Consider the following 56,932-nt stretch of genomic DNA (forward strand, 5'->3'; position numbering starts at 1 on the left):
CCATAACGCGGGGTGGAGCAGCCCGGTAGCTCGTCAGGCTCATAACCTGAAGGCCGCAGGTTCAAATCCTGCCCCCGCAACCAAACATTCAAACCCCGTAGAAAAACTGCGGGGTTTTGGCGTTTAAAAGGGGATTCCCTTACTCTGCACTGGCTTGAGTCAATACTATAAGCTTGGACGGTCAAACCTGATCCGAAATCCAAGCGCTATATCCGCGCGGGAATTGATCAACGATCGATTATTCTGCCTGCCCGCTCCTTGCGTACGGCCATTTCCAATCGCGGATTTCCGGCATGTCTTCACCATGTTCGCGTACGTAGTTTTTGTGCAGCGCTAGTTTCTCCTCGAAACGGGCAATCAGGGGCGCAACAGCAGCATTGCTGAGCGGCAGCCGTTTTATTGCACCGATTGCGAGATGAAAGCGGTCCAGTTCATTCAAAACTGTCATATCAAATGGCGTTGTCGTCGTGCCTTGCTCTGTGAAGCCATGTACGTGGAAATTGGGGTGGTTGGTGCGCTTATAGACAAGCCGGTGAATGAGGTAGGGATAGCCGTGATAGGCGAAAATCACCGGGCGGTTGGTTGTGAAAATGCGGTCGAATTGGTCGTCGGCAATACCATGCGGGTGATGTTGCTGTGACTGGAGGACCATCAGGTCCACGACATTGACTACCCGGATACGCAGGTGCGGCAGCGATTGACGCAGAAGATCGACTGCGGCAAGCGTTTCCATCGTCGGAACGTCGCCAGCGCAGGCCATGACGATGTCGGGTTCAAGACCATCCTCGGTTCCGGCCCAGTCCCATATGCCGAGGCCGGCTTCGCAATGGTCCACGGCTTCGTCCATCGACAACCACTGGGGTTCCGGCTGTTTTCCCGCAACAATAACGTTGATGCGGTTCCAGGTTTTCAGGCAATGATCACCGACCCAAAGCAATGTATTGGCATCAGGCGGGAAATAGACACGGATGATATCGGCGCTCTTATTGGCGACGAGGTCGACAAAGCCGGGGTCCTGATGGGAAAAGCCGTTGTGATCCTGACGCCATACGTGAGAAGTCAGGAGATAGTTGAGGGATGAGATGGGCTTTCGCCATTTCAGCTCGCGCGCGACTTGCAGCCATTTCGCATGCTGGTTGAACATGGAATCTACGATATGAATGAATGCTTCGTAGCAGGAGAAAAATCCATGTCTGCCGGTCAGCAGATAACCCTCAAGCCAGCCCTGACACAGATTCTCGCTCAATACTTCCATAACTCGCCCGTCGGACGAAAGATGGTCGTCTATGTCGAGAGTTTCGGCCATCCATACCCGGTCACTGGCTTCGAAAACAGCGCTGAGACGGTTCGAGGCGGTTTCATCCGGGCCGAAAACGCGAAAGTTCTTCTCCGGCTCGTTCAACTTGAGTATGTCACGCAGATACTCGCCAAGTATCTTGGTGGACTGTGCGTCAATCGCTCCCGGTTCAGTCACATCGACGGCGTATTGGCGGAAGTCGGGTGTATGCAATTCCTTGCGCAGTAATCCGCCATTTGCATGCGGATTGGCGCCCATGCGCGCTGAGCCTTTCGGTGCAAGTGCGCGCAGTTCAGGCTTCAATGCACCTTTTTCGTCAAATAGATCCTCTGGGTCATAGCTTTTCATCCAGTCTTCGAGAATTTTGCGGTGCGCATCATTTTCGCGGCAGTTGGCAACCGGCACCTGATGCGAGCGCCAGTAATTCTCGACGATGAGGCCGTCGACTTCCTTCGGGCCGGTCCAGCCTTTCGGGCTGCGAAGGATGATCATTGGCCAGCGGGGACGTTCCGACGATTTGACGTCGGCGTTTTTCTTGATCTTTTCGATCTGCGTGAAGATCGTATCGAGTGTCGTCGCCATTTTCTGATGCATGGCTTCCGGTTCGCTGCCCTCGACGAAGAATGGTTCATAGCCGTAGCCTTTGAACAGGCTGGCCAGATCATCGTCGGAAAGACGGGCAAGGACGGTGGGGTTTGCGATCTTATAGCCGTTCAGATGAAGGATCGGCAGCACGGCGCCGTCGCGCGCAGGATTGAGAAACTTGTTGGAATGCCACGAAGTCGCCAGCGTTCCCGTTTCCGCTTCACCGTCGCCAACCACGCAAGCGACCACCAGATCGGGATTGTCGAAAGCCGCACCATAGGCGTGGACCAGCGCATAGCCAAGCTCGCCGCCTTCATGGATCGAGCCCGGCGTTTCCGGCGCGACATGGCTTGGTATGCCGCCGGGAAAGGAAAACTGTCGAAACAGTTTGCGCATGCCCGCTTCATCCTCGCTGATGGGCGGGTAAATCTCGGAATAGGATCCTTCAAGATAGGTGTTCGCCACCATGCCGGGACCGCCGTGACCCGGCCCGCATATGTAGATCACGTTGGCGTTTCTTTCTTGAATGATGCGATTGAGATGCGCATAGATGAAGTTGAGGCCGGGCGTCGTGCCCCAATGGCCGAGCAATCTCGGCTTGATGTGTTCCGGCTTCAGCGGTTTGCGCAGCAAGGGATTTTCCATCAGGTAAATCTGCCCGACGGAGAGATAGTTCGCCGCTCTCCAGTAACGGTCGATCAGCGCAAGTTGCTGTGGCGACAAAGGGCCCTTGGCGTTTTCGTTGTTCATGCTCTGTCTCCTTCGCTGATTGTTACGCTGTCACGGCGCGCGTAGCTGACTGCGGCGTTCTGAATGGTTTCCAGTGTTTCGGAGGCGATGGTCTGTTCTTCGTCCGTGGCCAGCACAAATGCTGCTGCCGGACAGGATCGGTTCGTGATCCGGAAAGCGTTGTCTTCGTTGGCGGTTGCGTCGACTTCAAAGCCGAGCCAGCTGAGACGCCCGCAGACCGCTTCACGGATTGCGGGTTGGTGTTCACCGATGCCTGCTGTGAAGATAAGCGCATCGAGGCCGCCGAGCGTCGCGGCAAGTCGGCAGATTTCGCCGGCTATGCGCGCGGTAAAGATGTCGAGGGCTTCCCGAGCCCTGTTGTCCTTGCTGCTGAGCAGATCGCGCGTATCGCCGCTCAATCCGGACAGGCCGAGAAGGCCGGAACGATGATAAAGCAGATCGGAAAGCTCATCGGCTCGCATGTCTTCCTGTTGCAACAGATGAAGAAGAACGCCCGGATCGAGGGCTCCGCAACGGGTCGCCATCGGAATGCCGTCAAGCGTTGAAAAGCTCATGCTGGTGTCGACGCTTTTGCCACCGTCCATGGCGCACAGGCTGGCCCCACTTCCCAGATGAGCCGCAATGATCTTTCCGCGGGCAAGCTCGGGCTCCCGTCGGGAAAAATTTGCGACGATGGATTTGTAGGACAAGCCATGAAAGCCATACCGCTTTATCCCGCGCTCGTGGAGATCGCGTGGAATTGCGAAGCGCCGGAAATTATCCGGTATGGTTTGATGAAAGGCAGTGTCGAAGGAAGCTGTTTGGGCGAGGTGTGGAAAGAGTTTTCGGACCGCCTTTATCAACGCCACACTTTTAGGCTGGTGAAGCGGAGCGAAAATGGACAAGCGGTCGATGGCATCGATATGTTTGCCGTCTAATAATATTGGCCCGGCGAACTGATCGCCACCAAAGACAACGCGATGGCCGACGGCAAGAATGTTTGCGGGATTGATCTGCGCAGCCAATTTCGCGAACAGCTCATCCAGAATGCTAACAATATTGTCGGTGCCCTTGGATACCAAGGCAATGTCCAGCTTTCCGTTCTCGCCGCGCAGCCGAAATGTCAGAGGCGATCCGTTCAGATCGATCTCACCCCGCGATAGTTTCCGGATGTCCTGCCCGTCATAAGCGAACACGCCGATCTTCACAGTTGAGGAACCGGCATTGAACGTAACAAGCTGCTTCTCCACGCGACAGCTCCCCTTGGTCGTGGCTGATGCAGTACAAGATAGGGGAATGTTTCGGGTTGACGATATGCCCTGTCGAGATGTTCGAACTTATCTTTGTACCCGGATTTCTGGCTCCGAGTGCCCGGCAATGACGCGCCCAGTTTGGCAGAAACTCCTAATCTGCATCTTTATCGGGAACAAAATGGCTCTGGATTCATTTAGTTCGAGCGTTTGTCCGGGAATCACCGGATGATTTGCTGTGTCCAGGTTTCCGGTCGTCACAAATCGGGAGTTTGGGGGCATATCGGTTTTCAACGATTGGAGTTCATTATGGGGATTTTCGATAAGATTAAGAACGCCATTTGGGGAGAGGCACAAGCGGCAACTCCTGGGACGGAAACGGCTGCACAGCCTGCGCCGACACCGACCGCTTCATCTACTGCCGCCGCTCCGGCGCCATCTGCATCTGCACCCGCCTCAGCGGGCGCTGTCGACGTAGGCGCCATTCTGGACGCTGCTGTTGCCAAAAGCGGCCAGAAGCTCAACTGGAAGACTTCGATCGTCGATCTTATGAAAGCTCTCGGCCTCGACAGCAGCTTGGAACACCGCAAGGAGCTCGCCAAGGAGCTGGGTTATACCGGCGACACGGGCGATTCTGCGACCATGAATGTCTGGCTGCACAAGCAGGTGATCCAGAAACTCAAGGATAATGGCGGCAAAGTACCCGCCGGATTGTAATCAGGAGGGTTCCCGATGGGAAGCGCAGGAATAGGCTGGATTGCGGCAATCATCATCGGCGGTTTGGCCGGCTGGATTGCCTCCAATTTCATGAACAGCAATACCGGGATATTCATGAATGTCATCCTCGGTATTATCGGCGCAGCCGTAGCGAGTTTTATCTTCGGATTTCTCGGTGTTTCGTTCGGCGGCTGGCTGGGCTATCTGATCGCGGGCTTTATCGGCGCTTGCATATTGATATGGTTGGGCCGATTGGTAAGTTAGTAAAAAGGCGCCGCAAGGCGCCTTTTTCTTTTGCCGGATTGGAGCACATCCCAAAAAGTGGAACCGGTTCCCAACTTCGGGAGACATGCTCTAATTCCGAGCCCGATGCTCTGCGAGGAAAATGCGGTCATCGCGGTTGGAGCAGATGACTGCGAAGATGATCGCCAGAACGGCACCCAGAAACGTATCGAGGATACGTTCGGAAATCATGCCGTCGTGCGGTACTCCCGGTGTTGCCAGATAGGTCATCAAAAGCGCCATCGGCGTCACCAGAATCTGTCCCAGTGCATAATTGCTGCCGATAATGACCTCGGTGGCGAATTGCAGTCCAGCCAGAATTGCAATGACGGACCAGAGGCTGGGACCTTGCGCAAGTACCAGCCATGTAATCAAAGCGCCCAGAAGCGTGCCCGCCATGCGCTGCAAGGCCCGGTTCATGCTGATGTGCAGATGCGCGCCCTGCATCACGGCGACAGCGCCCATGGCCGCCCAGGCTGGATGTGTTGCGCCAAGAGCATAGGCAGCCAGCGCGGCAGTCGCTGCGCCAAGCGAAATCCGGCTGGCGGCAATAAGCCTGTGAGCGGTCGGGCGTGACGGCTCGGACGGAAACGGCTTTTCCGGCGATGCCTGATGACGAAACTTCTCGGTCAGGGCGCAGATCAGGCAGGCGAGAGCCGAGACAATTGCTGTCGCGGCAGTACGCTCGAAGACATCATAAAGCGACCCAACCGGCGCCATGGAGGCACCGGCAGCAAAGATGAATATGAGTGCGCCGGGCGGTCCGAATTTTCCGGTAACGGTTATGAACGAGAATATGCCCGCAGAAAGTGCCAACAGCAAAAGCTGGCCGGGCAAGGGCAGGCCAGCCCATGCGGCGAGCGACATGAAAAACACGGCGAGCGTCTGGCAGATCGCACACAGGAAAACGATCCATTCGCGTTTTGCCTCCGGAGCAAACCGGCCAAACAATGCGACAAGCGAGCCAAGCGAAGCAAAGCCGATCAGATGCGACCACGAGGACAGGCTGACCAGCGGAAGCGCGATAGCGACCGTGGCGGCAGCCTGAAGCCCGGCAAGTGACGAGTTTCTAAGCGAAGGCTGGCCAGCAAGGGCGATGCTTTCCCGAAACTGCTGCGGCTTCAAAAGGTTATAGGCGGCATGACGCCGCCCGGAAAGAAATCCGTCCGCTCTCATTGTTCAGAGTCCTGCTCGCGGTCGGATTTTATCTGCGAGAGCCGGTGCTCAATGCTGTCGAAGCTTCGAAGCATAGTTGCAATGTCATCGTCCGACAGATCGGCGAGCATTTCCTTCTCGCCCTTCGCCAGTTCCTGACGAATTTCGGCGACCCGCTTTTCCCCTTGCGCCGTCAGATGCACCAGCCTCGCACGGCTGTCCCTTTCATCGACGCGGCGTTCGGCCAGACCTTGACGACATAGAATGTCGAGAAGACGCACGAGGCTGGAGCCGTCTATTCCAACCAGAGCGGCCAGTTCCTTTTGCGTTACGCCGCCACCGGTCTGGTGAAGATGGACAAGGGGAACCCAGGTCGCATCGGTCAGTCCGGCTTCGGCAAGCCGGATGTCGAGTGCGCGCCGCCAGCGCCGCGCCAGCAGTGAAAAGCGAATACCGAATTGAGAACGGGGAGTGTCTGAAATCATATGATGATTAAGGCATAAAATAGTTTGAATTGCAAATCAAATTATAATTGAGTGCATGCAAGGAGCGGCTGAACAGTGTCGGAGCGTCGACCTGATTGAACCAGATCGACGCTCCAAATGTTTGTCTCGTCGCATTATCCTCACGCAAAGCCGCATCGCACTTTTGTTGGAAATGCTTTAATTGTTCCGCTTTTATTGATTGAGTATATTAGCAAATCAAAGCAAACCGATCCCGACACGGAGACCATATGGCGACTGAAGGACTTGGACCAACACTGGGGCCTGCTGTGGTTCTGCTCGCGGCTGGTGTTGTGGCGGTGCCGCTGTTTCGCAAGCTCGGTCTCGGTTCGGTGTTGGGATATTTCGCTGCCGGTGCTCTGGTCGGGCCGTCGGTTTTCGGCTTTTTCACCGACCCTGCAACGATCCTGCATTTTTCCGAACTTGGCGTGGTCATGTTCCTGTTCGTCATCGGACTTGAAATGCGCCCCGGCAAGCTCTGGACGATGCGGCAGCAGATATTCGGTCTGGGTCTTGCGCAGGTTCTAAGCTGCATTGCCCTTCTCACCGGCGCGGGCGTTCTTCTGGGCTTGTCGCCGATAACAGCTCTGATTGCCGGCTCCGGTTTTGTGTTGTCTTCCACAGCCGTCATCATGTCGATGTTGCAGGAGAGGGGAGAAATAGCCACATCCGACGGCCAGAAGGCTGTATCCATCCTCCTGCTGGAAGATCTGATGATTGTGCCGCTGCTGGCACTCGTCGCCTTCCTTTCCCCCTCTCAGCATGAATCCGGTGGAATCCTGGGCATTGCGACAGCCATGGGCGCGATTTTGCTGCTGATTGTTGTCGGGCGCTGGCTGCTCGATCCTTTCTTCTCCTTGCTGGCCCGTGCGAGAGCGCGCGAAGTCCTGACGGCTGGCGCCCTGATTGTCGTGCTTGGCGCCGCTCTGCTGATGGAAGCGAGTGGCCTTTCGATGGCGATGGGCGCTTTCCTGGCCGGTGTCATGCTGTCCGGGTCCAGCTACAGGCATCAGATCGAAAGTGACATCGAGCCGTTCAAAGGGCTCCTGATGGGGCTGTTCTTTCTGGCTGTGGGCATGTCGCTCGATCTTGGCGTGGTCGCATCGGACTGGCCCTCGGTTCTCATCTTCCTCATTGCCTATGTGATTACAAAGGCAATCGGTATCTATGCTGTCGCCCGCATTTTCGGTTCCAGCCACCGATCGGCGCTCGAGCGGACACTGCTTTTTGCGCAGGGCGGAGAATTCGCCTTCGTGCTCTATACATCGGCATTTGGGAACGGATTGATTTCGGCGCGCGACAATGCGCTGTTTTCAACCGTCATCATTCTGTCGATGGCTGTTACGCCATTCGTTCTTATTCTGGGTTCCCGGCTTCTGCGCGAGGAAGCGCCGTCTCTCGAAGGCATTGAAGCCGCGCACAATCTCAAAGGCCGGGTGCTGATGATCGGCTTCGGGCGCTTCGGGCAGATCGCGTCGCAATTACTGCTCGCACAAAGATCGGATGTTTCGATTATCGAAGCCGATCCCAATCGCATCCGTGAAGCCGGGCGGTTCGGTTTCAAGATATTCTATGGCGATGGATCGCGGCTCGACATCCTGCATCATTCGGGTGCCGATGAGGCGGAAATCATCATGGTGTGCGTGGACGACCGGAAGACGGCCAATCGTATCGTCGAGCTGGTCAAGTCGCATTTCCCGGCAGCAAAGCTGATGGTGCGTTCCTATGACCGCACGCATTCCATCGAGCTGTTGAAGGCGGGGGTGGATTTCGAGTTGCGCGAAACATTCGAATCCGCACTGCTGTTCGGAAAGGAAGCGCTTTGCGAGCTTGGGCTGGACGAGGTGGTCGCAGAGGACACGCTGCGCGATATTCGCATGCGCGATGCCGAGCGGCTGACCGCACAGGTGCAGGGCGACATCTATTCCGGCGCCGATCAGCTGCTGACCGGCGTGCCCGTTCCTGAACCTTTGACACCGCCCGGCAAGATTACCAAACTCGCCGGGGAAGAGGGCTTAAACTGAGCAATACAAGACCAAACAATCAGGTCGGGCTTCACTCACCATAGCATTGGAGAAGCGGCGTGCTCGGGTCAGACGCTAGCCGAATTCGCGGCTCTTGGCTGTCTTCTGGGTATGGGCAGTTTCACTTGCGCGCAGGATCAAGTTTGCCCCAACGAGAATCTTTACCGGCGGTTGCGGTTCGGCGGTGTTGATTAAATCGTCGAGCACCGTGACTGCCAGATTTCCGATTTTCCGCTTGGACACGTCAACCGTTGTGAGACCCGGTTCCATGGTGGCGCTTTGCGGCAGATTATCGAAGCCAATCACCGAAACATCGTCAGGAATACGAAGTCCCTTGCCCTTCAGTGCCCGGATGAAGCCATAGGCGATGATATCGTTCGTGCAGAAATAGCACTCGGCGAGATCGAGCCCCGAATGCAGCATTGCGCAAGTGTCGCGATGGGCGCCTTCATAAGTCGATTCTACCGAGAGAACGTCACGCTCCTGAACCTTCAGGTCCAGACGCTGCATGTTCTTGAAAAATGCATCGCGGCGAAGGCGGAAGTTCGTCGTCTCCGTATGGCTGGCGACAAAACCGATCCGCGAAAAGCCAAGCTGCTTGAAGCGCGACAGAACCTTGAAGACGGCGTCCTCATTGTTCATGTCGACGAAATTGGCTTCAATGACCTCATAAAACGTATCGATAAAGACGGTGGGCAGGCCAAGGCCCTGTATCATATGGATATCTGCCGCCGAAAGCTCGGTCCCAAGCGCGATCACGCCGCGCACCGGCGCGCCGGCCAGCGATTCCGCCACCGCACTGATCGGCTGTCCGTCGAAACTCACCACTTCCAGCGTATAGTTCCGGCGTGTCGCTTCCGAGGACATGCCGTCAATATAGTCCGAGACAAAAACACTGTGATCGCGATTGACCGTCTCACCATGCTTGGCAATCTTCAGAAAGCGGATTGTTTCTCCGCTGCTTGGCGCAGTCTTTGATGCGCGCGGAACATAATTCAGTCTGGAAACAGCTTCGAGGACGCGCGCGCGCGTTTCGCCCGAAATTTCGCCCTTGCCGTTGAGCACAAGAGAAACCGTTGCCGGAGAAACGCCCGCAGTCTCTGCGATGTCTCTGATCGTAAAAGACTTTTTCTTTTTCATATGCTCCGCACGATTACAGGAATTCGGTTAAGGACGCAGGCTCCGGGAACGAGAACATCTGCCATTTGTATGGCATTTGCCCTCAGGAACTTCAAATCCGCAAATTGCACCAGATTCAATATGTTGCCGGTTTGGTTCTCAAATCAAGAACGAACAGGCTTCATCTTTTTCAACGGCAAAAGGTTCGATTTTACATCCTGATATGAATCATATGTTTAGTAAACAATATGAGCGATTTTTAAACCGATTAAGGTAAAAGCGATCCACAGGCAACGGAAATTTGCCGATAATGCGCTTGACAGTCGCATTGCTTCTCGTCATTTATTTAGTGAATAACAGTTTTGTTTACTAAACATGGTAGGAGGAGACCATGCAGAAGCCAAGCAATCAGCTTGCTATGCTTGTTGTCATCAATCTCGGATTGCTCGCACTCGGCGCGTATATCTCGGGCGGGTCTTTCCTTTCCCTGTTCAACCTGCAGTCCATGGCAGGCCAGGTGCCTGAAATCGGACTTCTGGCAATCGGCGTGATGCTGGCCATGTGCGCTGGCAATGGCGGGATCGATCTTTCGGGTATCGCGCTGGCCAATCTAGCGGGTGTGCTCTCCGCCGTTATTGTTTCGATGTTCATCTCCAGCGCTGAAAACCAGCTTGGCTTCAGCCTTGCCTTCATCGGTCTGGCGCTGGTGATCGGCCTCGCGGGCGGCATCATAAACGGCGTGCTGATTGCGCGTTTCAACATCACCCCGATCCTCTGCACGCTTGGCACGCAGATGGCATTTACGGGACTTGCGGTTGTTGTTTCCGGCGGACGCGCGGTCATGGTCGGCAGCCCCGATCTTCTGTCGCGCATCGGCAACGACATGTTTCTGGCTGTTCCGATCAGCTTCCTCATCTTCATCGCGATGGCGGCGCTTATCGCTGCGGTCGTGCGCTTCACGCCCTACGGTTACTGGCTGATGCTGATGGGAACCAATCCGAAAGCCGCTGTTTTTGCCGGCTTCCCGCGCAATGGCGTTCTGGTTGCCACCTATGCAACCAGCGGCCTGCTGGCAGGAATGGCAGGGATCATCATCGCTGCACGCAACGTCAACGTGAAGTTCGACTATGGCAGCTCATATCTTCTGGTTGCCATTCTCATCGCCGTCATGGCGGGCGTTAAGCCGGAAGGCGGCTATGGCCGCGTGATCTGCGTGGTGCTGAGCGCTGTTGCACTGCAACTCATGTCCAGCCTGCTCAACTTCGGCGGCCTTTCCAATTTTGTCCGCGACTTCGCCTGGGGCCTGCTGCTGCTCGCCTTCCTCGCGGTCGGAAAATACGACATCGCGGGATTCTTTACCCTTGGCAATCGCCAGAAGGGAAACATCGGTGCGCACCCCTCAGGCACCCGAGCATAGATACTGGGGGATTGTAAGTGTGGAGGAAATAATGAAGGCAAAAACGAAAAAACTGCTCGCTGGCACGATCATTGGCGCGGCTGTTGTCGCAGGCAGCGCGGGCACGCTCGTCGCACAGGAAAAGCCGGTTATCGCAACGGTCGTCAAGATCAGTGGTATTCCGTGGTTCGACCGTATGAATACCGGTGTGGAAGCCTATCAGAAGGCAAATCCTGATGTGGTTGCAACGCAGAGCGGCCCTGCGACGTCCGACGCCGCGCAGCAGCTCCAGATCGTTCAGGACCTCGTTGCCAAGGGCGTAAACGCTCTCGCCGTCGTTCCGATGGACCCGGCTGTTCTCGAAGGCACCTTCAAGCGCGCCATGGAACGCGGCATCGTTGTTGTGACCCACGAGGCCGACAACCAGGTCAATACCATGGCCGACGTCGAAGCCTTCGATAATGCGGATTACGGCACGGCGCTCAACGAACGTCTGGCAGAATGCATGGGCAAGAGCGGCAAGTGGACCACTTTCGTTGGCTCGCTCGGCAGCCGCACGCATATGCAGTGGGTTGGCGCAGCGGAAGAAAACGCCAAGAAGTATGCCGACATGCAGCTCGTCGATCCGAACAATGAATCCTTCGACGATGCCAACGGCACCTACGAAAAGGCCAAGGAAATCCTGCGCAAGCATCCTGACCTGAAGGGCTTCCAGACCTCTGCCGGTAACGACGTTCTCGGCGTTGGCCGTGCAATCGATGAAGCTGGCCTGAGCGGTAAGGTCTGCCTGGTTGGTACCGGTCTGCCAAATCCGTCGGCTGATCTTCTGGAATCCGGTGCAATCACCGCAATCGGCTTCTGGGATCCGCAGAAGGCCGGTATGGCCATGAACGCGCTTGCTCGCATGTTCCTTGAAAAGAAGGAAGTGAAGGACGGCACCGACCTTGGCGTTGAAGGCTACAACAGCGTTCGCGTGAAGAAGGGTGCAGGCGAGGGCCTCCTCGTCATCGGCAACGGCATGGTTCTCGCTGACAAGGCCACCTACAAGGAACACCTGTTCTAAGAGCACCACGACAGGCTGACTGACCATCGCATGCGGACATCGTTCAGCCGCATGCGAATGGTGTCAAAAGCCCGGATACAGCCCCCGCTGCATCCGGGCGCCTGGACCGAATGAACCATCAAAAATCAAGACATTAGCGGGCGGCAGTTACAGCCAACCCGGTCCTACAGCCAGCGCGGTCGCCTTTGCGAACAGCGCGGCGACAAAGGAATTCAACGTGTCAACTAAGACGACGAATGGGACGAGCAACGACCGGTCTCCGGATCGCTATCTCGAACTGCGCAATATCCATAAGCGGTTTGGCGGCGTTCACGCGCTGCGCGGCATCGATCTGACAATCGATCTTGGCCAGGCCTATCACCTGTTGGGTGAAAATGGTTGCGGCAAGAGCACCATCATCAAGATCATGTCTGGCGCGCATGCACCCAGCGAAGGCGAGATTATTCTGGATGGCAAAACCTATACAGCGCTGAACCCGATCCAGTCGCTGGCAGCCGGTATCGAGACCGTTTATCAGGATCTGTCGCTTATTCCCAATCTGACCGTTGCAGAAAACGTAGCGCTGAATGAGCAGCTCGTTGAAGGCAATGGCCGACTGTTTCGCAGCGTCAAGTTTTCGCAGCTTCGTGAGACCGCAGAACGAGCTTTGAGCACGGTTGGGCTGCCGACCGACAAAGCCTTCCTGAACACGATCGTTTCCGAGCTGCCACTTGCCATGCGCCAGCTCGTCGCGATTTCGCGCGCCATTGCAACGCATGCCAAGCTCGTCATCATGGACGAGCCGACCACATCGCTGACCCGTCGCGAAGTGGAAAATCTGATTGAAGTGGTCGAGCGTCTGCGCGCAGAGCGCGTCGCCGTGCTTTTCGTGACCCACAAGCTCGATGAATGCTATCGCATCGGTGGTAATGCGGTTGTCTTCCGCGATGGCCAGTGCGTGGCACAGGGTCCAATCGAAAACTATACCAAGAAGCAGCTTTCCGAGCTGATGATCGGCAGGGAAATCGACGCCGAGCGCTACCGCACAGGCCAACCAGGTGAAGCAGAACTGCTGAAACTCGATAAGCTGTCGGCGTCTGGTTTCAAGGACATCGGCTTTAGCTTACGCAAAGGCGAAATCCTCGGCATTACCGGTCTTGCGGATTCGGGCCGTAACGAGCTTGCCATGGCAATCACCGGCGTTGAGCCTGCCCATTCCGGCTCAATCCGCCTCGAAGGGACTGTAACCGAGGTCAAAAGTCCTGCGGAAGCCATTGAGCGCGGCATAGGCTATGTGCCGGAAGACCGGCTTGCGGAAGGCTTGTTCCTCGATAAGTCGATCTTTGAAAACGAGATCGCGCTGATCTTCAAAAAGCTCTGCAACAGCCTTGGCATCGTTGATCAAAAAGAGGGCCGGACTATTGCCGCCTCACTGATGAAAGAGATGCGGTTGAACACCACTAATCTCGACCTGCCGGTTGGTGCGCTTTCGGGCGGCAATCAGCAGCGCGTTTTGATCGGCCGCTGGTTGAGCATCGGCCCCAAGCTTCTGGTGCTGCATGGTCCGACTGTTGGCGTCGATGTGGGATCGAAAGACACGATTTATCGCGCAATTCAGGCGCTGGCCGAAGCTGGCATGGGTCTCATCATCGTCAGCGATGATCTGCCGGAGCTTCTGCAGAATGCAGACCGCATTCTTGTCATGAACGCAGGCAGCATCGTTGCCGAATTCGATGCGGCACAGGCCACCGAAGATGAACTCTATCAAGCCATGATGTCGTCGCAGAAGGAAGTTGCCTAATGAGTGCGTCGCAGTATCAACAGGATTTAGGTCGAGTCCAATCCTTCAAGTTGGGTGAGTTCATTCGCAGGCGCCCGGAATCGATCACTTTCTTCCTGCTTGTGGCAATCTGCACGATTGTTTCGATCATCAACCCTGCATTCCTGCAAGCCTCGACACTGATCGATATTGGCCGCGCCAGTGTGGTGATGGGCCTGTTTGCGCTTGGCGTCTTCATCATCCTCGCCGCTGGCGGCATCGATGTTTCCTTTACGGCGATTGCTGCCACGACAGTCTATTCGCTGACGCTTCTGGTGCAGTCCTACATGCCGGAACTACCGATCATCTTCATCATTTTGATGGCGATTGCAGGCGGTATTTTCCTTGGTGTTCTCAACGGTCTTTTGGTGCATTACCTCAATGTACCGTCGCTGATCGTCACCATCGGCACGCAATATCTCTTCCGCGGCTTCCTACTGGCTTTTGTCGGCACGGTCTGGATCATGTCCCTGCCTCCGACAATGGGTGCTTTTGGCCGCCTTCCGCTGTTCCAGTTTGAATCGGCAACCGGCGCCACCATCACCATGCCATTCTATTTTCTGGTGCTGCCTGCGGCCGCAATCCTGACCTGGTGGATATTGAACCGCACCTTGATGGGCCGTGCGATTTTCGCAATGGGGGGCAACAGCCAGATTGCTGCCCGTCTTGGCTATAATCTGCGCACCATCCATATCTTCCTGTTCGGCTATGCAGGTGGTCTGGCAGGGCTTGCCGGTATCATCCATGTCTGCGCCAACCGCCAGTCGAGCCCATTCGACTTCGTGGGAACCGAAATCAGCGTTATCGCGGCTGTGGTTCTCGGTGGTGCGCGCATCACCGGCGGCACCGGCACCGTCGTCGGCACTCTTCTCGGTGTGCTGCTCATCACCGTCATCAACAGTGTTCTGGTGCTCGTGGGCATCCCCAGCACGTGGCAGCGTCTCGTCGTGGGCTGCTTCATTCTGCTGGCTGCCGCCTTCTTCGTCACCCGCCAACGCAAGAAATAACCCGATACTCTCAAGAGGAAATCATGAAGAAATTCCTGAACGATCCCGTCAATTTCGTGGATGAGATGCTTGAAGGCATCTATCGGGCGCATCCCGAGCTTACCTTTGTCGACAACGACAAGCGTTGCATGGTCACAGCCAATACCAAATCCGGCAAGGTCGGCATTGCAACGGGCGGCGGCTCCGGCCATCTGCCACTGTTCCTTGGCTATATCGGCGAAGGCATGATCGACGGCGCGGCTGTCGGTGGCGTGTTCCAGTCGCCGAGCTCGGAACAGATGTATCAGGTCACCAAGGCAATCGATCAGGGCGCTGGTGTTCTCTACATTTACGGCAATTACAGCGGCGACATCATCAATTTCGATATGGCTGCAGAACTTGCCGATCTCGATGGCATCACCGTCAAGCAGGTCGTCGGCAATGATGATGTGGCGTCCTCCATTGTCGGTGAAGAACACAAGCGTCGCGGCGTCGCCGGTATCTTCTTTGTCTATAAGGCCGCCGGTGCCGCCGCTGCCAACGGCCTGTCGCTTGATGAAGTGACGCGTCTTGCCGACAAGGCACGCCTGCGCACCCGCACGATGGGCGTCGCTCTCTCGAGCTGCGTTGTACCGGAAATCGGTCACGCCACCTTCTCGATTGGCGAAGACGAAATGGAAATCGGCATGGGCATCCATGGCGAGCCGGGCATCAGCCGCAAGAAGCTTGCCAGTGCAGATGCGGTTATCGACGAGCTGATGGAACGCATTTTCGCCGAGCAGGCCTATGCCAAGGGCGATGAAGTTGCCGTGCTGGTCAACGGTCTTGGCGGCACGCCGCTTGAAGAACTCTACATCATGTTCCGCCGGGTTTCGCAGCTCTTTGACGAGCGTGGCGTCAAGGTCAAGCATGTCTGGATCGGCGAGTTTGCCACTTCAATGGAAATGGCTGGTGCATCAGTTTCCGTGCTGCATCTGGATGAAGAACTGGAGCCACTGGTTGCCGCTTCCGCAAACACGCCATTCTTCAAGCATTTTGCGGGTTGAGGTGCTGTCGTGAACGTCATTACAGCATCTGATCTGATCAACCTCTTCGACAGCTGGAAACAGCTTTTTGCAGAGCAGCGCGAATTCCTTATCGCGCTGGACGGCAAAGTTGGCGATAGCGATCTGGGCATCACCATGAGCAAGGCCTTTGCAGCAGCTTCAGAAGCTGCCCATGCGGAAGGTGAAGCTGCAGGCATCGCCAAGCTTCTGCGCACAGCTGGTGCTACCATGGCCCGCGTCGCGCCATCAACCATGGGTACGCTGACCGCAACCGGCTTCCTGCGTGCAAGCAAGGCCTGTGACGGTATCGACGCGCTGGGCACGCCAGAGATAGCCGCTTTCTGGCGCGCCTATCGCGATGGCATTGCCGAGCGCGGCAAGGCCAAGGTTGGTGACAAGACGCTGCTCGATGTGCTGGACCCGATTGCTGTCACGCTTGAGGCACAAACCGCAGCAGGTGCTTCATTGACAGATGCGCTTGCAGCCGCGGCCAAAGCTGCCGAAGATGCTCTTGAAGCGACCAAAACGATGGTTGCCCAGCATGGCAAGGCCGCAGCCTTTCAGGACAAGACGATCGGTCTTCAGGATGCAGGCGCAACCGTTGGAATGCTGCTGATTACCAGCATGTCGGCTTTCGTTTCCGCAGGCTGATATAAGCAGGCCAATATTCACATGACAGATAGACAAAAGCCCCGAGCTACAGGCTCGGGGCTTTTGCAATTATGGGCTTAGAGCCTGTTCCAAAAGTCGCCATGCCGGTCTGCAAATGGCAATTTCCTGCGTTCCGGTGCTCATGTACGTTAAGTACATTGCGCTCCGATACTCGAAAATCACCATTTTCGCCACGGCCTGCCGCTTTTTGATTCAGGCTCTTAGGCTGGTCGAAGTATGTTTTAGTGCGACTTGGCCGCTGGATCAGGGAGTTCCGACAGGAATCTGGTTCAACAATGCAAACAGAATGGCTGAGAGGATTGCTGCTGCCGGGACGGTAACTACCCAGGCGGCGGCAATCGTCAGTGCATGCGAGCGACGGACCAGCTTGCGACGGCGACGCTCCTCAACCGGAATAGATTCCAGTGGCAGGGCCTGGCGGGCTTTCTTCAACCGACGCTCTGTGTCCCATTCCCGGAAGAACCCAACGCCAAAGATTGCACCAATGGCAATATGGGTCGAACTGACCGGCAGTCCCAGCCAGCTCGCCAGAATGACGGTGATCGCAGCGGAAAGTGACACGCAATAAGCCCGCATCGGGTTCAGTTTGGTGATCTGGTTTCCAACCATCCGAATGAGCTTGGGGCCAAACAGGCACAAGCCGAATGAAATGCCACATGCGCCGATCAGCATAACCCAGAGCGGAATCACAACACCGTCGTTTAGCGCGCCGGTCTGCGATGTCTGGACAATTGCCGCGAGCGGCCCGACAGCATTTGCCACATCATTTGCGCCATGGGCAAAGCTGAGCAATGCCGCCGAAACAACGAGAGGGATGCTGAACAGGACCTTGAGTGACTTGTTGCGATTTTCAAGGCCGTGTGACTGGCGGCGGATGACCGGGATCAAAATCAACCAACTTCCGACGCCGACAGCCACCCCACAGATCAGGGCTACCTCAATTGATACATCGATCAACTGTTTCAGCCCCTTCATGATCAGATATGTCGCAAAGGTTCCCGCCATAAAACCAACAAGGATTGGCACCCATACGCGGGCAGCGGCAATCTTGTCTGCACGATAGACAATACGGGCTTTGATCAACCAGAGAAAACCAGCCGCTATGATCGCGCCCAGCACAGGGGAAATGACCCAGCTTGCTGCGATAGCCGTCATTTGAGACCAGTTCACCGCACCGAAGCCAGCTGCGACGATGCCTGCGCCCACGACACCTCCGACAACCGCATGCGTGGTCGAAACAGGAGCGCCGATCCATGTTGCCAGGTTGACCCAAAGCGCAGAGGCAAGCAACGCTGCCATCATTGCCCAGATGAACATGATCGGTGTTGCAAGCGTGTCTGGCGCAATGATGCCGGTTGCGACCGTCGATACAACATCAGCACCGGCAATGAGCGCGCCAGCACTTTCAAACACTGCGGCAATCGCAATCGCGCCACCCATGCTCAGCGCATTGGCGCCGACAGCTGGTCCCATATTGTTGGCTACGTCGTTGGCGCCAATGTTCAAAGCCATGTAGGCGCCAAAAACGGCTGCGGCCACAACGATAAGCGTCTGACTGGTCTGGCCCAGCAGCATGGCAGCGCCAAGTCCGGCAAGTATGATGAAAACAAGGGCGATGCCCGGCGCCACAAGCGGACGCGAGACGTAACTCGCCGCCGTTTCCAGCTTGACGAAGCGGCCCAAGTCTCGATCCAAAGTCTCCAGATGACGAGCTTCGAGATCTTCGTTTGCCATGATTTACTCTTGATTTCTAACGCAGCGCACCGGCTCAATACGGTCGCTTGGGAATGACCCATTTCAGGAATTTGACCGGTGTTTAAATGCCGCGATTTTAAAAAGTCAATGATTCGAGTCTGCACAGATCAGTAAGAGCCGCGACGAAAGACACTATACAGTAGTTGGCTAATGATTGAGGCTATTTAATAGAATAATAAAATCAATATATTATGAGAATATTTTTGCTGCCGGGCTCTTCGGGCATCCAGGTCGGGAGTGCTTCGGTTTCTAACGGGCAATCATTCGGCTGCCCGGCGGGGCAGATAAGGTATGCATTGTGCAGGAAGAAGAATGCAGTTCCCAACTGGCTTACCTCACTTGCAGCGCGGAGGTATGACTTATTCCACTTTATGCCGACGGCCTGCATCCCCTTGCAGGATGGGGGCCATAAACATCGTCTAAGGCGCGCTTGTGTTTTGGAATGGTCTGAGTCACAAATACTTCAAGAATGTTACTGCGCATTTTGGGAAGGAAATCCGCCTTTATTGTATGTCGTAACATTCTAATAATTATAATAAGGGGAACCTGGAAAATGAAAACTGGTTTTAAGACGCATTCTATCGCGAAGTGCTTGATTGTCTCGACGGCGCTGCTGGGAGCGAGCTTGTCTGCCCAGGCTGAGAAGATAGGCAATTGCGAGGTCACCGGCACCAAGGGTTCAGACCCGATCAAGCCGGTTGTTCCGGGACAGCTCACGGTGCAGACTACATTGCCTGCACCAGCGTGGTGGAATGGCGATTCACCTGATGCCATGAAAGACGGCTACGAATACTGCATGGCTGTCGACATGGCTTACCGCGCGGGTCTCGACAAGGTGAAGGTGGTCAATGTGTCTTTCGATGCGCTGGTGGCTGCGCAGACCAAGGATTTCGATATCGCTCTGGCCGAAGTGTCCATCACCGACAAGCGCAAGAAGGTGGTTGATTTCTCTACACCCTATTTCGATTCAGATATCGGCGTGGCAATCAAGAAGGGAACAAATTACACGCCTGAGACGGTCAAGGATCTGCGCATCGGCGTGATGCAGGGTACGACCGGCGCGTCCTTTGTTGATCAGAAGTTGAAGCCAAAGGAAGTCAAGGTCTTTGCCGATACGGGCGCGCTATCGACTGCCCTGATGGCTAACCAGATTGATGCCGGTCTTCACGATACGTCGATCATGCTGGGTGTCGCGTCGAACTCGCATGGCATGGTTGAAGTGCCGTATCAGTATACTACCGGTGAGTCCTATGGTGCCCTCTATCCGAAGGGGTCTCCCAATGAGCCCGTCTTCAACAAGATGATCGAGGACATGAAGAAGGACGGCACCTTCGCTGCATTGTCGAAAACATATCTGGCCGATGCCTGGGGCGCCGATCCGGCCAAGATTCCTTATCTGAAGCCATAATCGCGTTTTCGCATCGGATCGCTGCATGCAGCGGTCCGATGCAGCCGTTCCATTGATCGTTCGTCCTTGCCTGCAACAGAAGCGGCAAGATTGCGGCGTATAGAAAGGGAGGCTCGCGCGATGTCCGCCAACACCCCTCAGCCCGGTGCCAAGCCGACTCTTGGTCTTTACGACAGCGAACGCGGTTGGAGCGCCAGTGCGCCGCCGCGCGATACCATGAACTGGGCCGTCACAGCCCTTGTCGTTGCGCTGGTCGTTGTAATCGCCAGCTGGAAAACCCTGCGCGACATCAATGCGGCCCTGACGGAACTTGGAATGGGCGGCATCATCACGGCAGGCCTGCTGCTCTTGTGCGGTTTGGCGACGCTATTGTTGCTGAAGCCCGCAATGCAATCCTGGCGATTGTCTACGGCGGCTCGGCAAGCGCTTGCGACAAATGATTTGATTTCTGCGCGTGCGGCGACAGCTACGGCACGCGATTCCGCATATTCGACGCTGGGATATGGCGCGGTAACGGTGCTCTTGCTGACGGGTATTCAGTTCCTGTTGGTGAACGATCTCGCCGTCAGCCGTACATTTCTGCAAATACCGCTGATCGCAAGCTCCTTCTGGCTGGTGCTGAAGGCATTCTGGGTGAATGTCTACATCTTCGTCATTGCAGAGATTCTGGTTCTGATCTGGGGCCTTATCGTTGCAATCGCGCGTTTGATGCCTGGCGAAGCCGGACGCCCCGTCCGTCTGATCGCAACGGTTTATACCGATATGTTTCGTGGCTTGCCTGCGATCATCAATATCTACCTCATCGGCTTCGGCATTCCCCTGACGGGTTTGCCTTATCTGAAAGATCTTTCACCGGAATCCTACGCGATCATCGCCCTGACGCTGACCTATGGCGCTTATGTCGCCGAAGTATACAGGGCCGGGATCGAGAGTATCCATCGCAGTCAGGTTGCCGCCGCGCGTTCTCTTGGTTTGTCGTATTTCCAGACACTGCGTTACGTCGTCGTGCCGCAGGCGGTTCGGCGTATCATACCGCCGCTACTCAACGATTTTATCGGCCTTCAAAAGGATACGGCTCTCGTCAATGTCATCGGCTCGATCGATGCGTTTAATCAGGCGCGTATTATCGGTGCGAACAACTTCAATCTTTCGCCTGTAACGACCGTGGCTCTGCTGTTCATCCTGATAACGATCCCGCAGGCTCGCTTCGTCGATCGTCTGCTTGAGCGTGAACAGCGGCGTACGCAATCGTAGCCCTTCCGGAGAATATGAACGATGGCGATGATAGAAATCCGTGATGTAACGAAGTCCTACGGCCCGGTCAAAATTCTCGACGGGTTGAACCTCAGTGTGGACGAACATCAGGTGGTCTGCCTGATCGGTCCTTCCGGCTGCGGCAAATCCACCTTGCTGCGTTGTCTGAACGGGCTGGAACAAATTCAGGGTGGTGAAATCTGTATCCATGGTGACCGCATGTCGGGTCCCGGTGTCGACGTCAATGCGCTCCGGCGTGATGTCGGCATCGTGTTCCAGAGCTACAATCTTTTCCCGCATATGAGCGTGGTCGAGAATGTCATGCTGGCGCCGATGAAAGTGCTCGGGCAGAAGCGTGAGGATGCGGAAGCCCGTGCCTTGTCACTGCTGACGCGCATCGGTCTGGAACATAGGGCGACGGCCTATCCCGACCAGTTGTCCGGAGGCCAGCAACAGCGCGTTGCAATCGTTCGCGCACTGGCGATGAGCCCTTCGGTTTTGCTTCTGGATGAAATCACGTCTGCGCTTGATCCCGAACTCGTGTCGGAAGTGCTGAATATCGTCCGCGATCTCGCGGCAGAAGGCATGACGATGCTGCTCGCCACCCACGAGATGGGCTTTGCGCGGGAAGTTGCGAGCAAGATATGCTTCCTTTACGCAGGCAAGGTTCATGAGGAGGGACCGCCCGAGCAGATATTCGGAAATCCCCGGGAAGAACGTACCCGAAAATTCCTCGAACGTATTATTGAAGCGGGGAGGCTTTAAAGCGCGTTTCGATCTGACTGGATCATTCGAAAAGCTCTATCTCATTGTTTTCAAGCATGTCTTTATCCCCGAAACCGGTTCCCACTTTCGGGAGACCCTAGTTCTGGTCCAGCACTCGCGACAGGCTGAGTGCTGCCAGCGTGCAGATTGCTCCGGATATAAGATATCCGCCGATGAAAATTATTCCGAGGCTGCTGGCGAGGCCGAGTGCCACGAGCGGGGCGAAAGCTGCACCCACAAGCCAGGCGAGGTCTGACGTCAGAGCCGCGCCGGTATAGCGATAATATTGCGTGAAACGGGAAGACACCGCGCCGGACGATTGACCGAATGTCAGCCCCAGAACACCAAAGCCTATCAGAATATAGGCATCCTGCCCCGCGCTGCCCGCATCGAGAAGGAAAGGCGCGGAAAAGCTGAAGAGAGCGATAATTATCGCGCCGATCATCAATTCGTTACGTCGCCCGATGCGATCAGCAACAAATCCGGACAGGATGATACCGATCAGACCGACCGCAGCACCCGCCACTTGAACCCAGAGGAAGCGTTCAGCGGGCTGGGCGCCCGAGAGAACAACCCAGCTAAGCGGAAAGATCGTTACGAGGTGGAACATCGCAAAGCTTGCCAGTGGCACAAAGGCTCCCAGAACCACATCGATACTATGCTTGCTCAGCATTTCAAAAACGGGTCGCGGCTGAAGTTCCTGCGCATCCATTGCTGCGCCGAACTCGCTGCTCGCAACGATGCGGAGGCGCGCAAACAGCGCGACGACGTTAATCGCGAAGGCTACGAAAAATGGATAGCGCCAACCCCATGCAAGAAAATCCGCTTCGCTGAGATTATGTACGAAATAGGCAAAAAGAATGCTTGCCAGTGCGAAGCCGATGGGCGCCCCCAATTGCGGGATCATCGCATACCAGCCACGCTTGCCCACCGGCGCACTCAAGCTCAGAAGGGAAGCCAGACCATCCCATGCGCCGCCGAGCGCGAAGCCCTGGCCCAGTCTGAACAGGGCGAGCAAAAACACAGCCCAATATCCGATCGTCTCGAACCCCGGCAGAAAGGCGATAGAAGCCGTTGAGCCGCCCAGAATAACCAGAGCAAGCGTGAGTTTTGTTCCTCGCCCGTAATGGCGATCAATCCACATGAAGACGAACGAACCCACAGGTCGCGCAATGAATGCCAGCGAAAAAACCGCGAACGACATCAAGGTTGCCGTTACCGGATCAGGGGCGAACGGGAAAATCAGCTTGGGAAAAACCAGAATGGAACCAAGCCCGTAGACAAAAAAATCGAAAAACTCGGAGGTTCGCCCGATGACAACGCCGATGGCGACATTTCCCGGCGACAAAGGCTTTCCGTCGCTATGGATGCGTCGTGCGTCCTGTTCGAGACCTGATGATGTCGGTGTTGCGGACGAACTCATGAAACTCTCCGAGGGAAATGTATCATGTGCTTTATGATGTCGCACAACGACAAGTTATCAAGGAACAGGTCAAAAAAAAAGCAGATATAGTTGTCTCGTAGTCTGTTGGACTGAACAATTTTCATAAACTGAAAAATGGGTCTTCCCGAAATGCGATTGTGCCTTATCATGATGAAGGAACAGAATGTAGGTCGGGTTAGACATGAACGCATTCTTCAGTTTCACGCGAAAAGCGATCCCAGCCGTGGTTCTTCTGCCGGGGCTGGCTGGCTGCAATATGGTCGTGATGTCGCCATCTGGTGACATTGCAGCGCAGCAGAGAGACCTCATCGTCGTATCGACGATCCTGATGCTGATCATTATCGTGCCGGTTATCTTCCTGACGCTTTTCTTCGCTTGGCGGTACAGGCAGTCAAACAACGCCGCCAGATATGATCCCGAATGGCATCATTCGACAGCGCTGGAAGTGGTCATATGGACCGCTCCTCTGATGATTATCATCGCATTGGGCGCGATCACCTGGGTGAACACACATAAACTCGACCCTTACCGGGCATTGGATCGCATTGATGGCACGCGGCCGGTCGAGGCCGGAACCAAACCCCTGACGGTCGAAGTTGTAGCGCTCGACTGGAAATGGCTGTTCTTTTATCCGGATTACGGTATCGCCACTGTCAACGAGATGGCGGCACCGGTAGATACGCCCATCGACTTCAAGATCACGGCCTCGTCGGTTATGAATTCCTTCTATATTCCGGCACTTGCAGGCATGATTTATGCCATGCCGGGAATGCAGACGCGGCTTCATGCGGTCATCAACAAGGCCGGTGAATATGAAGGATTTTCATCCAACTATAGCGGCGAAGGCTTTTCGCATATGCGCTTCCAGTTTCACGGGCTTGACGCCTCGGGTTTCGACAACTGGATAAGCCAGGTGAAGCAGAATGGAACCGCCCTGAACAGGGATACTTATCTGAAGCTCGAAAAGCCGAGCATCAGGGAGCCGGTTCGTTACTTCGGTGCCGTTGAAAGCGGACTTTTCGAAGCCGTGCTCAATATGTGCGTTCGCCCCGGCCAGATGTGCATGAGTGAAATGATGCACATCGACAGGATGGGCGGCGCGGGCCTTGATAGTCGCGAAAACAAGGCCCGGCTACAGCATGATAATCGTCATAGCGCCGATGCCGCGCAGTCCAGCGCAACTGATATTCAAGCTGTACCCGACGCGCAAAGGGAGCAGGGTCATGACATGCACAATATGCCCTGAAGCCCCTTTGTGCCGATGGCGTGGAGCAGGGTTAGCGGCAGTTCTGCGGCCAGGATAAGCCGTAGGGCAAGACCAAAAGATTGAAGAATCTGCAATCGGATAACAGTAACTTCGGGAATGTTCTATCATGATTGGCGGTGACAGTTCCACGAGTATGATCTTCGGGCGCCTCTCCCTGGAAGCGATACCCTATCACGAACCAATCCTCCTGGTGACCTTCATAGTGGTCGCAATTGGGGGTATCGCGGTTGTGGGGTTGATTACCTATTTCAGGCTTTGGGGGTATCTGTGGAATGAATGGTTCACCAGTGTGGACCACAAGAAGATCGGCATCATGTATGTCATTCTTGCATTGATCATGCTTCTGCGTGGTTTTGCCGACGCCATCATGATGCGCATCCAGCAGGCAATAGCGTTCAACGGGTATGAAGGCTATCTGCCGCCGCACCATTACGACCAGATATTCACTGCGCATGGCGTTATCATGATTTTCTTCATGGCCATGCCCTTCGTGACGGGCTTGATGAACTATGTTGTCCCGCTGCAGATAGGTGCGCGGGACGTTTCGTTCCCGTTTCTCAATAATTTCTCGTTCTGGATGACAACCGGCGGCGCCATCATCATCATGATGTCGCTTTTTGTGGGAGAGTTCGCCCGCACTGGCTGGTTGGCCTATCCCCCCTTGTCTGGCATTGACTACAGTCCCGATGTTGGGGTCGATTATTATATATGGGGCCTGCAGGTCGCGGGCGTGGGGACAACGCTTTCTGGTATCAATTTGATAGCCACCATCGTCAAGATGCGTGCTCCGGGCATGTCCTTCATGAAAATGCCGGTCTTCACCTGGACCTCGCTTTGCACCAACGTGCTCATTGTGGCGACATTCCCCATCTTAACTGCAACGCTCGCCCTTCTGTCGCTGGATCGTTATGTGGGCACGAATTTCTTCACCAACGATCTTGGTGGCAATCCGATGATGTATATCAACCTCATCTGGATATGGGGTCATCCGGAAGTCTACATTCTTGTATTGCCGGCTTTCGGCATTTTTTCCGAAGTGGTCGCAACCTTCTGCGGCAAGCGCCTGTTTGGCTATGCGTCGATGGTCTACGCAACCTGCGTCATCATGATCCTGTCCTATATTGTGTGGCTCCACCACTTCTTCACAATGGGGTCTGGCGCCTCGGTCAATGCGTTCTTCGGTATCACGACGATGATCATCTCCATCCCGACCGGGGCGAAGATGTTCAACTGGCTCTTCACAATGTATCGCGGACGTATCCGCTATGAAGTGCCCATGTTATGGACGATCGGCTTCATGGTGACATTCGTGATCGGCGGTATGACGGGTGTGATGCTTGCAATTCCACCGGCCGATTTCGTATTGCACAATTCGCTCTTTCTCATCGCCCATTTTCATAACGTGATTATCGGCGGTGTTGTCTTCGGCCTGATGGCAGGGCTCGTTTATTGGTGGCCGAAGGCATTCGGCTATAAGCTTGATCCTTTCTGGGGAAAGATGAGCTTCTGGTTCTGGCAGATCGGCTTCTTCTTCGCCTTTATGCCGCTGTATGTTCTTGGGCTGAAAGGTGTTACCCGGCGGCTGAGCCAGTTTGAAGATCCTTCCTTGCAGATATGGTTTGTCATTGCGGCCTTCGGCGCTGTCTTGATTGCGCTCGGAATCGCCTCCTTTCTCGTTCAACTCGTCGTGAGCTATTTGAAGCGGGAGCAATTGCGTGACCTTACCGGCGATCCATGGGGCGGCCGTACGCTTGAATGGTCGACGTCCTCGCCTCCGCCGGAGTACAACTTCGCCTTTACGCCCGTGGTTCACGATCTCGACAGCTGGTATGATATGAAAAACCGCGGCCATGAGCGCCCGCTGACCGGCTTCCGCCCCATTCATATGCCGCGCAATACAGGCGCCGGTGTCATACTGGCCGCACTGAGCGTCGTCCTTGCCTTTGCCCTCATATGGTACATCTGGTGGCTGGCAATCCTGTCCTTTGCCGCTTTGCTGATCGCCGCGATAGGGCACACATTCAACTATCAACGTGACTTCTATATCCCCGCTGAAACAGTTGCGGCGACAGAAGACGCCCGTTCAAAACTTCTCGCTGGATAGGCCCGATGACAGAGATACATCTAGATCAAGCCGAGAAGCCGCAGTTTTATCTGGCGGAAGACCATCATCCGGAAAACAGCACGACGCTGGGCTTCTGGCTCTATCTGATGAGTGACTGCCTGATATTTGCTGTCCTGTTTGCCACCTATGGCGTGCTCGGTCGCAACTATGCGGCAGGACCTTCACCGGCAGATTTGTTTGATCTCAATCTGGTCGCAATCAATACGGCAATGCTGCTTCTGTCGTCGATTACATATGGCTTCGCCATGCTGCAGATGCAGCGAGATGAGAAAACTGCAACATTGTTCTGGCTGGCCATTACCGGCATTTTCGGCGTAGCATTTCTGGCAATCGAGATTTACGAATTTAGTCATCTCATTCGCGAAGGCGCGGGGCCTGGCCGTTCGGCATTCCTGTCCTCCTTCTTCACCCTCGTCGGCACGCACGGGCTGCACGTTACTTTTGGTATCGTCTGGTTGATTACGCTTATGTTGCAGGTCATGCGCCATGGGCTGATTGTCGAAAATCGCCGACGCCTGATGTGCCTTTCGATGTTTTGGCATTTTCTGGATGTTATCTGGATTGGTGTGTTCTCCTTCGTATATTTATTGGGAGTCCTCGGATGAGCGTAAATAGCCCACACCACGGAACCCAGCCCAGCCACCATCAAGACCCGCATGGATCAGGGGCAGGCGAAGTCCACGCGACTTTCAGCGGCTACATGACAGGCTTTGTCCTGTCGGTCATTCTCACAGCCATTCCGTTTTGGCTTGTCATGGGGGATGTGCTTGCCAGCAGGCAGCTAACCGCAATGCTTGTCATGGGCATAGGGGCTGTCCAGATCGTGGTACATATGATCTATTTTCTACATATGAGCCCGACGTCCGAGGGGGGGTGGACGCTGATGGCGCTGATATTTACGCTCATCATTGTCGGCATCGCTCTGGCAGGCTCACTTTGGGTCATGCATCATCTTAACGAGAATATGATGCCCGTTACCCATGAAATGATGAAGAACATGCCCTGACGTCGGGCATCAATGTTCCCGGTCAAATTAAGGGTCACTCGTTCAATCACAATAGCGGCCCTTGCCGCAATTGGAGCGCATCCCGAAAAGTGTGAAACGGCTTTCGGAGAAAATGCGCGTGAGAAAAATGATTAGAGCGTCGATCTGATCCAGTCAGATCGAAATGCTCGCTAATCCCTTGGAAGCTGCCGTCTGGCCCATTCTCCTTCGGGAATGGCGCGTCCGATATTATAGCTGAAGGCATCGATCACCATCGTTTCGGCATTGGCTTTGCAGGTGAAGTCGATAGCATACCATTTGCGCTGGCTGCGAAAGGCGCCGTCGCTGACCGTCAGGCCAGTCGCCGAAACAGAACCGCCTTCACGCGCGAGCATGTCCGGAAAGGCACCAGCTTTGTGGCGGCGCACCTGTTCCAGCGCCTCGATGCCGCAAATCTGAATGATCCGGTCCTTCGGGGCGAGCTTTCCCAGCGCCTGTTTCACACGAGGATCGGACATCGCGTCCTTCGAGTAAATCTCACGCGCTCGCGTGAGTTTTTTGGCTGATGTCACCGGTTTGGGGGCATCGGCCTTTTGTGTTGGTGCGGTTTGAGTTTTTTCTGCGCTGGACTGGCCGGATTCGGACGGCTTTTCGGCCTGAAGAAGCTGCCCGGCGGGTTCTGTTTCCGCTGCAGAAGGCTTTTCGTTAGCCTGCTCAACATCGGTCGCCGCATCAGCCTCAGAGGGCTCATCCGGTTTCTGTGATTCTTCAGGCGTTGCGGGCGGTAGGTCCTGCTCCGGCGGCGACTTCACCTCCTGCTTTGCGGCTGCAGACTCAAATGCCTGCGGCTGGGGTGGAGGGGCAGCCTGTTCCGGTGTCTTTGGTGCCTGTGGCTGAGGTTTCTTTTCAGGGAGAGGTGGCTGAACCAGCTCCACATTGACGCTTTGTTCTGAAGCGGGCGAGGGAAGATTTGGAAGGCGAACCAGAAACAGCAATGCCAGCACCAGATGCAGGGCCAGGGAGGCTGGCAGCCCCCAACCGGCCTGTCGCAAAACTCTTCTGGTGAACTGCAGCATGGCTCCAACGATCAGGGACTCGAAAGCTCCAATCTAGAGCTTATCCCGAAAAGTGTGAAACGGTTTTCGGATAAAATTCGCGTCAGAATAAGCGGTTAGAGGCCGACATTCGGTCTGTCGATGATTTCACGCAGGGCAAAACTGGAGTTGATCTTCACCACATGCGGCAGAGCCGAGAGCCAGTCGCGATGGATGCGCTCATAATCCTCAAGATCGCGCGCCGCAACGCGCAGAATATAGTCATATTCGCCCGACATAAGGTAGCAGACCAGCACGTTGGGGCAGCGTTTCACCGCCGCCTCGAATTCGGCCAGCGTCTTGGCGAATTGGCCCGAAAGTGAAATATGGACAATCGCAATCATCCGGTATTCGAGCGCCTTCTGGGAAAGGCGGGCATGATAGCCCGCAATCACACCGCTCTTTTCCAGAATATCGAGGCGGCGCGAACAGGCTGAAGGCGACAATCCAACCTTCTCTGCAAGTTCTGCATTGGTAATGCGTGCGTTGGCCTGCAATGTCCTGAGAATTGCAAGATCGATAGGATCAAGATTGCTCATTCGAAGAGCCTTCGAAAAAGAGGGTAATCGGCGCAATAATTCACCAAAAAGACGGGGCGGGCAAATCTTCTTTGCAAGGACATTGCGAGCCGCAGGTGTTCTCATTTTGGGATCGACAACGACCCACGGCAAGTGGGCAAAAATGAGAGGAACGCTTATGCGTGTCGGTTGCCCGAAGGAAATCAAGAACCATGAATATCGTGTCGGACTGACCCCCGCCGCAGTTCGTGAATATGTGGCTCATGGCCATGAGGTCTGGATTGAAACAAAGGCAGGCGCCGGTATTGGTGCCGATGATGCCAGCTACATCGCCGCTGGCGCGAAAATAGCTGCTTCTGCAAAAAACATTTTCGAGAAGTGCGACATGATCGTGAAGGTCAAGGAACCACAGCCCGCCGAATGGGTGCAGCTTCGCGAAGGCCAGCTTCTCTACACCTATCTCCATCTTGCGCCTGACCCCGAACAGACCAAGGGACTACTCGCGTCTGGCGTGACGGCAATTGCCTATGAAACGGTGACGGATGATCGCGGTGGGCTGCCATTGCTCGCTCCAATGTCGGAAGTGGCGGGCCGTCTGTCGATACAGGCTGGTGCAACGGCGCTGCAGAAAGCAAATGGCGGCCTCGGTATTCTGCTGGGCGGCGTTCCCGGTGTGCTTCCGGCAAAGGTCACGATCATCGGCGGTGGCGTGGTCGGGCTTCATGCGGCCAGAATGGCGGCGGGTCTTGGTGCCGATGTATCCATTCTGGATCGCTCACTGCCGCGTCTGCGCCAGCTCGACGATATATTCAGCGGTCGTGTTCATACCCGCTATTCCAGTATTCAGGCGCTTGAAGATGAAGTCTTCTCTGCCGATCTCGTCATCGGCGCAGTGCTGATCCCCGGTGCTGCGGCGCCGAAGCTCGTCACTCACGAAATGCTGTCCGGCATGAAGAAAGGTGCGGTCATCGTGGACGTGGCCATCGATCAGGGCGGCTGCTTCGAGACCTCCCATGCAACGACGCATTCCGATCCCACTTACGAAGTGGATGGGATAGTCCATTACTGCGTGGCCAATATGCCGGGCGCCGTTCCGGTGACCTCGGCGCACGCCCTCAACAACGCGACCCTTCATTACGGTCTGGCGCTTGCTGACCGTGGTTTGAGGGCAATTGCCGAGGACAAGCACCTGCGCAATGGCCTGAACGTTCACAAAGGGCGCATCACCAACAAGCCGGTTGCGGAAGCGCTTGGTTATGAAGCCTTTGCGCCTGAAAGCGTTCTGAACGTGGCTTGAAGCCTTATAGGAACAGCATTGAAAGGTATTGCGATGGCGCTTTGTGCCATCGCAGTAACAAGTCACCCAGCAATATTCAGGTGCTTCGGTCTTGCACGGGAAGGGAAAAAGCTAGATTAGTACTATAGTTGCATTTTTCGTGATGCCGGGCTGCAAAGAGCGCTTTGTCTGCGTTCCGGTGCTCACGTACCTTTAAGTACGTTCCGCTCCGGTACTCGAAAAACACTCTTTTCGCCACGGCCTGACGAATTTGCAACTGTAGTGTTAGGCTGTAATCCATGTCCTGGCAGGAAAATCCCGTGCAGCTTAAATTTTCGCGATCGGCATTGTGTTTCACGCTGGTGCTTCTGACGCTTCTTGTCCTGCTCGCAACAATGGGGGCAGGGTTGGGCTGGATCAGAAGCTTTGCCGGGGATGTGATTGCCGTCATCTTTGTTTATGCGGTGCTTAGAACCTTCATTGACGGAAATCACCTGCTGCTGGCTTTGATCGCGTTTCTGACCGGGGCGGCGGTGGAGTTCGGTCAATACCTCGCAAAACAATTCGATGTCGAGATCGGAAATCCGGCCCTGCGTATTATTCTCGGAGCGACGCCGGATTGGCTGGACGTTCTGGCCTATGCGGTAGGTGCCGGAATTGTCGTTGTGTATCTGCTGGCGCGACGTCAGGTGGAGGCGTCAAACTAATTTATAGAAATTGTTGCGCGACCTTGTTTTGAACAAGATGTGCACCTATATGGCTGTCATAGGCATTGCTTAAGAGCGCTGGAACGCGTCTGTCGCTCGCAATAGCCTTCATCGCTTGATGCTTTTGACCACGGATGTACTGGCACTGGTAGGAAAGCGATGATCAGGAAGGTCGGTGCGTTTTCGCCCCGGCCTTTTTTGTTGTCTGCGGTTTCCTGAGAATAATGACAAACGGCCTGCTGAAATCCTCAAGCAGGCCGTTTGGCTAGAAATTAAGCAGCGAGTGCTTCGTCTTCCGAGGTCGGGACTTCCGAGATCGTCTTCAGAACCTGCGAAGCGATCTGGTATGGGCAGCCCTGCGAATTCGGGCGACGATCTTCCAGATAGCCGCGATATCCATCCCTGACGAATGCGTGTGGGACGCGGATCGAAGCGCCACGGTCGGCAACGCCGTAGGAGAACTTGTTCCATGGGGCGGTTTCATGCTTGCCGGTCAGGCGCATGTGGTTGTCCGGGCCGTAAACGTCGATATGGTCCTGCAGGTTTTTGTCGAACTGCGCCATGAGCGCTTCAAAATAGTCCTTGCCGCCCACTTCACGCATATATTTGGTCGAGAAGTTGCAGTGCATGCCCGAGCCGTTCCAATCGGTGTCGCCGAGCGGCTTGCAATGGAATTCGATATCGATTTCATACTGTTCGCAGAGGCGAAGCAGGAGATAGCGGGCCATCCAGATCTGGTCGGCGGCGTTCTTGGAGCCTTTGCCGAAAATCTGGAATTCCCACTGGCCCTTGGCCACTTCCGCGTTGATGCCCTCGTGATTGATACCGGCATCAAGGCAGAGATCGAGATGTTCCTCGACGATCTTGCGGGCGATGGAGCCAACATTCTTGTAGCCGACGCCGGTGTAATATGGACCCTGCGGGGCAGGGAAGCCCTGCTCCGGGAAGCCGAGCGGACGGCCATCCTTGTAGAAGAAATACTCCTGCTCGAAACCGAACCATGCATCATCGTCTTCAAGGACGGTTGCGCGGCTGTTGGATGGATGCGGCGTGATGCCATCTGGCATCATGACTTCACACATCACCAGAACGCCGTTTTTGCGCGCGGGATCGGGATAGATCGCGACCGGCTTCAAGACGCAATCCGAGCTGCGGCCTTCGGCCTGCATCGTCGATGAGCCGTCGAAGCCCCAGAGCGGCAGTTGTTCAAGTGTCGGAAAAGCGTCGAATTCCTTGATCTGCGTCTTGCCGCGCAGTCCGGCAGCAGGGGTGCATCCATCGAGCCAAATGTATTCGAGCTTGTACTTGGTCATCGCTAGTCTCTCTGTCATCCTCGGTTGATCGATCACCACAAGTCATGCGGTGTCGCGCGGCTCGGTGTTCGATTTAATAGAAGCAAGGACCGTGCCAGTTTCAAATTTACCGCTTTTTCAAGGCAACAAGGGCACATGCGATCAGGTGGGCAAGATTTGTGCAGCAGGAAAAGGAGGGCGCCTGCTCAAAAAACAGGCAACAGATTACAATTTCATCACGTGTGAAATACTGGGTGCTTCATCCCAATCTTGTCACCTGTCACTCAAGCCCAGAAGCCCCTGGAATTCAAAGGCATAAAGCAAAATCGAACAGGCGGACAGAATAAGTCGTTGGACGCTCCGACCACCATTCTTCACCTTACCTTCAAACAAAAGGGGAGTGACTGATGGCACGTTCGATCAACAGAAAATCGGCTTTTCTGGCAAGTTTAGCGTTGAGTGTTTCGGCAATGACTGTTTTCGCAGCCAATGCTGCGGAAATTACCGTGATGGGATATCGCGGCGCATTCCAGGACAATTACGTCAAGGCCGTCATCCAACCGTTCCAGAAGGAACATCCCGACATCAAGGTCACCTATTACGGCGTGCAGAATGCAGCGACATCGCTGGGAAATATGCGCGCCCAGAAATCCTCGCCCCAGACGGATGCGGTCATCTATGACCTCTCGGTCGCCAAGATTGCCGATGAGGAAGGGCTGGTCGAGAAGCTTGATCCGGCATCGCTCAAAAATTATGCGGATGTCGCCGATCTCGGCAAGGAACTCGCTGGCGCTGCAATACCGATCACATATGACACGCTTTCGCTTCTTTATAATCACGATGCATTTGCGGAGGGTTCACCGGATAGCTGGGAAGCGCTCTGGGACAAGCAGCAAAGCGGCAAGGTTATCATCCCGGCGCAGGGCGGCGGCGATATTCAGGCCATCCTGCTGACGATCATCGCGAACCGTCTCGCTGGTGAAGACGACTATACGAAGACTGTGAAGCCGGGCGTCGACAAGCTGGTGGAACTGGCGCCTGCCGTGCAGACGTGGGAACCGAAGCCCGATGCCTATACGCTGGTTGCAAACGGCACGGCGACTCTGTCCATCGGCTACAATGCCCGCGCCCAGTTCTATTTCGACCAGACCGGCGGAAAGCTTCAGTCGGTCGGCCCGAAGGAAGGCACGGCTGCGCAGGTGAACGTCATCAGTGCGACCTCCAATGGCAAGAACATGGATGCAACCAGGACATTCATCGACTATGCGATAAGCCCGGAGGCGCAGGCCCGGTTCGCCGAGATCATGTTCTATGCGCCATCGAACACGAAAGCGGACGTGAATGACGAAACGAAAAAACGCATTCCGTACATGGACCCGGTCCAGCGCGAAAAGCTCATTCCGGTCAACTGGATGACAATCGGCGATATGCGCGACAAGCTGCTTAATCCCTGGCGTCGTCAGATCATTCCGGCTGGTCGTTAAAACTCTACCTCACCCTGAAATTCACGCTTCCGCCCCGTTTCGCCGGGGCGGCAACGACCCCTCACAGGTTTCGATATGGTAGCAGAAAACTCATTTCTACAGTTGAAGGCTCTTACCAAGCTCTACGGTAACAATTACCGGGCAGTGGACGACCTTCATCTCGATCTGCCGCGCGGAAAACTGCTTGGCCTCCTCGGCCCATCCGGTTGCGGAAAGACGACAACTTTGCGCATGATTGCCGGTCTCGCCTCGATTTCGGACGGCAATATTCTGATCGATGGCAACGATATTTCACATAGGCCGCCTCATCAGCGCGATATCGGTCTGGTTTTCCAGAACTATGCCTTGTTCCCGCATATGACCGTGGCCGAAAATGTCGCTTTCGGTCTCGATATGCGCAAGGTCGGCAAGGCCGAAGCAAAGAAGCGCGTTGAGGAAGCACTCGAAATGGTGCGGCTTCCCGGCTACGGTTCGCGCAAGCCCAAGGAGATGTCCGGTGGTCAGCAGCAGCGCGTGGCGCTGGCGCGCGCGCTGGTCATCCGCCCGCGCATTCTTCTGCTCGACGAACCTCTGTCCAATCTGGATGCGAAGCTGCGCGATGACATGCGGATCGAAATTCGCGAGATCCAGAAGCGCCTCGACATCACCACGGTGTTCGTTACGCATGACCAGGTCGAAGCGCTCACAATGTGCGACGTCGTCGGGGTGATGGATAGCGGCAAGCTGGCACAGCTCGGTTCGCCGGAAGAAATCTATGAGAAGCCATCCTCCCTGTTTGTGGCCAAATTCGTCGGGCGCGCCAATGTCCACAATTGCGAGATCGTCGACGAAAATGTCTGCCGTCTAGGCAGCGGCACCTATCGCTGCAACACGCATGGAAAGTCGCGCGGCTCAGGGCAGATCGCCATTCGTCCGCATCGCATCAATCTCACGCCCAACCGCGATCGCAATCTTGTCAGCGTCGTAACCAACAGCGCGCATGGCGTGGTCGAGCGCACGACTTATATCGGCGACATCGTTCAATACGACATCGAGATTGAGGGCGCCTGCCTGAAAGTCGAAGTACCGACCGCCAGTGCGGGACATGCGTTCCATACCGGTGACCGGCTGCTGTGCGAATGGAAACCGGAAGATATGCTCGTTTTCGGGAGCTGATGTCATGACAGCGATCACATCAACCGACATCATTCCGGCAAAGCCATCGAGACGCAGGCGCTATAGTCTCGTCGCCGTTGCGCTCCTTCTGCCGATGGCGTTGATCAATCTCATCGCCTTCATCGCGCCGGTTGCGCATCTTGCGCAGATATCCTTCCTGCAGAGCGAGAGTGGCGGCGTCCTGACAGACCGCTATACGTTCGAAAACTACATCAATTTCTTCACCGACAGCTTCAATTGGGGGCTTGTGTTCAACTCGCTCTGGCTGAGCGCGTTTATCACGCTGGCAACGCTGGTTTGCGCCTATCCAATCGCGCTTTTCCTGCATCGTGTTTCGCCGGTCTGGCGCAACTTCCTTTTTGTGGTGACGGTCTCGCCGCTGCTCGTCAGCAGCGTGGTGCGCACCTATGGCTGGATGGTGCTTCTCGGCGATCAGGGGCTTGTCAATGGAGCTTTGATGAATCTCGGCATCATTTCCTCCCCCATCAGGCTCGTCAACAATGCGCTCGGCGTATTCATCGGCATGGTGGAAATCCTGATCCCCTATATGGCGCTGTCGCTGATTGCCGGTTTCGGGCGCCTGAACGCCTCGCTTGAGGAGGCCGCGGCATCCCTCGGCGCCAATGCCTTCACGCGGTTTCGCCGGATCATCCTGCCGCTTACATTGCCGGGTATCGCACTTGGCTGCCTGCTTTGCTTCGTGCTGGCGATCAGCTCCTTCATCACGCCGAAATTGCTTGGCGGCGGGCGCGTGTTCCTGCTGGCGACGGAAATCTACGACCAGGCCGTGATCCAGCTTGAATGGCCGCGGGCCGCCGCAACCTCCGTCATTGTCCTGATCATCTTCGGGCTCGCCTTGATGGTCTATTCCCGCATCGCACGTCGCATCGACTGACTGGCAAAGGAGAAACGAGATGATTGGTTCAACTTCATTGCCATTCCGCCTTCTGGTCGGCCTGCTCTATCTGTTCCTGCTGGCGCCCATTCTGGTCGTCGTACCGCTATCGTTCAGCAATGACAACTATCTCACTTTTCCGCCGCAGAGCTGGGGTGTGCGGTGGTATGCGGAAATGCTGCATCATGAAACGCTCATTCAGGCGTTCTGGATCAGCCTCGGCATTGCATCGGTCGTCACCGTTCTGTCGCTTCTGGCGGGTATCCCGGCGGCCTATGCCATCCGCCGTTATCAGTTCCGTGGACGCGAAGCGGTGCTGAACCTCTTTACCGCGCCGCTGCTTCTGCCGTCCATCGTGCTCGGCCTTGCCATTCTGCTGGTCTTCGTGAGGCTGGAACTGCTCGGTACATTTACGGGCCTTGTGATCGCCCACCTGATCGTGACGACCCCTTACGTCATCCGCATCATGATAACGGCATTCTCTACTTTGCCACCATCGGTCGAAGAGGCCGCCACGATGCTGGGTGCGTCACCTTTCACCGTGTTCCGTCGCATCACCCTGCCGTTGATGATGCCGGGTCTGGTGGCAAGTGCGGCTCTGTCCTTCCTTCTGTCCTTCGATGAGGTGGTGATCTCGCTCTTCATCACCGGACCGCGCATGACGACGCTGCCGGTTGAAATCTTCAACTACGTCGAAAGTCGCACCGACCCGATGACAGCTTCCATCTCGGTCGTGCTGATCGCGTCCACGCTGCTCATCATCTTCGTCATCGAACGCACACTCGGATTGTCACGCACAATCGGCAAATAACCTCCCAACTGAAAGTGACTGCAAGCATGGAAAATATCGCCCTCTGGATGTCGCAACCGCATTTCAGCTATCTCGAAATTGCCCGAACCTGCGGCTTCTCATCCTTCGTTCTGGAACTCGAGCACGGAACTTTTGACCTGTCGACACTGGACCAGTTTCTGGCTTTCACCAAGGCGCAGGGTCTCTCCACCCTGACCAAGGTGCTGGCACCGACGCCAGAAGCCATTCAGCAGGCGTTGGACTTCGGATCGGATGGCGTCATCGTTCCGCATATTCTCGGCGTGGAACATGCGCATCAGGTTACGAAGGCTGCAAAATATCCGCTGGTCGGCACGCGCTCTTATACGGGTGGTCGCATTTTCGGCTATGCCCGTCCGGCGACCGATGCCTTCGAAAAAGAGAACAAGCGCACCAAATGCTTCGCCATGATCGAGACGGCGGAAAGTCTAGCCGACGTCGAGAAGATTATCGCGCTTGATACGGTTGACGGCTTGTTTCCCGGCCCTTCGGATCTGGCGCTTGCGCGTGGTCGGGGAGCCTACGCTTTCAATGATGACGACAAGGCCGATCTGCGCCGTTGTGCAGCCGCTGCACGCGCTGCCGGGAAGCCATGGATCATGCCCGCCTGGACTGAAGCCGAACGGCGCTTCGCACAGGAGGAAGGCGCCGCGATGCTGGTCGTCGCCACCCAGAACATGACGCTTCGCCAGGGCATGGTTTCGACTGTGAACATGCTGAAAAGCGAAGCCCTGGTTGCCTGATTGAACTGAACACCCATTCATTCGCTGGAGGAAAAAATGAAGATTAGCCTGATCCAAACGAGCCCGCAGACCGATAAGGCAGAAAACCTGCGTATTACGCGGGGATTGATGGAAGATGCCGTGCGCACGGATTCTCCGGACCTGATCGTGCTGCCCGAATATTTCGAATATTACGGTGGTACTCCGGAAGAGAAACTTGCGGCAGCCGAGAGTGTTCCCGATGGCCCTGCCTACAAGATGGCGCAGGAGTTTGCCCGCGAGCACAAGGTCTTTGTCCATGCCGGAACCCTGATGGAAAAGGTTCCAAACGAAAAGCGGATCTATAATTCCACCTTCGTCTTCAATCGCGAAGGCAAGGAGATTGCGCATTATCGCAAGATCCATATGTTCGACATCGTCGGGCCGGACGGGACGGCCTATAAGGAATCCGCAACCGTCAAGCCGGGCGAGAATGTTGTCGTCTATGACCTTGACGGGTTCAAGGTTGGCTGCGCGATCTGCTACGACATCCGCTTTGCCGAACTTTATCTGGAGCTGGAAAAGGCCGGTGCCGATGTCATCGTGCTTCCCGCCGCATTCACGCTGCAAACCGGCAAGGACCACTGGGAGGTGCTGGCGCGTGCCCGTGCCATCGAAACCCAGACCTATTTTGCCGCCTGCGGTCAGACCGGCAGCACGGTTTCGAATGGCGAGCGCCGTCATACCTATGGTCACTCGCTCGTCTGCGATCCGTGGGGCCATGTTGTGGCGCGCGCGTCCGATGGCGTCGGGTTCGTGACGGCGCGCATCGAGCGCGCGCAGATCGAGCGTGTGCGTTCACTTATTCCGATGGTCAGCCATCGCCGCATCGGCAAGCAGTTGCAAGCCTGCGCATAGGAGGCGTCATATGTATACGATCAATCCCATGCCGGAACAGGTTCCTGCCGGTGATCTCCAGCTTCTGTCGGGGGTCGAAACGGCCACTGTCGGACACTGGCGTTTCTTCGGCTTCATGCACCGTTCCATCCAGCCGCTCCTCCCGAAGCGCCGTGTGGTCGGTACTGCCGTCACCATCGCCATACCGGGCCCGGATTCCACCCTGCTTCACCACGTAACCGGAATGCTCCGTCCCGGCGATATTCTGGTGGTGGACCGGATGGGAGACGACCGCTATGCGTGCTGGGGCGGCGGTGTGACCATCGCTGCGAAGGCTTCGGGTGCGGTCGCCGGGATCGTTGATGGTCCTTGCACGGACCTGACGGAAATCGAGGATTCCGATTTTCCGATGTGGGCGAGGGGTATCTCGCCCATCACCACCCGGCTCTATGATCTGGGGGGCGGCATCAACATTCCGGTCTCTTGCGGCGGTGTCGTCGTCAATCCCGGTGATGCCATCCTGGCCGATGAGAGCGGAGTTCTAGTTCTGCCGCGTGACGAGGTGAATGCGGTCGCCTCGCGTGCGCTCGAAATACAAGACAAGGGCAAGGTGCGCGAAGCTTCGGTGAAGACAGGTCTCAAGCTCGGTGACGTGTCTGGCGCCACCAAGAAAATTCTCGCTCACGCGGGAAGCTGATCCGATACGGGCCGGTTTCGGCCGGCCCTCATCATTTGTGAGAAGGAACATGACAATTTGCTTATTTTCATCTCGCAAGTGTCTTAGAAGGAAAGCACGAATCTGGTTGCCCGAAGCGCAATAAGGGACTTCAAGAAACGCAGGCGCGCGGGTGATTGAAATGGGAAGGGACATGCCCGTCCATGAATATCCGTTTTCTGGAAACGGTGATCTGGTTGTCGGAACTGCGTAATTTCCGGGCGACGGCGGCTCGCCTCAACATGACGCCTGCGGCAATATCCAATCGTATCGGCGCGATGGAGCAGGAGCTGGGGTTCCGGCTTTTCGACCGCGATGCCCGCGACGTCAACCTGACGGCGGAAGGCGAAGCTTTTGTCGAGGGCGCGCGCGATGTCGTGCGCCGTTACCATGATCTGGTAGAAAGCCTGAGCCCGCAAAATGGGCTTGAAGGCACGCTGAAGATTGGCATCGTTCCGAGCCTCGCCATGACCATATTGCCGGGCATTCTCGATATTGTCCGCCAACGCTACCCGCAAATCCGCATCTCGATCACCACTTCATCTTCGAAGGGGATTGTTCAGAAGCTGGAGCAACGGGAGCTCGACATCGTTTTCGCCATCCAGCCCGAGCCTTCGCCCAATCTGCGCATCGTCGACATATGCACTTTCGGCATGTTCTGGATATCGCGCAGCAATCAGTTTCCGGGCGGGACAGAAGACATGCTGTCACGCGATGACCTGCTCGGCTGCAATCTCATTTCCTATGAGAGTGGTTCCTACAATTATCAGCAAATCATCAATTATTTCACGGAAGAGCGCCTGAAAGATGCGACCGTTCATTATTCCAATTCGCTCACCACGACGATCAACATGATTTCGGCGGGGGTTGGGATTTCCGTCATTCCGCCGGTGGTAATCCAGAAAGAGCTTCGGACAGGCGAGCTGCAGGTGCTGAATACCAACGCCGCTTTCCCGGCGACGAGCTATAGCGCTATTTATCTGGAGAGCGCGGCAACGCGGCTTATCACGCTTGTGGCCAATATCGCCCGTGAAGCCGGGCGCAATTTCAGCGGTAATTTCAGCGATAGTCTGGCTTATCAGGATTAGCGCGCAGTTTCCGCTCAGGCTGGTTTCAATTTGCCTTGAATTTCATCGCTGCAATAAATGCTGATGATCTCTTCAGCGACCAGGCGCTGCAATTCCCAGAGATTGCGGTCACGAATACCTTTTTCTTCCAGATGCTTGACGGTGAGATAGAGATATTCGGCGCAGGAACCCATATGCCCGCAAGCGCGCGCAAGCAATTGCGCCACGGACGTCAGGGGCATGTTGTCCGAAAGCCTGTCTCCGCGCGGTCCAGCCCAGAAAACGAGCGCACGCACAGGCCCATCCTCCGTTTCGACCGTGACCCAGCGAATGGAATAGGCATCGTCAATTGAACTGATTTCGCGCCGGATCATTCTGCGCAATTGCCCAAGGCGGTCCTTGTCGGACAGGCGGAAAACGATACCCTTGCAACTGCCGCCGGATCGAAGCGCCAGCATGAGGCCCGGCTGGGCCATCGTTGCACGCCAGCGCGTCAGCCGAAGGCAGAATGACCGGTGCCAGCCGCTCGCCGTTCCGGCGCGCGAGTCCACCGCATCGAAGTCCGGCTTCCAGATCAGGGAGCCATAGGCGAAAACCCAGAGCGGGTCGTCTCCTGCTTCGAGGAAGAGCTGTTCTGCCAGTTCATCGACGTCATTGTCGGTGATTGGTGCACGGCTCGGATCGGGGCCGCGATCAACTTCAAGCCGAAGGCTCAGCGAAACGAGTTCCTCGGTCAAAGCCATCCGGGGCAGATCGGTAGAAGGCACGGCGTATTCTGGCTGATCGTAGTTCTTGGTCATTCTTTCACGGCAAAGCATGTTCATGGGCGCGTCGCCTCATATACTCGCATTTTTGCGCATATCATCAAGCTGCCGCAGCGAAGAAAACAACGATTCCCGGTCGCGCAGATGCTCTTCATAAAGAGACACGAAAATGGAATTCGTCGTTACGTGCGGCTCCGGTGCGGATTGCGCGCGTTGCAAGCTGTTGTTGGCCTTGCGCTTGGCATCTTCGACTTTGGCCTGCAATTCCCGAAGCCTACCAGAGTTGCCAAACGCACCAACGCCGGCTTCCGGTGCGCCTGAGGCGACTGTATTCGATGTCGAGTGGATCATGGTCTGCATCTCCAATGGCAAGATATAGAGCTGATCGTGGTGTCTGTTTATGATATAATGATGTTGGAAAATGTACTAAATTACATTCTTGTGATGTTGTGTTTTGGGCATTGTTTTTGAGAATAATTCTATTTCTTGCTGAGGGAATTTTTAACATTATCGCCGCGTTGGAAACGAGGCATGCAATGCCAAAACATCCAGCGAACGGGGAAAAATCACATGGCCGAGCTGTGAGCGTATGGAATCCGGGTCGAGCGCGCAACTGGCCTCGGAAAGCGGAATATCAATCAGCGTCGTGATTCATGAATGGCAACATGTCGACCGTGTCGATTGCCGTCGGCTCGACAGGCTTGCCGTCTGGCTTGGCAAAAATCATCACTGCGAGGCAGTAGATCAGGAACACCGCTACGCCGATAGCTAGCAGGCTGGCAAATATGAGTGGCCAATCGAACATGCCCGACACCTTGGCGCAGTTTGCGCGCCAACTCAACCGTCTCTTGCGACAGGCAAGTCTCAGCGCTAGCCTGTCGGAAAAGAACGACAAGTTTTTATTGGGGGACGCAATGTCCGAAATTAAAACACTGGGGTCCAGGCGGGTCTATGAAAATCGTTGGATGAAGGTTCGCGAGGATCGCATCGTTTACCCGGATGGCAGTGAAAGCATTTATGGCGTCGTTGAGAAGAACGATGCGGCAATGATTTTCGCGATGGACGACGAGGACGGCGTCTATCTGGTGGAGCAGTTCCGCTATCCGGTCGGGAACCGCTTCTGGGAGCTTCCGCAAGGAGCGTGGCAGGAGCAGGCGGACGTCGATCCACTGGTTCTGGCTCGCGGAGAGCTGCGAGAGGAAACCGGGCTGACCGCTGCGGACATGGTCTATCTCGGCGAGACTTACGAAGCCTATGGTTTTGCAGCCAACAAGTGCCACATCTTTCTCGCCACAGGACTACAGATGGGAAAGCCCAGTCTTGATGCCGAAGAGCAGGGGCTGACCTGCCGCCGCTTTCCTATCGGGGAAGCAATAGAGATGATCCTTCGCGGCGATATCAAAGATGCCTGTACAATTGCGGCCTTTGGGCTTTTGAGCCTGAAAGGGATTATCTGAAACAGCCACATGGATGCAGTTGCACCCACTAAGATCAGTGAGGCAATCTCCAAAGCAGATACAAGCCCACAATTGTAGGCGCGATGACGCCCGACCAAAGCCATATCTGGTCCATCAGCAACAATCGCATCATTTCTTGTGTGTTTCGATCCAGGTTATGCCGAAGACGACTGCGCTGACGGCCAGGATCGCTGTTATTTCAATCCAAAAAATCAACTGCATGGCGATGTCCTCCAGCATGGTTAACAAACAACTAACGAAAAGGTTCACTAAAGGGCGGCTTTCATTGACATAGTGACATCATGATGTCACTATGTCTGCATGAAAATCGCGGAAGATCATGCTCCCCTCTACGCCAAGGTGGAAACATCGCTGGCAGACGATATTTCAGCCGGCATTTTGCTGACTGGCAGTCAGCTTCCTACAGAAGATCGTTTGATAGAACGATTCGGTGTCAGTCGGACGACCGTTCGTAAGGCCATCGAGAATCTGGTGGCACGCGGCCTCGTCGAAATTCGCCGTGGCAAGGGGACCTTCGTTGCTCAACCCAGGATCATGCAGGAATTGACGGAGCTGACGGGCTTCGTCGAAGACATGCAGGCGCTTGGTCGGGTCGCAACGGCGCAATTGCTCGATAAAGAAATCGTGCCTGCGGATGTAGAGGTTGCGCGGCAGCTTGCATTGCCGTCGGGAACTCTGGTGATGCGGATTCGGCGTGTTCGGCTTGCCGATGGTGTCGCCATGTCTTTGGATGAAACATATCTGCCGCGTGAAATCGGTGAGAAGATCGTCACGCACGATCTGGATGTCGAGCCGATCTTCACCTTGCTGGAAGACAAATATAATCTGCCCCTCATAGAGGCGGAATATCGGCTGGAGGCCGTAACCGCCGCGCCGGATATTGCGGCGGCCCTCGCTGTTGCGCCCGGCAGCGCCGTATTCATGATCGAACGGACATCCTACACGGAGGGGCACCAGGCGATAGACTACGAAAGACTTCACTATCGCGGTGATCTCATCAGTTTTGTCACGCGCCTTGCCCGGCGACCGCGCAATCGCAAATAGCCGGAGGGCGAAATGCTGGTTTTATGGCTGTTCATAGCGGCTTTCGGTGCAAGTGCGCTTGGCGGTGTTCTGGGCATGGCAAGCGGCATCTTCATCGTGCCGGCTCTGACGCTGTTTTTCGGCGTGGATATTCATGTCGCTATCGGTGCGAGCATCGTTTCGGTCATCGCCTGTTCCTGCGGCAGCGCTGCTCCGCTTTTGAAGCGACGGCTGACCAATGTTCGGCTCGCGGTTGTTCTTGAGACGGCAACCACGCTTGGTGCGCTGACCGGCGTGTTCCTGATCGGGATCATTTCGACTTCAGTTCTGTACGGCCTGTTCGCGGCCATTCTGGTGCTTTCCGCAAAGCAGATGCTGGTACGGAGGCGGGAGGAAATAGGTTCAAGCGCGTCTGGTGCGAAGAGCCTCGCCACAAGCCTTCGGCTGCATTCGAGCTTCCCCGACCACATAACGGGGCAGGAGGTGCATTATCGGGTTGGTCATGTTCCTCTTGGCATGGCGCTTATGTATGGGGCGGGAATGGTCTCTGCACTCCTGGGAATTGGCTCGGGCGTTCTCAAGATTCCGGCAATGGACACGGCCTTGAAGCTTCCGATCAAGGTCTCATCCGCCACCTCCAACTTCATGATCGGTGTTACCGCTGCTGCGAGCGCCAGCGCCTATTTTGTTCGTGGTGACATCGATATTGGGATCACAGGACCGATTGCACTTGGCTCGGTCGTCGGGGCGCTGGTCGGAGCCCGCCTGCTCATGAGCCTTCCGGCGGAAAAACTGCGCATATTCTTCGTTGCAGTCCTGCTTGTGCTCGCGGTCCAGATGCTTCTGAGCGCTTTCGGTATCGAGATCATTGGAGGTTCGAAATGAAAGTCTCTGGAGACATCAAGCGCCGGGACAGGGCCATTGGTGCACTTCTATGGTATGGGACATGGCTCGCCTCCGCCCTGATCGCAGCCGGTATCATCATGAATGTCATTGCCCCAAAATCGCTTGTGCTGAACGGCTACGACATTGTGAAGGCCGGTGTCGGGGTATTTATTCTTTTGCCGATCACTCGGGTCGCACTGACGATGTATCTTTTCCTGCGTGAGCGTGACTATGTCTACACCGTCATTGCTGCAATGGTTCTGCTGATTATCGCAACCGGCATCGTCGTGGATTTTGGTTGATCAAGGCAATCTCTAAGGTAAGACATTGCGGACCTGGCCGTGCTTCGCTTGGTTCTATCTCCATTACAGGCAGAAATAACATGACATCACAAACAACTACACGCAAACCGCGCGGCCGCGACCTGGGCCTCCCCTTTACCGGCACGACCGGCCCGCATAATGCTATCACAGATGTCGACGGCGTGGGCGTCGGCTTCCAGACGATCATCGAGAATGAGCCACGCTCGGGCCGCAAGCGTCCTGCGCGCAGCGGTGTGACGGCCATTCTGCCTCATATGCAGTCTGAAACTCCGGTTCCGGTCTATGCTGGTGTTCATCGCTTCAACGGCAATGGAGAAATGACCGGCACGCACTGGATCGAGGACGGCGGCTATTTCCTCGGACCAGTCGTCATCACCAATACACACGGCATCGGCATGGCGCATCATGCCACCGTGCGTTGGATGGTTGACCGCTATGCCTCGACATATCAGACCGATGACTATCTCTGGATTATGCCCGTGATCGCGGAGACCTATGACGGTGCGCTCAACGACATCAACGGTTTTCCGGTTACGGAAGCCGATGTGCGCAAGGCGCTCGACAATGTTGCGTCCGGCCCGGTGCAGGAAGGCAATTGTGGCGGCGGCACTGCAATGATTACCTATGGCTTCAAGGGAGGCACTGGCACTGCATCGCGCGTGGTCGAATTTGGCGGGCGCAGTTTTACAATTGGCGCGCTGGTGCAGGCCAATCACGGCCAGCGCGATTGGTTGATCATTGCCGGTGTGCCGGTGGGGCAGCATATGCGGGATGGTACGCCGCAGAGCCAGTTGCAGGAGCGCGGTTCGATTATCGTCGTGCTGGCGACCGATCTGCCGTTGATGCCGCACCAACTGAAGCGCCTTGCGCGCCGTGCAAGCATCGGTATAGGGCGCAACGGAACGCCGGGTGGCAATAATTCCGGCGATATTTTTATTGCTTTCTCTACCGCCAACCAGCGGCCGATGCAGCATCGCTCCACGCCCTTTCTGGAACTGGAGATGGTGAATGACGAGCCGCTTGATCCCGTCTATCTGGCGGCGGTCGATAGTGTGGAGGAGGCCGTAGTCAATGCCATGCTCGCCGCCGAGGATATGGGTGGAACACCCTATGACCGGCTGCTGGTTCAGGCCATAGATCACGAACGTCTTTGCGCTGTGCTGCGCCAGTATGGGCGCCTTGCCTGACGGGCCATAGGGTCAGGTATCAAGGTTCCAATCCTGCCGGATCACGATCCGGTTCATGTCACACGGTTTCCGTCATGCTGATCGGAAACCGTGAACGCCTCCCACCATCTTGCCGTCTTGACAGTATTCTATCGACGGCACTACGCTACAGTAACACTGCAGATTTTTACTGAAGTTAGGGGAGGAATTCATGACTAAAAGTTCAATTATTACAGGACTGGGTCGGGTTTCAATTTCACGACGCCAGTTTATAACATCGAGCGCACTGGGCGCTGGTGCTCTGCTTCTACCGTCCTTGCCGTCTTTCGCAGCGGACAAGCCCAAAGTGGGTCTGGTCATGAAGTCGCTCGCCAACGAGTTCTTCAAGCAGATGCAGGCGGGTGCCGAGGACTATGCTGCCAAAAACACCGACAAGTTCTCTTTTGCTGCTGTCGGCATGAAGGACGAGCGTGATTTCGCCGCCCAGGTCGATGCGGTTGAGAACTTCATCACGCAGCAGTTCAACGTGATCGTGCTCGCTCCGGCGGATTCCAAGGCCATGGTAACGCCGGTTAAAAAGGCTCTGGAAGCTGGCATCAAGGTCATCAACATTGACGTGGCGCTCGATGAAGAGGCGAAAAAGCAGGCCGGCGTCGATCTTGCCTTCTTTGGTCCGGACAATCGCGAGGGTGCAAAGCTTGCCGGTATGGCGCTTGCCAAGGAACTCGGCAAGGACGGCAAGGTGGTTATCCTTGAAGGCAATCCGGAAGCAGACAACGCCAAGGAGCGCAAGAAAGGTTTTGACGATGCCGTGGCTGAAGGCGGCCTGACACTGCTCGATTCCAAGACTGCACATTGGGAGACGGAAGAAGCCAACACGCTGATGACCAATTTCCTGACCCAGTATCAGGACATTCAAGGTGTGATGGCAGCCAATGACTCCATGGCGCTCGGCGTCGTCAAGGCGCTGGATGCTGCTGGAAAGTCGGGGCAGATCAAGGTCGTGGGCTTCGACAACATTCCTGCTGTCCAGCCTTTGATCAAGGATGGCAAGATGCTTGCCACCGTCGATCAGTTCGGTGCGCAGATGGCGGCCATGGGCATTGATTACGGTCTCAAGGAACTGGCGGGTGAGAAATTTTCCGGCTGGGTCAAGACGGATATCAAACTGATCACCGCCCAAGATCTCTGAACCCGAAATTTCTGAAATATTGCCAATTTTCGGGCGGCGCCGGTAGCGCCGCTCCTCCTCATCCGGCAGGCAGGAACAGACATGCAGTCAGCCGACGCCATTTTAAGATTGGAAAATGTCGGCAAGACCTTTCCGGGTGTAGTTGCGTTGAATGGTATCACGCTGGAGTTGCAGCGTGGCGAGACGCATATCATCCTGGGCGAAAACGGCGCCGGCAAGTCGACCCTCATCAAACTTCTCGCTGGCATATATCAGCCCGACACCGGCGAGATTTTTCTGAACGGCCAGCCCTACAAGCCAAAGACCCCGCATGATGCGCAGGTTCAGGGTATTCGCATCGTTCATCAGGAACTCAACCTGCTGTCGCATCTTTCCATTGCCGAAAACCTGATGCTGGAAAGCCTTCCGAGGCGCTTCGGGATCATGGATCGGGCAACGCTGAACCGCCGCGCCGAAGAGCTTTTGGCGGAGGTAGGCCTGGCGGTTGATCCACGCATGCCTGTCTCGGAACTGGGCGTTGCGCAAATGCAGTTGGTCGAGATCGCCAAGGCGCTTGGTTATGACAGCAAACTGCTGGTTCTGGACGAGCCGACGGCGACATTGACGCCGCCGGAAATCGAGCGGTTGTTTGCGATCATCAAGCGTCTGAAGGCGAAAGGTGTCACGATCATCTACATCTCCCACCGTCTGCACGAGGTTTTCGAGATTGGCGACCGCGTGACGGTTTTGCGCAATGGCAGACTGGTCGAGACGCGCGATCTGCTGGGGTTGAGCGTGCCGGATCTGGTACGCATGATGATCGGCCGCGACATTGCGGATGAGTACAGCTTCAATGCGGATATCAGGCCCGGCGCCGTCGCCTTGGCGGTGAGGGATGTGAAGCGCAACAACGGTGCCCAGCCTGTTTCGTTCTCGGTGCGCCATGGAGAAATTCTTGGTGTCGCCGGTCTGGTCGGGTCAGGCCGTACCGAGGTGATGCGCGCAATCTTCGGCGCCGATCCAAGATCGGCGGGGGAAATCGATATAGATGGAAGGCCGGTAAATATCCGTGATCCACGCGATGCGGTGCGCAACGGCCTCGGTTTCTTGACCGAAGACCGCAAGAGCCAGGGGTTGCTGCTTGACATGCCTGTCTATGTCAACGCCACGATCACCGATCTGAAAAAAATCTCGCACGGTGGTCTGCTGGACGGTAGCGTGGAGAAAAATGCGGTGGCTGAACTGGTCGAGCGGTTGCGCGTCAAGACGGCATCCATCGACACGCCGGTACGTAACCTCTCCGGCGGTAATCAGCAAAAGGTGGTTCTGGCAAAATGGCTGTTTCGCGGGTCGTCCACACTGATACTTGATGAACCGACACGTGGGGTCGATGTTGGCGCCAGGCGAGAGATTTATCAACTTCTGTGGATGCTGGCCGCCAACCAGAAGGCAATCATCATGATTTCCTCGGATCTGCCCGAGCTGATCGGCATGTGTCACCGCATCATTGTTTTCTCCAACGGCAAACTGGTGGGGGAATTGGACCGGTCGCAATTCGACCAGGAACGTATTCTTTCGCTCGCTTATCAGGAGCATGTTCACGCATGACGGAACCCACTTCTCCATCTGCCCAACACCCCGGTGCTGTCGATCGCCAGAAGCTGAAACGCTTCCTGTTGCGTGATGCCGGCGTATTTCTGGCGTTGATCCTGATAACGCTGGTATTTTCCATCACCGCGCCCTATTTCGCAACGTCGGGCAATGCGCTGAAGATTTTCGTTCAGATTGCGATCAATACGGTCCTTGCGGCAGGTATGACCTTTGTCATCCTAACTGGCGGCATAGACCTTTCCGTTGGCTCGGTGCTTGCCTTATGTACGGTTGTGGGCGCGCTTATTATGACCTCTGGTCTGGAGCCTGCCTTGTCCATCCCGCTGGCTGTTCTGGCATGTATTGCCGTTGGCGGGCTTTGCGGGTTCATCAACGGCAAGGTGTCGACCTACTGGAAAATCCCGTCGTTTATTGTCACGCTGGGCATGCTCAATATCGCCGCCGGTGCGGCACGTGTGGTCTCCAACAATTCCACTATCACCGGGCTTCCGCAGGGTTTTGTCGATTTCGGTAATCTGATTGTCGGCGGTTTCCTGCCGTCGATTTTCCTGATCGCGGTGGCTGTGATCGCCATTGGCTGGTTTGTGCTGCGCTTTACCGTTTTCGGGCGCATGATTTACGCGGTCGGTGCCAATGACGAGGCGGTGCGCCTGTCCGGTCACAATCCAGATGCCTACAAGATCGCTGCGTTTGTCATTTCCGGTGTCACTGCCGGTATTGCTGCGATTGTCTATCTCCTGCGCCTGAACATCGGCAGCCCGATTGCGGGCGTCGGGTATGAACTCAACGCGATCGCAGCTGTTATTATCGGCGGGACAAGTCTTTTCGGCGGCAAGGGATCAATCGTGGGCACGCTGGCCGGTGCCTGTATCCTGCAGGTGCTGGCGACCGGCCTGCAATTGCTCGGCATCGGTGATAACTACAAACCGATCATTATCGGTACGGTGATTATCCTCGCGGTGATTGTCGATACCTATCGCGAGAGGCTGTTGCGGCGTATTCGCTGACCGCGCTATCAAAGGGTTACGTTGAAGCGAGTGAAAGGCTTCAACCCGGCGCATTATATTTCGCATCGCGCCGGGTTTGGATTCGAGCCTATTTCTTCGTTCCGGTTGTCAGCGGGACCACGATCTCTTTCCAGAACTTGTCTTCATCGATGTAATTCTGAATGGCGGCCTTCTGAGTGCCAACTGGTCCGGGCTTGGCTTCAGCATTGCCACCAATGTCATTGTTGGTGAATGCAAGGCTTCGGCCATAATCCAGACCCATCTCCGTATTCACGTCGACATAAACACCGGTGACAGGTGCGGCTGTTCCATCCTTCGGGCGGGGAGCGTTGTTCCATGCGAGCACAATCGACGGGTCGATGACATAAGCGGCTGCAAAAAGGTCCCACACATTGTCGGGTCCGAATGTGGTTCCGCCTTCAGCCTTGATCCGTTCTTCCCGGGCAAGCCAGAGTTTCTGAATGCCCGGAAGGCTGCCGTTTACCATTTTCCGATAGAGGTCTTCCGGCATTCCGCCCGTATGTTCATTGGCTTCCAGGCCCGAGATCACCTGATTTCCATATGCCTTGAAAGTTTTTGAATTTGGATCGCCCCATTTTGACCGGACGCTGATCTTGGCGGCCTCAGGGTCGGCCCACCAGTTGAACTCCGCCGATGCTGATGAGTTTCCGGGGACATAGAATGCGCCGCCCATATAGACGATTTCGGCGACCTTCGACGGAAAGCTCGGGTCCTTGAGAATGGCGCGTGCGATATTTGTGAGCGGTCCGATTGCTACCAGTTTGACCTGACCGGGATATTTGTTGACCGTGTCGACGAGAAAATCGACGGCGTCTCTGTTGCCATCCGGGTCCGGATTATCCAGACCATATACCCATTTATAGGATGGCGCTTCGCCATATTTGTGTTTGTAAACATCGGACCATTTTGCCGAGGGATCGGCATCAATCTCGTTGCCCGCATCCGGTCGCAGATAGCCTCCCCAGCCGGTAATGGGGCTGATTTGCAATTCGGCTGCCAGCACTTCCGGGGTGGCTTTGTTTCCTCGCCAGTTGCGAATGCCGTATCGGCTGCCTTCATAGATGGGAACTTCGGAGCCCAGCGCTTCCAGTTGTCGGACGCCTGCAGCTACCCCGGCTGGCATGGGTGTGTTTCCTGACACGACAGTCACGCCGAGCAGGTCGATGTTGGGAGCGCGCTCGAGCAGAAGCATTGCGGTGCCATCGTCAAAGAGTTCGACCATGTCCGCGTCCAAAATGACTTTCGTGCGAGATTCCTGCGAAAATGCAACGCCGGATACTGCCAGTGAGCAAGTCAAAGTCCAGGCAAAGATAGACGGCCTGATATCCATTCTGTCCTCCCTTGGTGGTGATCTGCGTTGGTAAAACGCAGCATCAGGATAGAATATCACGCAGTTTTTCTTGTCAATATCAGCGGATACTGTATGCCCGTATGTTAAAGGAAGACGGTTCTGATCTGTATTCAATGATAATAGATTGAGTTCGGAGATTCAGCGTATCAAATAAACCTGCACGCCTCGGGAGTGGATTGTCGCTACCGTCAGTCCCAAACGGCTTTCTGCAGTAAACCACATTGCATTATCGCGGCACGCAATGTGGTTCCCACAGGTCGTTTGTCGGTCGGCGCAACAGGCCGACCGACGGAGCTTGTACGCCAGCTTATTTCTGCCAGCTCTTGACCAGTTCGTCGTAATTGACGGTGACAGGCTTTTCTTTCTCGGTCTCTATCTTCAATTGAGGAGCGAGGTTGCCCTTGGAAACGGCATCCTTGTTCCAGTATTCGATGTCATGTTCCTCGGCGAGTTTCGGTCCAATGTCACCCTGGACCCCTGCGCGTTCCAGACGCGAGAGGACTTTTTCCTGTTCGGCGCATAGTGAATCCATCGCTTCCTGCGCCGTTTTCGCGCCGGAGGATGCATCGCCGATCGCCTGCCACCACAACTGAGCAAGCTTTGGATAGTCAGGTACGTTGGTGCCGGTTGGCGACCACTGGACGCGGGCTGGAGACCGATAGAACTCGATCAGACCGCCAAGTTTCGGTCCACGATCCGTGAAGCTTTGATGATGTATCGTTGAATCGCGGATGAAGGTCAGTCCCACATGGCTCTTTTTCACATCGACCGTCTTGGACGTGACAAACTGCGCATAGAGCCAGGCGGCTTTGGCGCGATCATCCGGGGTGGACTTCATCAGGGTCCAGGAACCCACATCCTGATAACCAAGCTTCATGCCGTCCTTCCAGTAAACACCGTGCGGGGAGGGGGCAACGCGCCATTTGGGCGTTCCGTCCTCATTCACGACCGGGAGGCCGGGCTTGGCCATATCGGCGGTGAAAGCCGTGTACCAGAAAATCTGTTGGGCGATGTTGCCCTGTGAGGGAACGGGACCGGATTCGGAGAAGGTCATGCCCTGGGCTTCCGCCGGAGCATAGGCTTTGATCCAGTCGAGATATTTCTGGATAGCATAGACCGAAGCCGGTCCGTTGGTGTCGCCACCGCGTGCTACGCACGAGCCGACCGGGCGCGACTGGTCATCGACCTTGATGCCCCATTCATCGACCGGCAGGCCGTTCGGCAAGCCTTTGTCGCCATTACCAGCCATGGAAAGCCACGCATCGGTAAAGCGCCAGCCGAGTGATGGGTCCTTCTTGCCATAGTCCATATGGCCGTAGACCTTCTTGCCGTCGACTTCGCGACCTGTGAAGAACTCGGCAATATCCTCATATGCCGACCAGTTGACGGGAACGCCGAGATCATAACCGTATTTGGCTTTGAAGTCGGCCTTGTTCTTTTCATCGTTGAACCAGTCGTAACGGAACCAGTAGAGGTTCGCGAACTGCTGGTCGGGAAGCTGATAGAGCTTCTTGTCCGGAGCGGTGGTGAACTTGCTGCCGATGAAATCGTCCAGATCGAGGCCCGGATTGGTAACGTCCTTGCCTTCATTGGCCATGAAGTCTGTCAGATTGCGGACCTGTTGATACCGCCAGTGCGTGCCGATCAGATCGGAGTCGTTGACCCAACCGTCATAAAGATTCTGGCCTGTCTGCATCTGTGTCTGGATTTTTTCGACGACATCCCCTTCCTGAATGATGTCGTGCGTGACCTTGATGCCAGTGATGGCTGTAAATGCAGGTGCCAGCACTTTGGATTCATAGTCGTGGGTGGTCAGGGATTCGGAAACAACCTTGATGTCCATGCCCTGGAAGGGCTTGGCTGCATCAATGAACCACTGCATTTCCTTTTCCTGATCGGCGCGCGAAAGGGATGAAAGGTTGCCGATTTCCTTGTCTAGAAACTGCTTTGCCTCATCCATTCCCGCTGAAGCTGCGCCTGTCATTGCCAGCACGATGAGTGCCGTAGTCGTCATTAGATGCCGTCGCATGTTGATCCTCCCAAAGCTTGCGAGTGCATATCGACTTTTTGGGCGCGGTATGTCCCCCGAGCCCACTACTGCATGAAGCGGACGTATTTCGCTTCGGACTCCTTATACAAAGCGGAATACGCCAATGGCGTAGACCACTGAAAGGGCGAGAGCCCACCACAGGTTCGGACCAACCAGCCCAAGCCATGCCAGATTGATGAATGCGCTGCCGAGCAGCGAGATGAACAAACGGTCGCCGCGTGTCGTCTCGAACCCCAGAATACCATTGCGGGGTGCCCCTCCGGGGGAAGCATATTCCCAGATACCCATGCCAACGAGCAGGGCGGCGATACCGCAGAAAAAGGCTGCGGTCTGCCAGGTCCAGGCCATCCATGAGAAGTCAGGCATATGAAACATGTCATACCCTCCCCAGGGCGAAGCCCTTAGCAATGTAATTTCGGACAAACCAGATCACCAGCGCGCCGGGTATCAGCGTGAGAACACCGGCCGCAGCAAGGAGCCCCCAATCCATTCCGGCAGCCGATACGGTGCGTGTCATCGTAGCGGCGATGGGCTTCGCGTCCGTGGTTGTGAGGGTGCGTGCAATCAGCAGTTCCACCCAAGAGAACATGAAGCAGAAGAAGGCGGCCACGCCGATACCTGATGCGATCAGCGGCATGAAGATCTTCACGAAGAATCTTGGAAACGAATAGCCATCGATATAAGCTGTCTCGTCGATTTCTTTCGGTACGCCGGACATGAAGCCTTCGAGAATCCACACCGCCAGTGGCACGTTGAACAGGCAATGCGCCAGTGCGACCGCAATATGCGTATCGATGAGCCCGAATGCCGAATAGAGCTGGAAGAACGGCAGGGCGAACACCGCCGGAGGCGCCATCCTGTTGGTCAGGAGCCAGAAGAACAGGTGTTTGTCGCCCAGGAAATGGTAACGTGAGAAGGCATAGGCCGCAGGCAACGCCACTGAAACCGAAATCACCATGTTCATGACCACATAGATGATCGAGTTGATATAACCCGAATACCATGCGGAGTCGGTGAATATGGCGCGATAGTTCTGCAGTGTCGGCTCATGCGGAAACAGCGTCAGCGACGTCAGGATTTCCTGATTGGTCTTGAAGCTCATATTGATGAGCCAATAGATCGGGATCAGAAGCAGTATGATGTAGATTGTTGGTATCAACCAGCCGAAGCGTGAGGTCTCGCGTCTGCTCGATTTCTGTCGGACGGCGTTTGAGACCGGCATGATTGCAGGCGCACTACCTACAGAAGTTCCCTGTACGGCATTCATCTCACACCTCCTGATCGTGGCTGGTCATGACGGTGTAGAACACCCATGACAGCAGCAGGATGATGAGGAAGTAGATCAACGACATGGCCGCCGCCGGTCCAAGATCGAACTGACCCAGCGCCATCTTGACCAGATCGATCGACAGAAATGTTGTCGAATTGCCCGGTCCACCGCCAGTCACCACGAAGGGCTCGGTATAGATCATGAAACTGTCCATGAAACGGAGCAGAACGGCGATCAGCAGAACGCGTTTCATCTTTGGCAGTTGGATATAGCGGAACACTGAAAATCGTGATGCTCCGTCGATTCTGGCCGCCTGATAATAGGCGTCGGGGATGGATACAAGGCTTGCGTAACACAACAACACCACGAGGCTGGTCCAGTGCCACACGTCCATGATGATGATTGTTACCCAGGCATCGAACGGATCGTTGACGTAATTGTAATCCAGCCCCAGCCAGTTGGCGTAATAGCCAAGCAGGCCGATGTCACTGCGTCCGAAAACCTGCCAAATTGTGCCGACCACGTTCCACGGGATCAGCAAGGGCAATGCCATTGTGACCAGGCAGACGGGGACCCAGAAGCCCTTTTTCGGCATATTGAGCGCAATCAGGATGCCAAGCGGTATCTGGATCGCCAGAACGATGAACGAAAAAATGAGATTGCGCCCGAGCGCATCCCAGAAACGACCGGAATGAAGGATCTGCTCGAACCAGTCTGTCCCGGCCCAGAAGAACTGGTTGTTGCCGAACGTATCCTGTACCGAATAATTCACCACTGTCATCAGTGGAATGACGGCGGAAAAGGCGACTAGCACCAGCACGGGCAGAACCAGGAACCAGGCTTTGTTGTTCCAGCTTTTTTCCACGGTCAGCCCTCCATTCCCACGCGCCAGGAATCCGCGAATATGCCGATGGCCTTCGGATCGAAGGTCACGCGCGGTTCGGCGGGTATCTCGTCGTCTTCGCCGATCACGACTGCGAGTTTCTGCCCCTCGAAGCCTGCCCGCACGATGCGGTAGCGCCCGATATCCTCAATCTTGTCGACGCGGATGGGCAGGCCTTCGCGACCGAGCCTGACAAACTCCGGCCGGATGCCCAGTTCGATGCTTTTTGCATCGCCAGTCTGCGGGATGCCGGGAAGCGGAATGACCTGCGCACCCACTGTCGCAGTGCGGCCATCGATCCGTGCAGGCATGAGGTTCATGCCCGGCGAGCCGATGAAATAGCCGACGAATGTATGCTTCGGACGTTCGAACAGTTCAGCAGGCGTGCCGATCTGCACGATTTCCCCGTTATGCATCACCACGACCTTGTCGGCGAATGTCAGTGCCTCCGTCTGGTCATGCGTGACATAAACCATCGTGAAACCCGATTGACGGTGCAGGCGTTTCAGCTGCGAACGCAGCACCCATTTCATATGTGGGTCGATAACCGTCAGTGGTTCGTCAAACAGGATCGCATTCACGTTTGCGCGTACCAGACCTCGACCCAGTGAAATCTTCTGCTTTTGATCCGCGGTCAGCCCGCGCGCCCGCCGCCGGGCAATGCCGCTGAGATCCGTCATTTCCAGAATGTCCTTGACGCGACGCTCTACTTCCGCTTCCGGCATGCGACGGTTACGCAGGGGAAAGGCGAGATTATCGAAGACAGTCATCGTGTCGTAAACGACGGGAAACTGGAAGACCTGCGCAATATTGCGGTCCTCGGTGGCAAGTCCGGTCACGTCCTGACCATCGAACAGGATACGTCCCTCGGTCGGCTGTAGAAGGCCGGAAATGATGTTGAGCAGAGTTGTCTTGCCGCAACCGGATGGGCCGAGCAGCGCATAGGCACTCCCATCCTCCCATTCATAATTGACCATATTGAGGGCATACTCGCCTGCGGCCTGTGCCTTCGCATTATAGGCGTGGCGGATATGATCGAGAGTGATACGTGCCATCGCAGTCCTCCTATCCCGCCAAACCAACTGCGCGGCCAGTTTCATCGAAAGCCATCAGGTGTCGCGTGTCGAGGTAGACCTCGATTTCGCGGTCAGGCTCGATGATCTGGATGCCGTGCGCCAGCATGACCCAGCGATCGCCTTCGTAATCGAGATGGATAAAGCTTTCCGATCCGGCGATTTCGGAAACCAGCGTGCGGGCCCGAATGGGAACTGTAGCGTTCTCCGCTGGGCGGACGAGCAGATGATGCGGCTGAAATGCAATGGTCAGCGGCCCGTCACTGATACTTGCCAATTGGTTCGGCACGGCGATGGCCTGACGATCTGCCCGCAGGAACTTGTCGCCTGATTTGACCATGCGCGCAGTGTTCAAGGGCGGGTCGGCAAAAGTGCGCGCCGTGACGAGATCGAGCGGGCGGCGATAGACGTCGATTGTCCGGCCAAACTGTGTGATGTGGCCTTCCGAAAGTGCAGCCGTATTGCCGCCGAGCAGCAGGGCCTCCGAAGGCTCGGTCGTTGCGTAGACGAAAATAGCACCGGATTCAGCAAAGATGCGCGGCAGTTCCTCGCGTAATTCCTCACGCAGTTTGTAGTCCAGATTGGCCAGCGGTTCGTCGAG

General features: G+C 55.7%; 54 protein-coding genes, 1 tRNA gene and 1 pseudogene (1 of these 56 cut by a window edge). 36 read left to right on the forward strand and 20 right to left on the reverse strand.

Annotated features, from left to right (window positions below; translation table 11 throughout):
* Positions 1-6 precede the first annotated feature (6 nt).
* Positions 7-83 (forward strand) — tRNA-Met (locus F9K94_RS23300).
* Between the two features lie 155 nt (positions 84-238).
* On the opposite strand, the gene F9K94_RS23305 is transcribed toward F9K94_RS23300, so the two are convergent.
* Complete coding sequence (locus tag F9K94_RS23305; RefSeq protein WP_151648927.1) at positions 239-2,632, reverse strand: phosphoketolase family protein; 2,394 nt, start codon at positions 2,630-2,632, stop codon at positions 239-241.
* Complete coding sequence (locus F9K94_RS23310) at positions 2,629-3,861, reverse strand: acetate/propionate family kinase (RefSeq protein WP_151648929.1); 1,233 nt, start codon at positions 3,859-3,861, stop codon at positions 2,629-2,631. The genes F9K94_RS23305 and F9K94_RS23310 overlap by 4 nt, the downstream gene beginning before the upstream one ends.
* Positions 3,862-4,170: 309 nt before the next feature.
* Here F9K94_RS23310 and F9K94_RS23315 point away from each other — a divergent pair, with 309 nt between their 5' ends.
* Both F9K94_RS23315 and F9K94_RS23320 read left to right on the forward strand, forming a co-directional pair.
* The gene (locus tag F9K94_RS23315) at positions 4,171-4,578 is read left to right on the forward strand and encodes a DUF3597 domain-containing protein (RefSeq protein WP_061345689.1); all 408 of its coding nucleotides are present in this window, start codon (positions 4,171-4,173) and stop codon (positions 4,576-4,578) included.
* A gap of 15 nt (positions 4,579-4,593) precedes the next feature.
* Positions 4,594-4,842 carry a GlsB/YeaQ/YmgE family stress response membrane protein gene (locus tag F9K94_RS23320; protein ID WP_010659353.1) on the forward strand — a complete coding sequence of 83 codons (249 nt, stop codon included), beginning with the start codon at positions 4,594-4,596 and terminating at the stop codon, positions 4,840-4,842.
* 90 nt (positions 4,843-4,932) lie between these two features.
* On the opposite strand, the gene F9K94_RS23325 is transcribed toward F9K94_RS23320, so the two are convergent.
* Together F9K94_RS23325 and F9K94_RS23330 are read right to left on the reverse strand one after the other, a co-directional pair.
* Entirely contained in the window at positions 4,933-6,036 is a 1,104-nt protein-coding gene (locus tag F9K94_RS23325; RefSeq protein ID WP_151648931.1) for an FUSC family protein, read from the reverse strand.
* Positions 6,033-6,500 carry a MarR family winged helix-turn-helix transcriptional regulator gene (locus F9K94_RS23330; protein ID WP_151648933.1) on the reverse strand — a complete coding sequence of 156 codons (468 nt, stop codon included), beginning with the start codon at positions 6,498-6,500 and terminating at the stop codon, positions 6,033-6,035. Before F9K94_RS23330 ends, F9K94_RS23325 begins: the two co-directional genes overlap by 4 nt.
* Positions 6,501-6,748: 248 nt before the next feature.
* Here F9K94_RS23330 and F9K94_RS23335 point away from each other — a divergent pair, with 248 nt between their 5' ends.
* A complete protein-coding gene (locus F9K94_RS23335) occupies positions 6,749-8,542 on the forward strand; it encodes a monovalent cation:proton antiporter-2 (CPA2) family protein (protein ID WP_151648935.1) in 1,794 nt (597 codons plus the stop codon).
* A 75-nt stretch (positions 8,543-8,617) separates the two neighbouring features.
* Here F9K94_RS23335 and F9K94_RS23340 read toward each other — a convergent pair whose 3' ends face one another.
* Positions 8,618-9,682, reverse strand: coding sequence for a LacI family DNA-binding transcriptional regulator (locus F9K94_RS23340; RefSeq protein ID WP_061345693.1), 1,065 nt, complete (start codon positions 9,680-9,682; stop codon positions 8,618-8,620).
* 370 nt (positions 9,683-10,052) lie between these two features.
* Between F9K94_RS23340 and F9K94_RS23345 the strand changes: the two genes are divergently transcribed.
* From F9K94_RS23345 to F9K94_RS23375, 7 genes and pseudogenes are all read left to right on the forward strand, one after another.
* Positions 10,053-11,078 (forward strand): ABC transporter permease, encoded by a 1,026-nt coding sequence (locus tag F9K94_RS23345; RefSeq protein WP_151648937.1) that lies wholly within the window; start codon positions 10,053-10,055, stop codon positions 11,076-11,078.
* A gap of 31 nt (positions 11,079-11,109) precedes the next feature.
* Positions 11,110-12,120 (forward strand): substrate-binding domain-containing protein, encoded by a 1,011-nt coding sequence (locus F9K94_RS23350; RefSeq protein WP_151648939.1) that lies wholly within the window; start codon positions 11,110-11,112, stop codon positions 12,118-12,120.
* A 217-nt stretch (positions 12,121-12,337) separates the two neighbouring features.
* Positions 12,338-13,900, forward strand: coding sequence for a sugar ABC transporter ATP-binding protein (locus F9K94_RS23355; RefSeq protein ID WP_151648941.1), 1,563 nt, complete (start codon positions 12,338-12,340; stop codon positions 13,898-13,900).
* On the forward strand, positions 13,900-14,925 hold the full coding sequence (locus F9K94_RS23360) for an ABC transporter permease (protein ID WP_151648943.1): 1,026 nt from the start codon (positions 13,900-13,902) through the stop codon (positions 14,923-14,925). Before F9K94_RS23355 ends, F9K94_RS23360 begins: the two co-directional genes overlap by 1 nt.
* A 23-nt stretch (positions 14,926-14,948) precedes the next feature.
* On the forward strand, positions 14,949-15,950 hold the full coding sequence (locus F9K94_RS23365; RefSeq protein ID WP_061345698.1) for a dihydroxyacetone kinase subunit DhaK: 1,002 nt from the start codon (positions 14,949-14,951) through the stop codon (positions 15,948-15,950).
* Between the two features lie 9 nt (positions 15,951-15,959).
* Positions 15,960-16,601: a dihydroxyacetone kinase family protein gene (locus tag F9K94_RS23370; protein ID WP_151648945.1), complete on the forward strand. Its 642-nt coding sequence runs from the start codon at positions 15,960-15,962 to the stop codon at positions 16,599-16,601.
* Positions 16,602-16,716: 115 nt separating this feature from the next.
* Positions 16,717-16,827 (forward strand): annotated as a pseudogene (locus tag F9K94_RS23375) (flagellar basal body P-ring protein FlgI); the annotation flags it as partial.
* 38 nt (positions 16,828-16,865) lie between these two features.
* Here the strand turns inward: F9K94_RS23375 and F9K94_RS23380 are convergent.
* Positions 16,866-18,356: an inorganic phosphate transporter gene (locus F9K94_RS23380; protein WP_151648947.1), complete on the reverse strand. Its 1,491-nt coding sequence runs from the start codon at positions 18,354-18,356 to the stop codon at positions 16,866-16,868.
* A gap of 574 nt (positions 18,357-18,930) precedes the next feature.
* On the opposite strand from F9K94_RS23380, the gene F9K94_RS23385 reads away from it, so the two are divergent.
* The 3 genes from F9K94_RS23385 to F9K94_RS23395 all read left to right on the forward strand — a co-directional run bounded on the left by F9K94_RS23385 (position 18,931) and on the right by F9K94_RS23395 (position 21,804).
* Positions 18,931-19,785, forward strand: coding sequence for an ABC transporter substrate-binding protein (locus tag F9K94_RS23385; RefSeq protein ID WP_196758293.1), 855 nt, complete (start codon positions 18,931-18,933; stop codon positions 19,783-19,785).
* A gap of 120 nt (positions 19,786-19,905) precedes the next feature.
* The gene (locus F9K94_RS23390; protein WP_081104450.1) at positions 19,906-21,039 is read left to right on the forward strand and encodes an amino acid ABC transporter permease; all 1,134 of its coding nucleotides are present in this window, start codon (positions 19,906-19,908) and stop codon (positions 21,037-21,039) included.
* Positions 21,040-21,060: 21 nt separating this feature from the next.
* Complete coding sequence (locus F9K94_RS23395) at positions 21,061-21,804, forward strand: amino acid ABC transporter ATP-binding protein (protein ID WP_061345702.1); 744 nt, start codon at positions 21,061-21,063, stop codon at positions 21,802-21,804.
* A gap of 97 nt (positions 21,805-21,901) precedes the next feature.
* On the opposite strand, the gene F9K94_RS23400 is transcribed toward F9K94_RS23395, so the two are convergent.
* Entirely contained in the window at positions 21,902-23,227 is a 1,326-nt protein-coding gene (locus tag F9K94_RS23400) for an MFS transporter (RefSeq protein ID WP_061345703.1), read from the reverse strand.
* 202 nt (positions 23,228-23,429) lie between these two features.
* On the opposite strand from F9K94_RS23400, the gene cyoA reads away from it, so the two are divergent.
* From cyoA to cyoD, 4 genes are all read left to right on the forward strand, one after another.
* Positions 23,430-24,494, forward strand: a complete 1,065-nt coding sequence (gene cyoA, locus F9K94_RS23405) for a ubiquinol oxidase subunit II (RefSeq protein WP_151648949.1) — start codon at positions 23,430-23,432, stop codon at positions 24,492-24,494.
* Between the two features lie 127 nt (positions 24,495-24,621).
* Positions 24,622-26,619, forward strand: a complete 1,998-nt coding sequence (cyoB, locus tag F9K94_RS23410; protein WP_151648951.1) for a cytochrome o ubiquinol oxidase subunit I — start codon at positions 24,622-24,624, stop codon at positions 26,617-26,619.
* Between the two features lie 5 nt (positions 26,620-26,624).
* Positions 26,625-27,245 carry a cytochrome o ubiquinol oxidase subunit III gene (gene cyoC / locus F9K94_RS23415; protein WP_151648954.1) on the forward strand — a complete coding sequence of 207 codons (621 nt, stop codon included), beginning with the start codon at positions 26,625-26,627 and terminating at the stop codon, positions 27,243-27,245.
* Positions 27,242-27,646 (forward strand): cytochrome o ubiquinol oxidase subunit IV, encoded by a 405-nt coding sequence (cyoD, locus tag F9K94_RS23420; protein WP_151648956.1) that lies wholly within the window; start codon positions 27,242-27,244, stop codon positions 27,644-27,646. Before cyoC ends, cyoD begins: the two co-directional genes overlap by 4 nt.
* 170 nt (positions 27,647-27,816) lie before the next feature.
* Here the strand turns inward: cyoD and F9K94_RS23425 are convergent, their stop codons facing one another.
* Both F9K94_RS23425 and F9K94_RS23430 read right to left on the reverse strand, forming a co-directional pair.
* Positions 27,817-28,701, reverse strand: a complete 885-nt coding sequence (locus F9K94_RS23425; RefSeq protein ID WP_151648958.1) for a DUF930 domain-containing protein — start codon at positions 28,699-28,701, stop codon at positions 27,817-27,819.
* Positions 28,702-28,796: 95 nt separating this feature from the next.
* Positions 28,797-29,258 (reverse strand): Lrp/AsnC family transcriptional regulator, encoded by a 462-nt coding sequence (locus F9K94_RS23430; protein ID WP_061345709.1) that lies wholly within the window; start codon positions 29,256-29,258, stop codon positions 28,797-28,799.
* Between the two features lie 157 nt (positions 29,259-29,415).
* Between F9K94_RS23430 and ald the strand changes: the two genes are divergently transcribed.
* Both ald and F9K94_RS23440 read left to right on the forward strand, forming a co-directional pair.
* Entirely contained in the window at positions 29,416-30,534 is a 1,119-nt protein-coding gene (gene ald, locus F9K94_RS23435; RefSeq protein ID WP_151649002.1) for an alanine dehydrogenase, read from the forward strand.
* A 299-nt stretch (positions 30,535-30,833) separates the two neighbouring features.
* Positions 30,834-31,220, forward strand: a complete 387-nt coding sequence (locus F9K94_RS23440) for a ribosomal maturation YjgA family protein (protein WP_151648960.1) — start codon at positions 30,834-30,836, stop codon at positions 31,218-31,220.
* Between the two features lie 272 nt (positions 31,221-31,492).
* Here the strand turns inward: F9K94_RS23440 and F9K94_RS23445 are convergent, their stop codons facing one another.
* Complete coding sequence (locus tag F9K94_RS23445) at positions 31,493-32,533, reverse strand: glutamine synthetase beta-grasp domain-containing protein (protein WP_010659341.1); 1,041 nt, start codon at positions 32,531-32,533, stop codon at positions 31,493-31,495.
* 386 nt (positions 32,534-32,919) lie between these two features.
* Here F9K94_RS23445 and F9K94_RS23450 point away from each other — a divergent pair, with 386 nt between their 5' ends.
* From F9K94_RS23450 to F9K94_RS23485, 8 genes are all read left to right on the forward strand, one after another.
* Positions 32,920-33,996, forward strand: coding sequence for an extracellular solute-binding protein (locus F9K94_RS23450; protein ID WP_151648962.1), 1,077 nt, complete (start codon positions 32,920-32,922; stop codon positions 33,994-33,996).
* A gap of 75 nt (positions 33,997-34,071) precedes the next feature.
* Complete coding sequence (locus tag F9K94_RS23455) at positions 34,072-35,151, forward strand: ABC transporter ATP-binding protein (protein WP_151558189.1); 1,080 nt, start codon at positions 34,072-34,074, stop codon at positions 35,149-35,151.
* Between the two features lie 4 nt (positions 35,152-35,155).
* The gene (locus F9K94_RS23460) at positions 35,156-36,046 is read left to right on the forward strand and encodes an ABC transporter permease (RefSeq protein ID WP_151648964.1); all 891 of its coding nucleotides are present in this window, start codon (positions 35,156-35,158) and stop codon (positions 36,044-36,046) included.
* Between the two features lie 19 nt (positions 36,047-36,065).
* Positions 36,066-36,857, forward strand: coding sequence for an ABC transporter permease (locus tag F9K94_RS23465; RefSeq protein WP_061345715.1), 792 nt, complete (start codon positions 36,066-36,068; stop codon positions 36,855-36,857).
* A 26-nt stretch (positions 36,858-36,883) separates the two neighbouring features.
* The gene (locus F9K94_RS23470) at positions 36,884-37,618 is read left to right on the forward strand and encodes an HpcH/HpaI aldolase family protein (RefSeq protein ID WP_061345716.1); all 735 of its coding nucleotides are present in this window, start codon (positions 36,884-36,886) and stop codon (positions 37,616-37,618) included.
* A 36-nt stretch (positions 37,619-37,654) separates the two neighbouring features.
* Positions 37,655-38,494, forward strand: coding sequence for a carbon-nitrogen hydrolase family protein (locus F9K94_RS23475; RefSeq protein WP_151648966.1), 840 nt, complete (start codon positions 37,655-37,657; stop codon positions 38,492-38,494).
* 10 nt (positions 38,495-38,504) lie between these two features.
* Positions 38,505-39,170: an RraA family protein gene (locus tag F9K94_RS23480; protein ID WP_061345718.1), complete on the forward strand. Its 666-nt coding sequence runs from the start codon at positions 38,505-38,507 to the stop codon at positions 39,168-39,170.
* A 182-nt stretch (positions 39,171-39,352) separates the two neighbouring features.
* The gene (locus tag F9K94_RS23485; RefSeq protein WP_151648968.1) at positions 39,353-40,276 is read left to right on the forward strand and encodes a LysR family transcriptional regulator; all 924 of its coding nucleotides are present in this window, start codon (positions 39,353-39,355) and stop codon (positions 40,274-40,276) included.
* A gap of 14 nt (positions 40,277-40,290) precedes the next feature.
* Here the strand turns inward: F9K94_RS23485 and F9K94_RS23490 are convergent, their stop codons facing one another.
* The 3 genes from F9K94_RS23490 to F9K94_RS24565 form a co-directional block, all read right to left on the reverse strand.
* The gene (locus tag F9K94_RS23490) at positions 40,291-41,055 is read right to left on the reverse strand and encodes a gamma-glutamylcyclotransferase (protein ID WP_235920683.1); all 765 of its coding nucleotides are present in this window, start codon (positions 41,053-41,055) and stop codon (positions 40,291-40,293) included.
* A 36-nt stretch (positions 41,056-41,091) separates the two neighbouring features.
* On the reverse strand, positions 41,092-41,370 hold the full coding sequence (locus F9K94_RS23495) for a hypothetical protein (RefSeq protein WP_151558606.1): 279 nt from the start codon (positions 41,368-41,370) through the stop codon (positions 41,092-41,094).
* A 283-nt stretch (positions 41,371-41,653) separates the two neighbouring features.
* Positions 41,654-41,824 (reverse strand): hypothetical protein, encoded by a 171-nt coding sequence (locus tag F9K94_RS24565; RefSeq protein ID WP_155723803.1) that lies wholly within the window; start codon positions 41,822-41,824, stop codon positions 41,654-41,656.
* A 109-nt stretch (positions 41,825-41,933) separates the two neighbouring features.
* Between F9K94_RS24565 and F9K94_RS23500 the strand changes: the two genes are divergently transcribed.
* From F9K94_RS23500 to F9K94_RS23535, 8 genes are all read left to right on the forward strand, one after another.
* Positions 41,934-42,476, forward strand: coding sequence for an NUDIX domain-containing protein (locus F9K94_RS23500; RefSeq protein WP_151648972.1), 543 nt, complete (start codon positions 41,934-41,936; stop codon positions 42,474-42,476).
* Between the two features lie 321 nt (positions 42,477-42,797).
* Positions 42,798-43,541 carry a GntR family transcriptional regulator gene (locus F9K94_RS23505; RefSeq protein ID WP_151648974.1) on the forward strand — a complete coding sequence of 248 codons (744 nt, stop codon included), beginning with the start codon at positions 42,798-42,800 and terminating at the stop codon, positions 43,539-43,541.
* Between the two features lie 12 nt (positions 43,542-43,553).
* Positions 43,554-44,405: a sulfite exporter TauE/SafE family protein gene (locus F9K94_RS23510; RefSeq protein WP_151648976.1), complete on the forward strand. Its 852-nt coding sequence runs from the start codon at positions 43,554-43,556 to the stop codon at positions 44,403-44,405.
* Positions 44,402-44,707, forward strand: a complete 306-nt coding sequence (locus F9K94_RS23515; RefSeq protein ID WP_151648978.1) for a DUF1634 domain-containing protein — start codon at positions 44,402-44,404, stop codon at positions 44,705-44,707. The genes F9K94_RS23510 and F9K94_RS23515 overlap by 4 nt, the downstream gene beginning before the upstream one ends.
* Before the next feature lie 80 nt (positions 44,708-44,787).
* On the forward strand, positions 44,788-45,915 hold the full coding sequence (locus F9K94_RS23520) for a DmpA family aminopeptidase (RefSeq protein ID WP_151648980.1): 1,128 nt from the start codon (positions 44,788-44,790) through the stop codon (positions 45,913-45,915).
* A gap of 190 nt (positions 45,916-46,105) precedes the next feature.
* Positions 46,106-47,086 carry a sugar ABC transporter substrate-binding protein gene (locus F9K94_RS23525; protein WP_151648982.1) on the forward strand — a complete coding sequence of 327 codons (981 nt, stop codon included), beginning with the start codon at positions 46,106-46,108 and terminating at the stop codon, positions 47,084-47,086.
* A gap of 81 nt (positions 47,087-47,167) precedes the next feature.
* A complete protein-coding gene (locus F9K94_RS23530) occupies positions 47,168-48,673 on the forward strand; it encodes a sugar ABC transporter ATP-binding protein (protein WP_151648984.1) in 1,506 nt (501 codons plus the stop codon).
* Complete coding sequence (locus F9K94_RS23535; protein ID WP_151648986.1) at positions 48,670-49,683, forward strand: ABC transporter permease; 1,014 nt, start codon at positions 48,670-48,672, stop codon at positions 49,681-49,683. Before F9K94_RS23530 ends, F9K94_RS23535 begins: the two co-directional genes overlap by 4 nt.
* Before the next feature lie 88 nt (positions 49,684-49,771).
* On the opposite strand, the gene F9K94_RS23540 is transcribed toward F9K94_RS23535, so the two are convergent.
* From F9K94_RS23540 to F9K94_RS23570, 7 genes are all read right to left on the reverse strand, one after another.
* Complete coding sequence (locus F9K94_RS23540) at positions 49,772-51,034, reverse strand: nucleoside hydrolase (protein WP_151648988.1); 1,263 nt, start codon at positions 51,032-51,034, stop codon at positions 49,772-49,774.
* 328 nt (positions 51,035-51,362) lie between these two features.
* A complete protein-coding gene (locus tag F9K94_RS23545) occupies positions 51,363-53,084 on the reverse strand; it encodes an ABC transporter substrate-binding protein (RefSeq protein ID WP_151648990.1) in 1,722 nt (573 codons plus the stop codon).
* A 102-nt stretch (positions 53,085-53,186) separates the two neighbouring features.
* Complete coding sequence (locus tag F9K94_RS23550) at positions 53,187-53,480, reverse strand: DUF2160 domain-containing protein (protein WP_061345729.1); 294 nt, start codon at positions 53,478-53,480, stop codon at positions 53,187-53,189.
* Between the two features lies 1 nt (position 53,481).
* The gene (locus tag F9K94_RS23555; RefSeq protein ID WP_235813484.1) at positions 53,482-54,327 is read right to left on the reverse strand and encodes a carbohydrate ABC transporter permease; all 846 of its coding nucleotides are present in this window, start codon (positions 54,325-54,327) and stop codon (positions 53,482-53,484) included.
* A gap of 46 nt (positions 54,328-54,373) precedes the next feature.
* On the reverse strand, positions 54,374-55,240 hold the full coding sequence (locus F9K94_RS23560; RefSeq protein ID WP_061345731.1) for a carbohydrate ABC transporter permease: 867 nt from the start codon (positions 55,238-55,240) through the stop codon (positions 54,374-54,376).
* Between the two features lie 2 nt (positions 55,241-55,242).
* The gene (locus tag F9K94_RS23565) at positions 55,243-56,313 is read right to left on the reverse strand and encodes an ABC transporter ATP-binding protein (RefSeq protein WP_151648992.1); all 1,071 of its coding nucleotides are present in this window, start codon (positions 56,311-56,313) and stop codon (positions 55,243-55,245) included.
* 10 nt (positions 56,314-56,323) lie between these two features.
* Positions 56,324-56,932, reverse strand: the 3' portion of a protein-coding gene (locus tag F9K94_RS23570; protein ID WP_151648994.1) for an ABC transporter ATP-binding protein. 462 nt of this gene lie beyond the right edge of the window; only the last 609 of its 1,071 coding nucleotides appear in the window; the start codon falls outside the window, past its right edge; its stop codon occupies positions 56,324-56,326.

It is taken from the genome of Brucella tritici (genome assembly GCF_008932285.1).
GTDB classification, from domain to species: domain Bacteria; phylum Pseudomonadota; class Alphaproteobacteria; order Rhizobiales; family Rhizobiaceae; genus Brucella; species Brucella tritici.

Excerpts from the sequence above, each read along its gene's own strand:
- F9K94_RS23305 (WP_151648927.1), bottom strand. The coding sequence starts at position 2,632 with ATGAACAACGAAAACGCCAAGGGCCCTTTGTCGCCACAGCAACTTGCG.
- F9K94_RS23315 (WP_061345689.1), top strand. The coding sequence starts at position 4,171 with ATGGGGATTTTCGATAAGATTAAGAACGCCATTTGGGGAGAGGCACAA.
- F9K94_RS23320 (WP_010659353.1), top strand. The coding sequence starts at position 4,594 with ATGGGAAGCGCAGGAATAGGCTGGATTGCGGCAATCATCATCGGCGGT.
- F9K94_RS23325 (WP_151648931.1), bottom strand. The coding sequence starts at position 6,036 with ATGAGAGCGGACGGATTTCTTTCCGGGCGGCGTCATGCCGCCTATAAC.
- F9K94_RS23330 (WP_151648933.1), bottom strand. The coding sequence starts at position 6,500 with ATGATTTCAGACACTCCCCGTTCTCAATTCGGTATTCGCTTTTCACTG.
- F9K94_RS23335 (WP_151648935.1), top strand. The coding sequence starts at position 6,749 with ATGGCGACTGAAGGACTTGGACCAACACTGGGGCCTGCTGTGGTTCTG.
- F9K94_RS23340 (WP_061345693.1), bottom strand. The coding sequence starts at position 9,682 with ATGAAAAAGAAAAAGTCTTTTACGATCAGAGACATCGCAGAGACTGCG.
- F9K94_RS23345 (WP_151648937.1), top strand. The coding sequence starts at position 10,053 with ATGCAGAAGCCAAGCAATCAGCTTGCTATGCTTGTTGTCATCAATCTC.
- F9K94_RS23350 (WP_151648939.1), top strand. The coding sequence starts at position 11,110 with ATGAAGGCAAAAACGAAAAAACTGCTCGCTGGCACGATCATTGGCGCG.
- F9K94_RS23360 (WP_151648943.1), top strand. The coding sequence starts at position 13,900 with ATGAGTGCGTCGCAGTATCAACAGGATTTAGGTCGAGTCCAATCCTTC.
- F9K94_RS23365 (WP_061345698.1), top strand. The coding sequence starts at position 14,949 with ATGAAGAAATTCCTGAACGATCCCGTCAATTTCGTGGATGAGATGCTT.
- F9K94_RS23380 (WP_151648947.1), bottom strand. The coding sequence starts at position 18,356 with ATGGCAAACGAAGATCTCGAAGCTCGTCATCTGGAGACTTTGGATCGA.
- F9K94_RS23385 (WP_196758293.1), top strand. The coding sequence starts at position 18,931 with ATGAAAACTGGTTTTAAGACGCATTCTATCGCGAAGTGCTTGATTGTC.
- F9K94_RS23390 (WP_081104450.1), top strand. The coding sequence starts at position 19,906 with ATGTCCGCCAACACCCCTCAGCCCGGTGCCAAGCCGACTCTTGGTCTT.
- F9K94_RS23395 (WP_061345702.1), top strand. The coding sequence starts at position 21,061 with ATGGCGATGATAGAAATCCGTGATGTAACGAAGTCCTACGGCCCGGTC.
- F9K94_RS23400 (WP_061345703.1), bottom strand. The coding sequence starts at position 23,227 with ATGAGTTCGTCCGCAACACCGACATCATCAGGTCTCGAACAGGACGCA.
- cyoA (WP_151648949.1), top strand. The coding sequence starts at position 23,430 with ATGAACGCATTCTTCAGTTTCACGCGAAAAGCGATCCCAGCCGTGGTT.
- cyoB (WP_151648951.1), top strand. The coding sequence starts at position 24,622 with ATGATTGGCGGTGACAGTTCCACGAGTATGATCTTCGGGCGCCTCTCC.
- cyoC (WP_151648954.1), top strand. The coding sequence starts at position 26,625 with ATGACAGAGATACATCTAGATCAAGCCGAGAAGCCGCAGTTTTATCTG.
- cyoD (WP_151648956.1), top strand. The coding sequence starts at position 27,242 with ATGAGCGTAAATAGCCCACACCACGGAACCCAGCCCAGCCACCATCAA.
- F9K94_RS23425 (WP_151648958.1), bottom strand. The coding sequence starts at position 28,701 with ATGCTGCAGTTCACCAGAAGAGTTTTGCGACAGGCCGGTTGGGGGCTG.
- F9K94_RS23430 (WP_061345709.1), bottom strand. The coding sequence starts at position 29,258 with ATGAGCAATCTTGATCCTATCGATCTTGCAATTCTCAGGACATTGCAG.
- ald (WP_151649002.1), top strand. The coding sequence starts at position 29,416 with ATGCGTGTCGGTTGCCCGAAGGAAATCAAGAACCATGAATATCGTGTC.
- F9K94_RS23445 (WP_010659341.1), bottom strand. The coding sequence starts at position 32,533 with ATGACCAAGTACAAGCTCGAATACATTTGGCTCGATGGATGCACCCCT.
- F9K94_RS23450 (WP_151648962.1), top strand. The coding sequence starts at position 32,920 with ATGGCACGTTCGATCAACAGAAAATCGGCTTTTCTGGCAAGTTTAGCG.
- F9K94_RS23455 (WP_151558189.1), top strand. The coding sequence starts at position 34,072 with ATGGTAGCAGAAAACTCATTTCTACAGTTGAAGGCTCTTACCAAGCTC.
- F9K94_RS23460 (WP_151648964.1), top strand. The coding sequence starts at position 35,156 with ATGACAGCGATCACATCAACCGACATCATTCCGGCAAAGCCATCGAGA.
- F9K94_RS23465 (WP_061345715.1), top strand. The coding sequence starts at position 36,066 with ATGATTGGTTCAACTTCATTGCCATTCCGCCTTCTGGTCGGCCTGCTC.
- F9K94_RS23470 (WP_061345716.1), top strand. The coding sequence starts at position 36,884 with ATGGAAAATATCGCCCTCTGGATGTCGCAACCGCATTTCAGCTATCTC.
- F9K94_RS23475 (WP_151648966.1), top strand. The coding sequence starts at position 37,655 with ATGAAGATTAGCCTGATCCAAACGAGCCCGCAGACCGATAAGGCAGAA.
- F9K94_RS23480 (WP_061345718.1), top strand. The coding sequence starts at position 38,505 with ATGTATACGATCAATCCCATGCCGGAACAGGTTCCTGCCGGTGATCTC.
- F9K94_RS23485 (WP_151648968.1), top strand. The coding sequence starts at position 39,353 with ATGAATATCCGTTTTCTGGAAACGGTGATCTGGTTGTCGGAACTGCGT.
- F9K94_RS23490 (WP_235920683.1), bottom strand. The coding sequence starts at position 41,055 with ATGACCAAGAACTACGATCAGCCAGAATACGCCGTGCCTTCTACCGAT.
- F9K94_RS23495 (WP_151558606.1), bottom strand. The coding sequence starts at position 41,370 with ATGATCCACTCGACATCGAATACAGTCGCCTCAGGCGCACCGGAAGCC.
- F9K94_RS24565 (WP_155723803.1), bottom strand. The coding sequence starts at position 41,824 with ATGTTCGATTGGCCACTCATATTTGCCAGCCTGCTAGCTATCGGCGTA.
- F9K94_RS23500 (WP_151648972.1), top strand. The coding sequence starts at position 41,934 with ATGTCCGAAATTAAAACACTGGGGTCCAGGCGGGTCTATGAAAATCGT.
- F9K94_RS23505 (WP_151648974.1), top strand. The coding sequence starts at position 42,798 with ATGAAAATCGCGGAAGATCATGCTCCCCTCTACGCCAAGGTGGAAACA.
- F9K94_RS23510 (WP_151648976.1), top strand. The coding sequence starts at position 43,554 with ATGCTGGTTTTATGGCTGTTCATAGCGGCTTTCGGTGCAAGTGCGCTT.
- F9K94_RS23515 (WP_151648978.1), top strand. The coding sequence starts at position 44,402 with ATGAAAGTCTCTGGAGACATCAAGCGCCGGGACAGGGCCATTGGTGCA.
- F9K94_RS23520 (WP_151648980.1), top strand. The coding sequence starts at position 44,788 with ATGACATCACAAACAACTACACGCAAACCGCGCGGCCGCGACCTGGGC.
- F9K94_RS23525 (WP_151648982.1), top strand. The coding sequence starts at position 46,106 with ATGACTAAAAGTTCAATTATTACAGGACTGGGTCGGGTTTCAATTTCA.
- F9K94_RS23530 (WP_151648984.1), top strand. The coding sequence starts at position 47,168 with ATGCAGTCAGCCGACGCCATTTTAAGATTGGAAAATGTCGGCAAGACC.
- F9K94_RS23535 (WP_151648986.1), top strand. The coding sequence starts at position 48,670 with ATGACGGAACCCACTTCTCCATCTGCCCAACACCCCGGTGCTGTCGAT.
- F9K94_RS23540 (WP_151648988.1), bottom strand. The coding sequence starts at position 51,034 with ATGGATATCAGGCCGTCTATCTTTGCCTGGACTTTGACTTGCTCACTG.
- F9K94_RS23545 (WP_151648990.1), bottom strand. The coding sequence starts at position 53,084 with ATGCGACGGCATCTAATGACGACTACGGCACTCATCGTGCTGGCAATG.
- F9K94_RS23550 (WP_061345729.1), bottom strand. The coding sequence starts at position 53,480 with ATGTTTCATATGCCTGACTTCTCATGGATGGCCTGGACCTGGCAGACC.
- F9K94_RS23555 (WP_235813484.1), bottom strand. The coding sequence starts at position 54,327 with ATGCCGGTCTCAAACGCCGTCCGACAGAAATCGAGCAGACGCGAGACC.
- F9K94_RS23565 (WP_151648992.1), bottom strand. The coding sequence starts at position 56,313 with ATGGCACGTATCACTCTCGATCATATCCGCCACGCCTATAATGCGAAG.